We start from the raw sequence: 56,994 nt of genomic DNA on the forward strand, positions 1-56,994 counted from the left end.
CGAGGTGATCCTGGCCGACCTGGAACGGGCGTCGGCCGCACTCGCGGCGAGCGAGACCGGGCTGACCGGATCGGTTCGCCTCGGTGCATTTCCGACCGCGCTGCGGACGATCGTGCTCCCCGCTCTGATCGAGCTGCGACGCACCGAGCCGGGACTGGAACCGACGCTCACCGAGGTCGACCCCGCCGATGTGCCGGATCTGCTCCGCGGAGATCACCTGGACATCGCGCTCGTCCACGAATACGACAACGTGCCGTCCACGATGGGCGCGGGGATCGAACTCGAACCGCTGCTCGACGAAGCCGTGTACCTCGCGTCGCAGACCGCTCCGGAGGTGCCCGCGGACGCCGCGATCGGCAGCCACGCCACGAGCCGCTGGATCGTCGGCAACCCCGGCACGCTCTGCCACACCATGGCGGTGCGCAGCTGCCGGAACCACGGTTTCGAACCTCGGGTGGCCCATCGCATCGACGACTTCGCCGGTGTGCTGCAACTGGTTGCGGCCGGCGCCGGAGTCGCGCTCGTTCCGCAACTCGCCGTGACCGACGTGCCCGAGGGCGTGATTCTCACAGCCCTGCCGATCGGCCGGCGGACCCGTATCGCGTACCGCGCCGGTAGCCGGTCACAGCCGATCCTCGCCGCCGCCGCATCCGAATTGCACCGCGCTGCACAGTCTTTCCGAGAGGAATAGAAGAGTCGGGAAACGTCTCGAATCCGCATATTGCTGGAATAAAACAACTTTCGATTTACAGGTCCGGTATCGGCAACTGCGCCAACGGATCAGAACGTTCCCGGCAATCCGCTCGAAACCGACGCCATCACTAATCGAATTCCCTTTGTACCTTTGCGATTTCGACAGCTAGCCACCGGGGACACCTGGGGTACAAGGGCGTAGGAATTGCGCGAATCAACTGTCATCACTCGGGAAGTGATCATCATGCCGGTTACCGAAGAATCCGTCGTCATCCCCCGCCCCGTTTCGGAAGTGTGGGATTTCCTCATCGAGGCGCACAATTGGCCGTCCTGGGAATCGTCGATGCTCGAATGCGAACAGATCACCGACGGGGACGTCGAGGTGGGCACCCGCTGGCGCGGGGTCAGCCGTGTCCTGGGAAAGCGTGTCGACTGGGAGTCCGAGTTCACCGAGTATCGACCGCTGAAGGCCACCACAGCCAAGTCCGTGGACGGCAACAAGGTGGGTTTCAGCGCGAGCACGAAGTTCGAGGAGGCAGACGGCGGAACCCGGTTGACCTATCGTCTCGAGACCGAGAGCGGGCTCGGAGGAATCTTCGGAAAGCTGGCCGACCCCATCGTCAGCACGGCGTACTCGCGTGTGGTGCGCGCCAGCCTGGACAACCTCTCCGACCTGCTCACCGCCGAGCAGGAGTGAGTCAGCCCTCCGCCGCGAGCTGACCGCAGGCCGCCGCGATCTCCTGACCGCGGGTGTCGCGCACGGTGCACGAGACGCCCTGTGCCTGCACGCGCCGCACGAACTCGCGCTCGACGTCCTTGGGGCTGGCATCCCACTTGCTGCCCGGAGTCGGGTTGAGCGGGATCAGGTTCACGTGCACGAGCGGACCGAGCGCCTTGTGCAGCTTCTTGCCGAGCATGTCGGCGCGCCACGGCTGGTCGTTGACGTCCCGGATCAGGGCGTACTCGATCGACACCCGGCGACCGGTCTTGTCCGCGTAGTACCGCGCCGCGTCGAGCACCTCGGAGACCGACCAGCGGTTGTTGACCGGCACGAGCGTGTCGCGCAGTTCGTCGTCGGGGGTGTGCAGCGAGACGGCGAGCGTGACGTGCAGGCCCTCGTCGGCGAGTCGGCGGATCGCCGGGGCCAAGCCGACCGTCGACACGGTCACCGACCGCTGCGACAGCCCGAGGCCCTCCGGCGCCGGGGAGGTGATGCGGCGAACCGCGGCGACGACCCGCTTATAGTTCGCGAGCGGCTCCCCCATCCCCATGAACACCACGTTCGACAGCCGGCCCGGTCCCCCGGCGACGTCGCCGTCGCGCAGGGCCGCGGCCGCGGCTCGGACCTGATCGACGATCTCCGCTGTGGACAGGTTGCGGTTCAGTCCGCCCTGCCCGGTCGCGCAGAACGGGCAGGCCATGCCGCAGCCGGCCTGGCTGGAGATGCACAGGGTCGCCCGGTCCGGGTAGCGCATGAGGACGCTCTCGAGCAGCGTGCCGTCGCCGGCCCGCCACAGCGTCTTGCGCGTTTCCCCGCCGTCGCATGCGATGTGCTTGACGGCAGTCAGCAGCGGCGGGAACAACGCCTCGCCGACCTTCTCCCGCATCGCCGCGGGCAGGTCGGTCATCTTCTCCGGATCCGCCTCGAGCCGCCCGTAGTACTGGCGGGCGAGCTGGTCGGCGCGGAACGCGGGCAGCCCGAGTTCGCGCACCGCCTCACGCCGCTGCTCGGAGTCGAGGTCGGCGAGGTGACGCGGGGGCATACCGCGCTTGGGCGCATCGAAAACCAGGGGCAGGGAAGAAGCCATAATCACCGATTATCCCATGATGCGGGCGCTGCCCCGGTGTGCGATCGGTAACGGCGACTGTGCCCGGTCGGCCCCGGTGCCCCAAACCGCGAGACTGGCGCCCGAAACCGCGAGACCATCTAAGAATGTCCACCCGGATCCGCCCCGAACTCGCCCGCTCGTGGCTGCTCGTGCCCGGGAACGCACCGGACCGTTTCGACCCGGCCGCGACCTCCCCCGCCGATGCGGTCGTGCTCGACCTCGAGGATGCCGTGCCGGCCGCCGACAAACCCGGCGCACGTGCCGGAGTCGTCGACTGGTTCCGCGGCGGCGGCGAAGCCTGGGTTCGGATCAACGACGCCACCACCCCCTACTGGGCCGAGGACCTGGACGCGGTGGCCGGGCTTCCCGGCCTGGAAGGCGTGATGCTCGCGAAGACCGAGAGCGGTCAACAGGTCGACGCGACCGCCGACCGGCTACCGGAGAACACCCGGATCCTCGTGCTGATCGAGTCCGCGACGGGCCTCGAGGCGGCGCCGGAGATCGCGCGGGCCGACGGAACGTTCCGGCTCGTATTCGGCAGCGGCGACTACCGCCGCGACACCGGTGTCGGCGACTCGCCGCTCGCCCTCACGTATCCGCGGTCGCGGCTGGTGATCGCGAGCCGGGCCGCGCGCCTGGTGGGACCGATCGACGGCCCGTCCCTCACCGACGACCCCGCCACGCTCACCCAGGAGGCGGAGCTGACCCGGTCTATGGGGATGACCGGGAAGCTGTGCATGACACCGGAGCGGGCCGCCTACGCGAATGCGGCGCTGAGCCCGAGCCCGGACGACGTGACCTGGGCGCACGAGGTGATCGACCGGCTCGGCGAGGACGGCAGCCGGGTCCAGGACGGCAGCGACCTGCCGAGGCTGGCGAAGGCGAAGAAGATCACGAGGCTGGCGCGCGCCTTCGGCATCAAGAACAATCGTCGAGGGAACGGAGGTAACGGTCGGTGATGCGCCGTTGAGCCCGCCGGGCGACGGGAGCGCCCGCACGCGCCCACCACGTCGCCGGCCGGGAGAACGCCTTGATCGTCAGAAGGACTGTGTCGTCGTCCCGCCACTCCACCCCGAAGTACTCCTCGCCCCGGACCGGATGGCCGGGAAGGGTGCCGTAGGCGAAACCCCGACGACGCGGTTCGTTCACGACGTACACGACCTCGCACGGTGCGGTGATGCCGACGGGACCCCATCCGACCCGCACGCTCACCCGCGCGCCGGGCACCGCGGTGGCCGAGTCCGCCCGGAACCCCGCACCGGCGCGACGCTGCAGCTGCCATCCGAGCAGCCGGTCTGCTGCGCGGTGGAACGCCTCTTCGCCCGAACCGATGACGCGGGAGCGCACGGCGCGGTCGTAACCGTCCGGGAGAGGTCCCGCGGTCGCCCCGATCTCCGGATAGGTCGGCCGGTCGCCACGCGCCGTCACAGTTCCAGGCCCCGTGGTTTGCGGCGGATGTGCAGCCGGTAGCGGACGGTCAGGCCGGTGCCCTGCGTTTCGCGGGCTGCCCGCTGCGCGATGCGCGGCGAGAATTCGATACCGAGGACGCGTTCGAGGCTCGCCCGGTCGGGAAATGCCCACTCGGTGTCGATGCGTCGCAGGTCGAAGCCCTGAGCCGCGAAGAACGCCTCGACCGCGGGGGGATCGTAGTGCGGCAGGTCCTCGCGCATCCACCGTCCGTAAGGGTGCGCGGTCGCGTCGAGGTCCACGACGGCCAGGGCCCCACCGGGACGGAGCACACGCAGCGCCTCGGTGATGCCCGCTCCGCAGCCGGGCCCGAAGAAGTACGCGGTGCGTGCGTGCACGAGGTCGACGCTGCCGTCCGGGAGCGGCAGTCGCTCCGCGTCGCCGCGCAGCACGGTGATCGTCTCGTCGGCGGCCGTGCGCCGGCGGCCGAGTTCGACGAGCGGCGGATGCGGTTCGACACCGGTGACCGTGCGCGCCTCCTGCGCGAACATCGGCAGGTGGAACCCGCTGCCGCATCCGACGTCGACGACATCGGCTCCGGCCCAGTCGACGGCCTCCCGCAGCGCCGCGTACACGGCGCCACGGGTGTCCTGGGCGCGGTTCTCCTCCTCGTAGACCGCGGGCCAGTGCCAGATGTTGGGGCTGGCGATCACCCCGCTCTCCCGCACCGCCCGCCCGGCCCGTTGCACGGTCACTACACGAATGCCGCGAGGACCAGCCAGGTGACGAAGGCGGACGGCAGGATCGAGTCCAGCCGGTCCATGATTCCGCCGTGGCCGGGCAGGAGGGTGCCCATGTCCTTGATGCCGAGATCGCGTTTGACCTGCGACTCGATGAGGTCGCCGGCGGTCGCGCACAGCACGAGCAGCAGCCCGAGCAGGACGCCGACCCACCACGCGGCGTCGAGCATCAACGTCACGGTGAGCACACCCGCGACGACGCACGCGATCAGCGAGCCGGCGAAGCCCTCCCAGGACTTCTTCGGGCTGATCGCCGGGGCCATCGGGTGCTTGCCGAACAGCACGCCGGCGGCGTAGCCACCGATGTCGGAGGACACGCACACGATCATGAGGCAGAACACTCGTTGCGCGCCCTGGTCCTGGAGCACCATCAGCGTCGCGAACGACGCGAGCAGGGGCAGCCACGCTGCCGTGAAGACGGTGACCGCGGTGTCGCGCAGATAGTTCTGCGGCTGCGCGGAGAGACCCCGCTGGAACAGCCGCCAGAGCATGGAGACGACGACGGTGCCGGCGAACGCCGCCAGCACGCCCGTGGTGCCGTAGGGCCAGCCGAGCCAGATCATCGCCTGCCCGCCGACCAGCAGCGGGATCGGCGGGACGCGGACGTCGGCCTCGCGCAGTCGCTTGGTGACCTCCCACGTGGCGATCCCGATCGCGCACGCGACGACCGCGAGCCACGCGGTCGGCGCGAAGAGCAGGATGCCGATGACAAGGGCACCGAGGGCGGCGCCCACGCCGATCGCGGCCGGCAGATTTCGGCCGGCCTTGGATGCCTTCTCCGGTGCGGCCGCTTGTTCCGCAGCCGGAGCAGCGGGTGTGATTCCGTTGTCGTCACCGGAATCGAGTGGAAGCTGCGGGCCGGACGGCCCGTCGGCTCGACCCACTGTCAGACCTCCATTAATTCGGCTTCCTTGTGCTTGACCAGCTCGTCGATCTGCGCCACGTACTTGGCGGTGGTCTTGTCGAGGTCCTTCTCCGCGCGGTTCACCTCGTCCTCGCCGGCTTCACCGTCCTTCTGGATGCGGTTCAGCTCGTCCATGGCCTTGCGGCGGACGTTGCGCACCGAGACCTTCGCGTCCTCACCCTTGGCCTTGGCCTGCTTGACCAGTTCGCGGCGGCGTTCCTCGGTCAGCTGCGGAACCGAGATGCGGATGATGTTGCCGTCGTTGGTGGGGTTCACGCCGAGGTCCGAGTTGCGGATCGCGGTCTCGATCGCGCCCAGCTGCGATGCCTCGTAGGGCTTGACGATCACCATGCGCGCCTCGGGCACGTTGATGCTGGCGATCTGGGTGATCGGCGTGGGCGCGCCGTAGTAGTCGACGACGATGCGGTTGAACATGCCGGGGTTGGCCCGACCGGTACGGATGCCACCGAGGTCGTCCTTGGCCACCGTGACGGCCTTCTCCATCTTCTCCTCGGCCTCGAAGAGGGCTTCATCGATCACGGCAGTTCCTCCATGTTCCGTTGTCCAATCATGACCGTACGAGTGTTCCGATCTTCTCACCGGCGACGGCGCGGGCGATATTGCCCTTGGTCAGCAGGTTGAAGACCATGATCGGCATGTCGTTGTCCATGCACAGGCTGAAGGCGGTCGCGTCGGCGACCTTGAGGCCCTTCTCGATGACCTCGCGGTGGGTGATCTCGGTGAACAGCGTCGCGTCGGTGTCGACGCGCGGGTCGGCGGAGTAGACACCGTCGACGGCCTTGGCCATGAGCACGACCTCGGCGCCGATCTCGAGGGCGCGCTGCGCCGCGGTGGTGTCGGTGGAGAAGTAGGGCATGCCCATGCCGGCGCCGAAGATCACGACGCGGCCCTTCTCGAGGTGGCGGCGGGCACGCAGCGGCAGGTACGGCTCGGCGACCTGTCCCATGGTGATCGCCGTCTGAACACGGGTGTCGATGCCTTCCTTCTCCAGGAAGTCCTGCAGCGCAAGGGAATTCATGACCGTGCCGAGCATGCCCATGTAGTCGGAGCGGGCACGCTCGAGGCCGCGCTGCTGCAGTTCCGCACCGCGGAAGAAGTTGCCGCCACCGATCACGACCGCGACCTCGACACCGCTGCGGACGACCTCTGCGATCTGCTGCGCGACCGTCGTCACGACGTCCGGATCGAGTCCGACCTTCCCGCCGCCGAACATCTCGCCACCGAGTTTGAGGAGCACCCGGCGGAAACCGGGCCGTTCGTGGGCGTGGTCGGACATGGCTCTCCTCTGGTTGAGACGGATCGCGGATCGCGCAGGATCGGCCCTTTCATCCTGCCTCATCACCACCGTGGGGCCGAGACCGGGGCGTGAGGGGTCACGACCGTGTCGTGCCGGGCCGTGACGCGCCTCGACCCCGCGCGGCACGAGGCCGGCGGGGTCGAGGAACAGGTGGGTCTAGCTGGCGCCGACCTCGAAGCGAACGAAGCTGGACACCGTGGCGCCGGCCTCGTCGAGGATCGCCTTGACGGTCTTCTTCGAGTCCGTCACGGACGGCTGCTCGAGGAGCACGACGTCCTTGAAGAAGCCGTTGACGCGGCCTTCGACGATCTTCGGCAGAGCAGCCTCCGGCTTGCCCTCGGCCTTGGCGGTCTCCTCGGCGATGCGACGCTCGTTGGCGACGATCTCCTCGGGAACCTCGTCACGAGTCGTGTACTTCGCCTTGAGGGCCGCGACCTGCATTGCAGCGGCGCGAGCAGCCTCGGCGGCAGCATCGCCCTCGCCCGAGTAGGCGACGAGAACGCCGACGGCCGGCGGCAGGTCGGTGGCGCGCTTGTGCAGGTAGACGGCGACCGGGCCGTCGAGGACGGCGACGCGACGAAGCTCGAGCTTCTCGCCGATCTTGGCCGAAAGCTCCTCGACCAGCGTGGCGACGGTCTTGCCGTCGACCTCGAGGGTCTTGAGGGTCTCGAGGTCCGCCGGGCGGGCCTCGGCGGCCGCGGTGACGATCTTGTCCGCGAGACCCTGGAACTCGTCGTTCTTGGCGACGAAGTCGGTCTCCGAGTTGAGCTCGATCAGAACGCCGTCCTTGGCGACGACCAGGCCCTCGGCCGTGGAGCGCTCGGCGCGCTTGCCCACGTCCTTGGCGCCCTTGATGCGCAGCTGCTCGACGGCCTTGTCGAAGTCGCCGTCGTTGTCGGCGAGAGCGTTCTTGCAGTCCAGCATTCCGGAGCCGGTGAGCTCACGGAGACGCTTGACGTCGGCGGCGGTGTAGTTCGCCATGGGAAGCGAGCCTCCTGTGTGTGAAGGAAAAGTTCATCGGGTGCGGGCGACGCCGCGCGGGCGGCCCGCAGTGCAACGGCCCCGACCAGAAGCTCGCGATCGAGCGGTCGGGGCCGTGCAACGGATCAGGCCTCGGGGGCTGCGTCCGAGGCGGGTGCCTCGGTCTCGGCGGCCGGGGTGGCCTGCGCGAGCAGCTCCTGCTCCCACTCGGCGAGCGGCTCACCGGCGCCGGCCTCGGGCTTGGCATCCTTGTCGGCGCTCTGGCCGGCACGGGCCTGCACGCCCTCGGCGACGGCGGACGCGACGACCTTGGTCAGCAGCGCCGCGGAACGGATCGCGTCGTCGTTGCCCGGGATCGGGTAGTCGACGAGGTCCGGGTCGCAGTTGGTGTCGAGGATCGCGATGACGGGGATGTTCAGCTTGCGAGCCTCACCGACGGCGATGTGCTCCTTGTTGGTGTCGACGACCCAGATGGCCGACGGAACCTTGGCCATGTCCCGGATGCCGCCGAGCGTGCGCTCCAGCTTGGTCTTCTCACGCGTGAGCATGAGGATTTCCTTCTTGGTGCGACCCTCGAAGCCACCGGTCTGCTCCATCGACTCCAGCTCCTTCAGGCGCTGCAGGCGCTTGTGGACGGTGGAGAAGTTGGTGAGCATGCCGCCGAGCCAGCGCTGGTTCACGTAGGGCATCCCGACACGGGTCGCCTCTTCCGCGATGGACTCCTGGGCCTGCTTCTTGGTGCCGACGAACAGGACCGTGCCGCCGTGGGCGACGGTCTCCTTGACGAACTCGTACGCCTTGTCGATGTAGGTCAGCGTCTGCTGCAGGTCGATGATGTAGATGCCGTTGCGGTCGGTGAAGATGAACCGCTTCATCTTCGGGTTCCAGCGACGGGTCTGGTGGCCGAAGTGTGCGCCGCTGTCGAGCAGCTGCTTCATGGTAACGACAGCCATAGCTGTGTTCTGCCTTTCGTTTCGGTTGCTGCGGGCACGCTGCCCGCCCTGGCGTCCGCATGCCCACCGAACCCTTGCGGGACCAGCCGATGGTCATGTTCCGATGTGCCCGACAACTTGCAGCACGATCGGCGCGCGGACGCGCGAAGTCGATCTGCGTACGCAGACCGCCCGACAAGTGTACGGCCTCTGCCCGCCGCACCGTAAACCGGCCGGTGAGCGCCGTGCGGTGGGGCTGTGGACCGAGCCCGAGTTGTCCACAATCGCGGGAAGCGGTCTGTTGCGGTCTCCCCCGGCGTATCACTGTCGACGGATGAGAATCGTCGCGGCGCTCGCCGTCTCCTTCGCCTTCTGGTTCACGGCAGCACCGGGGTGCGTCCCGGCCGCGCACGGTGTGTCGCCGGACTACGACTGGCCGCTGCAGCCGCGGCCCTCGGTGACCCGGCCGTTCGATCCGCCCGAGCACGATTGGCTTCCGGGACATCGCGGCGTCGACCTGTCGGGATCGATCGGGCAGGTGGTCCGGTCCGCCGCAGCCGGCACGGTCGTGTTCGCCGGGGTCGTCGGCGGAAAGCCGGTGGTGTCGGTCGACCACGAGGGCGGTCTGCGCACCACCTACGAACCGGTCACCGCGAGCGTGACGCCGGGCCGGCGCATCGCGCGCGGCGAACCGATCGGCACCCTCGAACCCGGGCACGAAGGCTGCCCTGTCGCGGCGTGTCTGCACTGGGGTCTGCGCCGCGACCGCGCCGATTACCTCGACCCGCTACCGCTGGTCCGGCCCACCGTCATCCGGCTCGAACCGGTGTGACACCCGCTCACCATCGCACGGCGTGGCGGCCCGACACGGGCGGAAAGTCGTCGGCGACCATCGCCGCGAGTTCCACGAACGCCCGTCGCGTCGCCGGGCGCAGCAGCTCGAGATCGAGTTCGGCGCCCTCGGCGAGGTGCTCGTCGAACGGCACCACCTGCACCGCCCGGCAGCGCGCGAGGAAATGCGCGGTCAGGGCATCCATGTCGATGTTCGACGCGCCGGGCCGTGCCGCGCTGATCACAACGACGGTGCGGGCGACGAGTTCCTCGAACCCGTGGTGTTCGAGCCAGTCCAGGGTCGCCGCGGCGCTGCGGGCACCGTCGATCGCGGGCGAGCTGACCAGCACCAGCGCGTTCGCCAGGTCGAGCACCCCGCGCATCGCCGAGTGCATGATGCCGGTGCCGCAGTCCGTGAGGATGATGTTGTAGTAGACCTGCAGGATTTCGACGACCTGCCGATAGTCCGTCTCGCTGAACGCCTCCGACACGGCCGGGTCGCGTTCGCCGGCCAGCACCTCGAGCCGGCTCGCCGCCTGCGACGTGTGGGCCCGCACATCCGAATAGCGCTCGATGTTCGGTGCGGCCGCGAGCAGGTCCCGGACGGTCGAGCGCGTCTGCTGCGGCACCCGCTGGGCCAGCGTCCCGAAATCGGGATTGGCGTCGACGGCGATCACGCAGTCCCCGCGTAGCGAGGCGAACGTCGATCCGAGCCCGACGGTCGTCGTGGTCTTTCCGACGCCGCCTTTGAGTGAGAGCACCGCGATGCGGTAGTCGCCGCCGATGGGTTGACGGATCCGGTCGATCATCTCCTGCCGGTGGGATTCGCCGGTGGACTCGCCGGGGTTGAGGATGCCTCCGGTGAGCCGGTGCACGCTGCGCCGCCAGCCACCCGACGGGGACCGGCGGGAGCGTTTGACGAGCACGCCCGATTCCAGGTCGAGGCTCGACGGCTGGTGATCGGGCATCGGCGGCGGTGGCGTGGGTTCGGCAGCCGGTGCGGGCGGGAGTTCCGGGGCCTGCGGCTGTCGCGCGACCTCGGATTCGGGCTGGAGCGTCGGGGTCGGGTCCGCCGGCGCCGCGGGCTGCGGCCGGTGTTCGGTCGGCGGTGGCGTCACCCTCGGCTCCGCCTGAACCGACATGCGAGGTTCGACCGGCGGCGCGGAGGGCGGTACCTGCCGGGCCGGTGGTTGCGGGACCGGCGGCACCTGCTCGACGGCCGGGTGTGCGACCGGTGGCTGCTCGACGGCCGGCGCCGGCAGCGGCATGTGCCAGGACATCTGCGGATTCGGGTAGGGCGCGGGCTCCGGGATCGGACCCGGCACCGGCTCTTCGGGGACGGGCGCGGGCGAGGGCGCCGGAACCGGCGAGGGCGGCGGCAGCGGTGCCCCGAACGGAACGGACGCGACCGGCGTCGACGGGACCATCGGTGAGTCTGCGGCGCCCGGAGCTGCCGGGACCTGGGGTTCCGGCTGCACGGTCGGTGGCGCCTGGACCTCCTGTGGAGCCTGGTTGTCGTGTGAAGACCGGCCCGAGCGCAGGAACCCGCGCCGGGCGGGTGTGGCTACCGGTTCCGGCGACTCCCCCTGAAGCCAGGCCGGCAGAGCATGCGTCGACTCGTCGCTTTTCACTGATTCCCCCCGGATCGAATACGCGGGGACGCTACCAAATCCGTCCGACGCCCTCGGACCGGATCAGGCGCGGGGATGCGCCTGTTCGTGGGCGGCTCGCAGCCGCGCGACCGACACGTGTGTGTAGAGCTGTGTCGTCGCCAGGCTCGAATGGCCGAGGACCTCCTGGACGACCCGCAGATCGGCGCCGCCCTCGAGCAGATGGGTTGCCGCGCTGTGCCGCAGCCCGTGCGGTGCCAGATCCGGGGCCCCCGGTACCGCGGCCACGGCGTCGTGGACCACGGTGCGCACCTGACGCTGGTCGATCCGTCCCCCCCGTTTGCCCAGCAGGAACGCCGGGCCGGACGACGGGCGCACGAGTTCCGGCCGCCCGTGCCGCAGCCACTCGTCGATCGCGGCTGCGGCGGGAACCCCGTAGGGCACGACCCGTTCCTTGTTGCCCTTGCCGAGCACCCGCAACACGTTCCGTTCCGCGTCGACGTCGTCGACGTCGAGTCCGCACAGTTCCCCTACCCGGATCCCCGTCGCGTACAGCAGTTCCACGATCAGGCGGTCGCGGATCGCCACCGGGTCCCGTTCGACGGCACCGGATTCCGCGGCGTCCATGAGTTCGAGGGCCTGATCGGTCCGCAGCACCGCGGGCAGGGTGCGATGCGCGCGCGGCGAGACGAGCCGTGCCGCCGGGTCGTGGTCGAGGCGGGACGTCCGCACGAGCCACGCCGTGAACGTGCGGGCGGTCGACGTGCGCCGGGCGAGGGTCGTGCGGGCGGCACCGGCGGCGACCTGTGCGGCGAGCCAGGCTCGCAGCACGTCGAGGCTCAAGTCGGTGATCCGCGCACCGGGATGCGTGGCTTCGAGGTGTTCGAGCAGGGAGCGGACGTCGGTGGTGTAGGCGCGGACCGTGTGTGCGGAGCGACCGCCCTGCAGCGCGAGGTGTTCGGCGAATTCCTCGAGGTGCACGGCGAGCGGGGCCGGGAGGTCGGTCATGACGCCACGGTGGTCGGCGGAGTCGGCGCGCGCAAGTTCCCGCGCCGTGGAACGGGGGCCGCGGCGGGCGGACGACCGACCACTAGGGTTAGTTCGTGAGTAAAACAATTCCCCTGCCGATGCTGTTCGCACTGGCGCTGCTGTCGGCGATCGCGCCGCTCGCCACGGATATGTATCTGCCCGGCCTGCCGATCATGTCGGAAAGCCTGGGCACCACGACCGTCGGAGTTCAGCTCACCCTGACGACGTTCATGGCCGGGCTCGGCGCGGGACAGTTGATCGTCGGACCGCTGTCCGACAGCTGGGGACGCCGGCGGCTGTTGCTCGCGGGCACCGTGGTGCTCGCACTGAGCAGCGTGCTGTGCGCGACGGCTCCGACGATCGAGGTGCTGGTGGGGGCCCGATTGATCCAGGGATTCAGCGGTGGCATCGGCATTGTGCTCGCGCGTGCGGTCATCGCCGACCGCGCGAGGGGCAACTCCGCGGCGAGACTGTTCGGCATCATGATGATCATCGGTGGTGTGGCACCGATCGTCGCGCCGCTGCTCGGTGGCGCCTTGCTCGGCCCGATCGGGTGGCGCGGCATCTTCTGGGTTCTGGCGGCCGTGGCCGTGGTGATGACGCTCGGTGTGCTCATGTTCGTCCCCGAATCGCTGCCGCCGGAAAAGCGTCACGGCGGCGGATTGAGCGCGCTCGCCCGGAACTTCGGCTATGTCGTCCGCAACCGCCGGTTCGTCGGCTACGCCGCCACGTTCGCGTTGGGTTTCGGCGCGATGTTCGCCTACATCTCGGCGTCGGCGTTCGTCACCCAGGATCTGCTGGGACTGTCACCGGGCCAGTTCTCGATGGTCTTCGCGGCCAACTCGATCGGACTGGTCGGCGCCAATGTCGTCAACACGCGGCTGATCGGGCGAATCGAGGTCCGCGCACTGCTGCGGTTCGGCGTGACCGTGCACTTCGCAGCCGGGATCGCGCTGCTGCTCGCGGCGATGTTCGCGGGTACCGAACGCTGGGTGATCCTGCCGCTGCTGTGGGTGTGTGTCACGAGCCTCGGTTTCGTCATGGGCAACGCGACAGCGCTGGGTCAGGGCCAGGTTCCCTCGGCCGCCGGCACCGGTTCGGCGCTCATGGGCGCATGCCAGTTCGGCCTCGCGGCCGTCGTGTCCCCGCTGGTGGGGTTGGGCGGCGAGGACACCGCGGTGCCGATGGCCCTGGCGATCGTGGTGTGCGGGGGGCTCGCGCTCACCGCGCTGCTGACGCTGACACGCGAGCCCCACGACCGCACCGTCGAGGAGTGAAACCTCAGACTGCTTCGCTCGCAGCCAGTTCACGCTTCCATTCGCGGAACGTCTCCTCGGTCCGGCCGCGCTTCCAGTAGCCGGAGATCGACGCGCGGGCCGCGGGCACGCCGCGTTCCCTGCGGATGTACGGGCGCAGATGGTGCATCACGGTCTCGGCCTCGCCGTGCACGAAGGCGTGCACCTCACCGGGCAGCCACTGCGCACCGGTCACCGCGGCGACCAGCGGCGCGTTCGCTCCCGCACGGTCCTCGCCGACGGATCCCGCGTCGGTTCCGCGGTGCAGCCAGGTGATCTCGACACCGGCCGGAGCGGTCAACGGGATCTCGTCGTCGGCACCGGCGACCTCGATGAACACCCGTCCGGTCGCGTCGGGCGCGAGGGATTCGAGCGCGGCCGCGATCGCGGGGATCGCGGTTTCGTCGCCGGCGAGCAGGTGCCAGTCGGCGTCCGGGTCGGGACGGTAGGCGCCGCCCGGTCCCCTGACGACGACGGTGTCACCCGGCTGCGCCGACACCGCCCAGGGTCCGGCGACGCCCTGATCTCCGTGGACGACGAAGTCGATCGCGATCTCGCGACGCTCGGTGTCGACGGACCGCACCGTGTACGTGCGCACGACGGGACCATCCGCCGATTCGAGTTCGATCTTCACGTAGGAGTCGGTGAAGACGCTCGGTTCGAACTGCGCAAATCCCGGACCGCCGAAGTACACGCGGGCCAGATGGTCGGAAAGTCGTTCGGTCCGCACCACGGTCAGCTCCGTCGATTTCGGTGCCTTTCGGGCCACCTGCCACCTCCATTAATCAGGGTTACCTAACTCGAGACCCTACATGCCGAGGGCCTCGTCCGGTGCTGCTCCGCGACGCGACCAGCCCGTGTCGTCGCGCGAGACCAATCCGGCCATCTCGAGCATCGGCAATGCCGCACGGACCCGGTCGACGTCCAGACCGGCCGACTCGGACAGTTCCGCGACACTGCTCGGTCCGACCGCGGGAAACGCCTCGTACACCAGTTCCATGTCACCGGAAAGGCCGTCCAGCGCACGGTGCCACGACGCGTCCCCGTCGTCGGCGACACCGATCGAACCGGCCGCCTCGACCACCTCGCGGGCATTCCCCACCAGCGTCGCCTCCCCCTCCCGGATCATCCGATGGCAACCTTGCGAGGCCGCCGACGTGACCGGGCCGGGCACCGCCAGCACCGGGCGCCCGAGCCGCCGCGCCCACGACGCGGTGTTCCGGGCTCCGCTGCGCCAACCGGCTTCGACGACCACGACCGCGCTGCTCACCCCCGCGACCAACCGGTTGCGCGCCAGGAACCGGTATCGGGCCGGCGTGGTGCCGGGCGGATACTCGCTGATCACCGCCCCCTGCTCGGCGATCCGGCGCAGCATCACCGTGTGCGCGGACGGATACGCTCGGTCCACGCCACACGCGAGCACCGCGACGGTCGTGCCGCCGACGCCGAGCGCCGCGCGGTGCGCCGCGGCATCGACACCGAACGCCGCACCCGACACCACAGTCCAGCCGTCGACCGCGAGATCACCGGCGATCTCGGCCGTGACGTGTTCTCCGTAACCGCTCGCGGCGCGCGTGCCGACGACCGCGACCGCGCGTTCGAACAGTTCGTCGAGCGGCCGGTTGCCCAGCACCCACAACGCCAACGGGCCGGTGTCGGAATCGGCGCCGCCGGTGAGGGCGTCGAACGACAGGAATTGCCACGCAGGCCATTCCGCGTCGTCCGGTGTGACGAGCCGTCCGCCGAGCCGGGCCACCATCTCGAGATCTGCGGCGGCGGTGTCCAGGTGCGCCCGTGCCCGGGTGCGACGGGAGATCCCCGCCCCGTGTGTGCCGTCGCGCACCGCGTCGGCGATCGCTTCGGGTCCGTGCTGCGCGATCGCATCCGCGAGGCGTCGCGACGCTCCCTGCGCCACCGTCGACAGATAGGCCCACGCGAGGCGGCGCGGGTCCTGCGCGCTCATGCGACTCCCCTGTCCCGGAAGTCGAGTGCCGCCGCGACCTCCGTCTCCCCCGGTCTGTCGAGTCCGGCGAGATCCCCGACCGTCCAGGCAACTCTGATTGCCCGGTCTGCCCCGCGTGCGGTGATTGCGCCCTTCCGCAGCGCCCATTCGACGGGTTTGAGCGCGGCCGGTGACAAGCGGAATTTCTGTCGCAGCGCCGGTCCGGGAACCTCGGCGTTGGTGGACCAGCCGAACTCCGACCATCTCTCGGCGGCGGCCGCTCGAGCCCGCGCGACGCGGGCGCGGACGTCCTCGGTGCTCTCCCCCGTATCACCCATCAACGCGCTCGTCGCGACGGATTCCATCCGCACCCGCAGATCGACGCGATCGAGCAGCGGCCCGGACAGCTTGCCCAGATAGCGGCGACGCGCGGTCGGCGCGCACACGCAATCGGCATCGCGCGGCGGTGCACATGGGCACGGATTCGCGGCGAGGATCAGCTGGAATCTCGCCGGATAACGGGCAACTCCGTCGCGACGCGCGATCCGCACTTCCCCGTCTTCGAGTGGGGTGCGGAGCGCTTCGAGTGTCTTGAGTCCCATCTCGGCGACCTCGTCGAGGAACAGCACGCCGCGGTGTGCCCGGCTCACCGCGCCGGGTTTCGCCATGCCGGTGCCGCCACCGATGAGAGAGCTGACCGATGCGGTGTGGTGCGGAGCGATGAACGGTGGATCCAGGACCAGGGGCCGATCCGGGCTGAGCGTGCCGGCAACCGAGTGGATCGCGGTGACCTCGAGTGCATGCTCCTCCGACAGGATCGGCAGGATGCCCGGAAGGCGTTGAGCCAACATGGTTTTCCCGATGCCCGGTGGACCGGTGAGCATGAGGTGATGTGCTCCCGCGGCGGCGACCTCGATGGCGCGCCGCGCCTCGAGTTGCCCGACCACCTCGCTCAGATCCGCCCGTACCGGGCGTTCCGGCACCGGGTTCGCGTCGGGACGATGCAGCGGCCCGTCCCCGCGCAGCCACAGCACGACCTCGGTGAGAGTGTCGGCGCCGAACACGTCGATGCCGTTCACCAGTCCCGCCTCGGCCATCGTCGCCGTGGGTACGACGATGCGCGCCCATCCGGCGCGGGCGGCCGCCAGGACCGCGGGCAACACCCCACGGACCGGACGGATCCGTCCGTCCAGGGCCAGTTCCCCGATCAGGATCGTCCTCGTCAGTGCTTCGAGCGGAAGCGCTTTCGCCGCGTTGAGCACGGCACAGGCGAGTGCGACGTCGTACACGCTGCCGACCTTCGGTAGCGTCGCGGGCGACAGCGCCAGCACCACCTTCGAATCTGGCCATTCCCCACCGGAATTCGTCACCGCCGCGCGCACCCGATCGCGGGATTCCTGCAGGGCCGCGTCCGGCAGTCCGACCATCTTGACGCCGGGCAGGCCCCGGCCGATGTCGGCTTCGATTTCCACGACCTGGCCGTCGACACCGGTGACGGCGACCGAGAATGCTCGTCCCAGTGCCATCACAGCACCTGCTTCAGGTGCGTGATCATCGGCGCACCCGGTTCACCGACCAGGACGGTGACGACGTCGACGCGGATGCGGCGCCACCGCGTCTCCTGCTCGGCCAGCCACAGGCCGGCGAGGCGCCGGATCCGGTCGGCCTTCTCCGGTGTCACCGCCTCGGCGGGGCTGCCGTAGCCGAGGCCCGTGCGCGTCTTGACCTCGACGAACACGAGCACCGCCCCGTCCCGGGCGATGAGGTCCAGTTCGCCGTAGCGGCAGCGCCAATTGCGTTCGAGCACCACCATTCCGGCAGATTCGAGAAACTCGGCGGCCAGGTCCTCCCCGCGCGCCCCCAACTGTTGATTGCGTCCCATCCGTGCTCCTCCCCTGCGTGACCTCCACTGTGCGGAAGCAGGGGGCGACGCAGAACCCGAGAAACCGAATTCGGCGGAATCTGTGGATGAATCACCCGCCTGTGGACAACCCTGTCCCCGGAGCACCGTGGGCGCGGAATCTGTCGGATGCGGCGTGTATGGACGCCCGGAGATTTCCGGGCCGACGACCTACGATCGGCACATGAGCGGTCTCCCCCGGTCGATGCAGAACTTCCGGCGGCGTTGCGACGACCGGATGCACAAGCATGTTGCGAATCCGGTCGCCGTCCGCCTTCCTCAGCAGACGCTTCTCGAAACCGTCGGTCGACGCAGCGGCGCGGTGCGGCGAACGCCTGTCGACGGCTGCATCGTCGGCGAACGAGTTCTGGATGGTGTCGAACCACGGGACCAGCTCCGACTACGTACGCAATCTGCTCGCCCGGCCCGACGATCGACGCGGTGAGTGCGAATCGCTCACGCTACAGCGTGGGCGGATTCCGAATCGCGTCGTGGATCGGAACGAGCGCCGTCAGCCCAGCTTGTCGGGCAGCCGCAGTTCCGGCTTGTCCAGCTCCTCGATGTTGACGTCCTTGAACGTGATGACTCGGACGTGCTTGACGAAGCGAGCGGGGCGGTACATGTCCCACACCCACGCATCCGACATGCGCACTTCGAAATAGACTTCGCCACCGACGTTCTGCGGGATCAGCTCGACGGCGTTCGCCAGGTAGAAGCGGCGCTCGGTCTCCACCACGTAGGCGAACTGACCGACGATGTCCCGGTACTCCCGGTAAAGCGAGAGTTCCATCTCGGTTTCGTACTTCTCGAGATCCTCGGCACTCATCGGTCTCGGTGTCCTCCCGTTCTGGTGTGTCCTGCCATCATCCCGCATCCGCCTCGTCGGAATCGAATCGCCGGGAATTCTCCCGCGCGCCGACGACCGCCCGGACGTTCGCCCAGGACCGCCGATGCTCGTGGCTCGGTCCCAGCTCGCGCAGCGCGGCCATGTGGAAGGCGGTGCTGTAGCCCTTGTGGACGGCGAACCCGTAGCCGGGCAGTTCCTCGTCGAGTTCGATCATCATCCGGTCACGGGTGACCTTCGCGAGGACACTCGCCGCGGCGATGCAGGCCGCGGCCGCGTCCCCACCGATCACCGGCAGCGACGCCGCCGGGAGGCCCGGCACCCGGAAACCGTCGGTGAGGACGTACCCGAGCGGGGTCGCCAGTCCCGCGACCGCGCGGCGCATGCCCTCGATGTTCGCGACGTGCACGCCGATGGCGTCGACCTCCGCCGCGGGAACCACGACGACGCTGGACGCCACCGCACGACGCTGGATGATCGGGAACAGTTCCTCGCGCGCCTTCTCGGTGAGCTTCTTCGAGTCGTCGAGCCGCGCGAGCGACGGGTGCGGTTTCGGTCCGAGGACGCAGGCCGCGATGACCAGCGGGCCGGCGCACGCGCCGCGACCGGCCTCGTCGACGCCGGCGACGGGTCCGAGACCGCAGCGGGTCAGCGTCGATTCCATCGTCCACAGGCCCGAGGACCGGCGGACGACGGGGCGAGGTGGCCAACCGTTCACGATTACTGGATCTCCGGTGAGTCGATCATGCCCCAGCGACCGGGCGGCAGCACGATCATGCGGGCCTTGCCGATCACATTGTCCAACGGAATGGTGCCCTGGTTCTCGTCTCCGACGTGCCAGCGCGAATCCGCCGAGTTGCTGCGGTTGTCGCCCATGACCCACACGTGGCCTTCGGGAACGGTGACCGGGCCGAAGCAGCGGCCGGACTTCATCTCGGTCTCGCAGGTGAGCACGCCCGGGGTGAACGGGAAGTCCATCTTGACGTACGGCTCGTCGAGCGGCTTGCCGTCGACGAGGACCCGGCCCTGGTCGTCGCAGCATTCGACGGTCTGTCCGCCGACGGCGATGACACGCTTGACGAGGTCGTTCTCGTCCGGCGGGACGAGGCCGACCAGCGAACCCACCTCCTGGATCCCGCGGATGACGACGTTGTCCGAGCGCGTCGACTTGTATCCGGTGGACCACGAATCCGGGCCCTTGAAGACGATGACGTCGCCGGGCCGCGGATCCCCGAACCGGTAGCTGATCTTCTCGACGACGATGCGGTCGCCGGTACACCCCTCGCAGCCGTGCAGTGTCGGTTCCATCGACTCCGAGGGAATCAGGTAGACCCGCGCGATGAATGTCTGGAGAAGGAAACTCAGGACGAGTGCGACGACGATCAGCAGTGGCAGTTCTCGCCAGAACGACTTCTGCTTCTTGGTTTCCCCCGAATCCTTCCGCTCTCGGGAACCGATGGTCTGTCGATCTCCGGATCCCCGCTGGGCGAGGCGGTCCTGCGACTCCGGCGCGGCCGGATCCTGCGGTGTTTCTGCCACCGGATCAGACTAGCGTCTGGGCTCTACTCGACTGCGCGGACACCACACACGCCACGAAGCCCGGTCCGGGAATGTCCGGACCGGGCTTCGTGTGAACCGTGGGATCAGGCGTGAGCGCTCAGCGCTTTTCCTTGATCTTGGCGGCCTTGCCGCGCAGGTCGCGCAGGTAGTACAGCTTGGCGCGACGCACGTCACCGCGGGTGACGACCTCGATCTTCGCGAGGTTGGGGCTGTGGACCGGGAAGGTCCGCTCGACGCCGACGCCGAACGACACCTTGCGAACGGTGAAGGTCTCGCGGACACCGCCGCCCTGACGCCGGATCACGACGCCCTTGAAGACCTGCACGCGCTCCTTCGAGCCCTCGATAACCTTGACGTGCACGTTCAGCGTGTCACCGGGACGGAACTCCGGGATGTCGTCGCGCAGGGACTTGGCGTCCAGAAAGTCCAGGGTGTTCATCGGTTGTTCATCCTCTTGTTCGCTCGAGCAGAGGAACCGAGCGGCGGCCGCCTTCGGGCGGGGCTCGACTGGTTCGTACCCAGGTCAGGTAGGCGTGCCCGATCCGGGCAACCCGTCAATTGTGCCAGATGCAACGCCGGTCGATGAAATCGGTGGGGGCGCTGCGTGCACGGTGCGGTCGAGTTCGGCTTCCGCGGCGACCCGCGAATGCTCCACGCTGTCCCGCACGGTGTCGAGCGTGGGCTGCCCGGCGACGAGGTCCTGCACGAAGATCTTCGCCCGGATCATCGGCCGGCGGTAGCGGCGTTCACGGGCGATCGAGCGGCGCATCTTGCGAGGCCTGCCCTGATACCGCCACCGCGCCCACGGAGCTCCCGGCCGCGACAGGCGGATCGCGCCGACGAGCAGCAAGGGCAGGAAGAACAGCCCGATCAGCCCTGTCCAGATCTTGCCCTTGAGCAGCACGATCGCCGCGAGCGCCAGGTTGATCAGCGCCGATGCGATGATGCCCGCGCGAACACCCCACGAGGTGCTTTCGTTGAAATCGGTGACGTCGGCCAGCTCCAACGGCTGCACGCCGAGCAGCACCAGACCGGTCACGGCCAATGCGACGAACACCGCGTCGACCGAGACCCGCCCCTCCTCCTCCCAGTAGACGTCGTTCAGGTAGAAGATCAGCGCGAACTCGTCGAGGGTCAGGGCGGTGCCGATCCCGAAGCACGTCGCCAGCGCGGCACCGGTGACCTGGCTCCCGTTCTCGTAGACGGCGATGAGCGCACCGCCGGAGATCACCATGGTGACCACACCGAAAACGACGTGGTGCACGTGCTGACCACCCGGCGTGACGTTCCCGGGCCACCAGCGCACCTGGGCGCGGATCAGTCGCACGCTGAGCCGGATGAACAGGAACGCAGCGAGGAACCCCAGGAGGAAGAAGAGCAGGGGCAGCCGCCCTCTGTCGATGATCTCGTGCCGGAGCCAATCGCTCATGGCGCCACCACCGTCGACCGCATGGCTCCAAGCATGTCAGGCCGGGGCCGCGCCGGTGACCCGACACGAACCCCGGCCCGCCACTTTTACTTCCCGAATCCGGCGCGGCGCAGTGCGTCGGCCATCGACCCGGAAGCGGGCGCCGAGTCGGACCGGCGATCCCGCGATCCCTGCCGTCCCCCGCTCTGCCGGCCGCCGCCCGGGTTCCCACCGCCCTGCCGCGGGTTGCGGCGCTGCTGACCGCCGGGGCGGGCTGCGCCGCGCGCGGACGGGGCCGCACCGCCGTTGCCGTCGCCGGCGGGGATCTCGTCGTCGAGGCGCAACGTGAGGCTGATGCGCTGACGCGGCACGTCCACGTCGAGCACCTTGACCTTGACGACCTCACCGGACTTGACGACGTCGTGCGGGTCCTTGACGAAGCTGCGCGACATCGCCGACACGTGCACCAGGCCGTCCTGGTGGACGCCGACGTCGACGAAGGCACCGAACGCGGCGACGTTGGTGACCACGCCCTCGAGCACCATGCCCGGCTTCAGATCGGCGACCTTCTCGATGCCGGCCGCGAAGGTCGCGGTCTTGAACTCCGGCCGCGGGTCGCGGCCGGGCTTCTCGAGTTCGGCGATGATGTCGGTGACGGTCGGCAGACCGAATCGGTCGTCGACGAACTCGGTGGGCCGCACCGCGCGCAGCGCAGTGGTGTTGCCGATCAGTTCCCGCACGGTGCTGCCGGTGCGCTCGACGATGCGCCGCACCACCGGGTAGGCCTCGGGGTGCACCGCGGAACTGTCGAGCGGGTCGTCGCCGTTGGGGATGCGCAGGAAGCCCGCGCACTGCTCGAACGCCTTCGGGCCGAGCCGCGCCACGTCCTTGAGCGCCGTGCGGGTGCGGAACGGGCCGTTCTGGTCGCGGTGCGCGACGATGCTCTCGGCGAGGGACCCCGAGATGCCCGACACACGCGCGAGCAGCGGCACCGACGCGGTGTTCACGTCCACACCGACGGCGTTCACCGCGTCCTCGACGACCGCGCCGAGCGAACGCGCCAGCAGGGTCTCGGACACGTCGTGCTGGTACTGGCCGACGCCGATCGACTTCGGGTCGATCTTGACGAGTTCGGCGAGCGGGTCCTGCAGCCGCCGGGCGATGGACACCGCACCCCGGATGGACACGTCCAGGTCGGGCAGTTCCTGCGAGGCGTAGGCGGACGCCGAGTACACGGAGGCGCCGGCCTCGGACACGACGATCTTCGTCAGGTTCGTCGCACCGGACTTCGCGATCAGCTCGGTGGCGAGGGCGTCCGTCTCGCGGGACGCGGTCCCGTTGCCGATCGCGACGAGTTCGACGCCGTGCTTCGCGACCAGACCCGCGAGCGTCGCGAGCGCCTGATCCCACTTGTTGTGCGGCTGGTGCGGGTAGATCGTCGCATGGTCGACGACCTTGCCGGTGGCGTCGACGACCGCGACCTTCGTGCCGGTCCGGAAACCGGGGTCCAGGCCCATCGTCGGCCGGGTACCCGCAGGTGCGGCGAGCAGCAGGTCGCGCAGGTTCGCGGCGAACACGTCGACGGCGTCCTGCTCGGCGGACTGCCGCAGCCGCATCCTCGTGTCGAGACCGAGGGAGACGAGCAGTTTGGTGCGCCACGCCCAGCGCACGGTGTCGAGCAGCCACTTGTCGGCGGCGCGGCCCTGGTCGGCGATGCCGAACCGGGCGGCGATGCGGCCCTCGAAGTAGGTGCGCTCCCCCGGCTGCGGCTCGTCGCTGTCCGGTTCGAGGGTGAGACTCAGCACCTCTTCCTTCTCGCCGCGCAACACCGCGAGGATGCGATGCGACGGCAGATCCGTGAACGGCTCGGAGAATTCGAAGTAGTCGGCGAACTTCGCGCCCTCGGTCTCCTTGCCCGGGCGCACGGCCGAGACCAGCCGGCCACGCGACCACATCGCCTCGCGCAGTTCCCCCACCAGGTCGGCGTCCTCGGCGAACCGTTCGACGAGGATGGCGCGGGCACCGTCGAGTTGTTCGGCCGTGTACTGCGCGGGATCGGTCGTCGGATCCCCGATGAGCGCGTCGGCGACCGGTTCGTGCCCCGCTTCCCGCGCGATCTGCGCCTTGGTGCGCCGCTTGGGTTTGAACGGCAGGTAGATGTCCTCGAGCCGCGCCTTGGTGTCGGCGAGCATGATCTGTCCGCGCAGGTGGTCGTCGAGCTTGCCCTGGCCCTCGATCGATTCGAGGATCGCTGCGCGCCGCTCGTCGAGTTCGCGCAGATAGCGCAACCGTTCGTCGAGCTGCCGAAGCTGGGCGTCGTCGAGGGCTCCGGTCACTTCCTTGCGGTACCGGGCGATGAACGGCACCGTGGCTCCGCCGTCGAGCAGGTCGACCGCTGCGGCCACCTGATTCTCCCGGACGTCGAGTTCCTCGGCGAGGCGCTGGTTAACGGTCTTGAGAGCAGTCGTCACGACGTCGAACCCTACCGCTATCCTCATCGCGTCATCCTCGCGCGACGCGCGAGGAAAACTGGATACCGGGGACGTCGGCGTCACCGCACAATGGGAGTAGGAGCACCTGATGTCCGGGCCTCGGGGCAGACGCCGATCGATCGTCTCGTTGCTGTTCGCGGCAGCGACCGCGGTGGCCTGCGGCTCGGTGTCCTCCGATTCCGAGGTTCTCATGGTCGGGGTCACCGCCCCGAATCCGACCGTGGAGATCCTTCCGGTGCCCGCTCCCGAGGTGCCCTACACGATGAAGGTGCAGGCCCTGACCGACCGGGTGGTCGCTGCCGCCGCCCTGGCCGACGCCCAGCGAGGCGCGCGGGTCACGGTCGCGCTGCTCGATCGCGAAACCGGGTCGCGTACGGTGGCCGGCGCGGACGAGCCGATCGAGACGGCGTCGGTGGTCAAGCTGTTCATCGCCGACGACCTGCTGTTCCGGGCGGGCACCGGCGAGATCGCGCTCGGCGAGGGGGAATACGACGAGATCGCGGCCATGCTCTCGCGTTCGGACGATTCCGCGGCGAGCGATCTGTGGTCACGCTACGGCGGTAGCGAGATCGTCGATCGGGTCGTCCACCGGCACGGCCTGACCGACACCAGCGCCCCGTACGACGGGAACTGGTGGAACACCGTCACCACCGCGTCCGATCTGCTCACCTGGTACGACGCCGTGCTGGGCGGCACCTCCGGACTGGACGAGCGCGGCACCGCGACGATCGTGGGCCATCTGCTCGACTTCGAACCAGCCGGTTCCGACGGATACGACCAGCGTTTCGGACTGCCCGACGGGCTGCCCGAGGCGACGGAGCTGGGCGTCAAGCAGGGCTGGATGTGCTGCGTGGACGGCAACTGGATCCACCTGTCGACCGGATTCTTCGGCGACGACCACCGTTACGTGGTCGCGGTGCTGTCCCGCGAGAAGGTGCACTACGACGATCCCGACCCGGCGGAGTGGACACCGTTGCCGGACACTGCGCTGGTCGACGTCACCGACGATGCGAGCGCGGCGCACGCGCGTGACACGGTGACCCTGGTGGTCCAGGAGGCGTTCGGGCAGCCGGCGCACTGACGCGGGCGATCCGGCCCTCGTCCGAGACCCCGTCGTCCGAGGCCCGTAGTTCCGAGACCCGCTGAGCGGGAAGCGGATTCAGTCGCCCGGTGTGTCCGCCAGGAGGTCGGGGCGGCGTTCGCGGGTGCGGATCAGGGACTGTTCGCGGCGCCACTGCGCGACCTTGGCGTGGTCGCCGGACAGCAGCACGGGCGGCACGTCGAGACCGCGCCAACTCGCCGGGCGCGTGTAGCTCGGTCCTTCGAGCAGGCCGTCGGAGAACGAATCCTCTTGGTGCGACTGCTGATTGCCGAGCACACCGGGCAGCAGCCGGACGACCGCCTCGACCATGACGAGGACCGCGACCTCCCCGCCGATGAGCACGTAGTCGCCGATGCTGACCTCTTCGACGCGCACGCGCCGTGCGGCGTCGTCGAACACCCGCTGGTCGATGCCCTCGTAGCGGCCGCACGCGAACACGATCCGCTTCTCACCGGACCAGCGGTGCGCGGTTTCCTGGGTGAACGGCACTCCGGCCGGGGTGGGGACGACGAGCAGCACGTCGGGGTCGGGTTCGCCGTCCGGTCCGGCGAGGACGTCGTCGAGCGCCGGTCCCCACACGGTCGGCTTCATCACCATGCCGGGCCCTCCCCCGTACGGGGAGTCGTCGACGGCCTTGTGCACGTCGTGGGTCCAGTCGCGCAGGTTGTGGACGCCGACGGAGATCAGGCCCTTGTCGATGGCTTTACCGAGCAGCGCCGCGCGCAACGGCTCGAGGTACTCGGGGAAGATGGTGACGACATCGAGTCGCACGGAACTACTTGTCTCCCTTGTCTTTTCCACGAGCCTGGCCTTTTTCACGAGCCGGGGGCTCGCCGAAGTCGGGGTCGAGCAGCCCCTCGGGCGGGTCGATCTCGATGATGCCGGTGGCGATCGAGACGGTCGGCACGATCGCCGTCACGAACGGGATCAACAGCTCGCCCCGATCCGAACCGGCCGGCCGGATCGCGAGCAGTTCGCCCGCGGCGGTGTGCAGCACCTCGCGGACGGTACCGACCTCGGTGCCGCCGTCGGGCCGTCCCTCGACGATCCGGACGGTGAGCCCTTCGAGTTCGTGGTCGTAGAACTCGTCGGGATCGTCGCTCGGCGGCAGCTCGGAGCTGTCGACGACGAACAGCGTGCCACGGAGGGCATCGGCGGCATTGCGGTCGGCGACCTGACGCAGACGCAGCAGAAGCCGCCCGGAGTGTTCCCGGGCGGCTTCCACCGTGTACGTGTGCAGGGTCTGCTCGCGGGGCTTGCGGCCACGCAGCTCGGCGCCGACGGCGAAACGCTCCTCGGGTTCGTCGGTGCGAACCTCGACGACCACTTCACCCTTGATGCCGTGCGACTTGACCACACGGCCCACGACGAGCTCCACTGCCGCTCGCCTACTGGTCGGTGTCGACGACGTCGACGCGGATCCCGCGACCACCGATGCCGGTGACGAGGGTCCGCAGTGCGGTCGCGGTGCGCCCACCGCGACCGATCACCTTGCCGAGATCGTCGGGGTGCACGTGCACCTCGACGGTGCGCCCCCGACGGCCGGTGATCAGCTCGACCCGCACGTCGTCGGGGTTGGCGACGATCCCACGAACGAGATGCTCGACGGCATCGGCGACAACGGCACTCATTACTCGGCAGCCTCGGTGGACTCGGCGTCGGCGGCCTCGGCGGGAGCCTCGGCAGCCTCGTCCTTGGCGGCCTTCTTCTTCTTGGGCGTGATGGCCTCGGCAGCGGGCTCGTTCTCGGCCTGCGCGAGCGCGGCCTGGAACAGCTCGAGCTTGGTCGGCTTCGCCTCCGCCTTCTTCAGGGTGCCCTCGGCGCCCGGCAGGCCCTTGAACTTCTGCCAGTCACCGGTGATCTTGAGGAGGTTCAGGACGGGCTCGGTCGGCTGCGCGCCGACACCCAGCCAGTACTGCGCACGCTCGGAGTCGACCTCGATCAGCGAGGGCTCTTCCTTCGGGTGGTACTTGCCGATCGTCTCGATGGCCCGGCCGTTGCGGCGGGTACGCGAGTCCGCGACCACGATGCGGTACTGGGGGTTGCGGATCTTGCCGAGGCGGGTGAGCTTGATCTTGACAGCCACTGCTGTTTTCCCTTCGAGCGCGCGAACGCGCATGTCACGTGCAATTCGGACGACGCGCCCTTCTGGCACGCCCGGTTTTGCCTCTAACCTGTGACCGCCGCGCGGTACGGAACCGGATGCGACGACAGCGAACCATTCTGCCAGATCCCACCCCGCCCGGACGAATCCGGCATCGGGGTGGGATCCGGCAGCGTCGGTTCTTCGGTGGATCTAGTTCTTCGGCAGCTTCAGTTTCGACAGGTCGAAACCCTCGAGGCCCGGGGGCAGTTCGTCGAGACCCTTCGGCATGTTGGACAGATCCGGGAAGCCGGCCGGCATGCCGCCGCCCGCACCCGGGAACCCGGCCGGGAGCCCGCCGGGGAATCCGCCCTTGATCTTCGGCGGGGTCGGTCCGCGACCGCCCTTCTTGCCCTTCTTGCCCTTCTTGTTGCTGCGCTGGTTCTTGCGGGCGCCGGGCATGCCCATGCGACCGGCCATCGCCGCCATCATCTTGCGGGCTTCGAAGAAGCGGTCGACGAGCTGGTTGACGTCGGAGACCTTCACGCCCGAACCGTTCGCGATGCGCAGCCGCCGGGACGCGTTGATGATCTTCGGATCGGCGCGTTCCTCCGGGGTCATGCCGCGGATGATCGCCTGGATGCGGTCGAGCTGCTTCTCGTCGACGTTGGCGAGCGCGTCCTTCATCTGGCCGGCGCCGGGCAGCATGCCCAGCAGGTTCGCGATCGGGCCCATCTTGCGGACGGCCATCATCTGCTCGAGGAAGTCCTCGAGGGTGAGTTCCCCGGAGCCGATCTTGGAGGCGGTCTTCTCGGCCTGTTCGGCGTCGAAGACCTGCTCGGCCTGCTCGATGAGGGTGAGCACGTCGCCCATGCCGAGGATGCGGCTGGCCATGCGCTCGGGATGGAAGACGTCGAAGTCCTCGAGCTTCTCGCCGGTGGACGCGAACAGGATCGGCTGCCCGGTCAGCTCGCGCACGCTCAGCGCCGCACCACCGCGGGCGTCACCGTCGAGCTTGGTGAGCACGACGCCGGTGAAGCCGACACCGGCGCGGAACGCCTCGGCGGTGCTCACCGCGTCCTGGCCGATCATCGCGTCGAGCACGAACAGGGTCTCGTCCGGCTGCACGGCATCGCGGATGTTCGCGGCCTGCGCCATCAGCTCCTCGTCGATGCCGAGGCGGCCGGCGGTGTCGACGATGACCACGTCGTACTGCTTGTTGCGGGCTTCCTCGATGCCGGACTTCGCGACGGCGACCGGGTCGGCGGCCGACACACCGAGCTCGTTCTCGCCGCCACCGATCGAGGTCCCCGGGTGCGGCGCGAACACGGTCACGCCGGCGCGCTCACCGACGATCTGGAGCTGGCTGACGGCACCGGGGCGCTGCAGGTCGCACGCGACCAGCAGCGGGGTGTGTCCCTGCCCCTTGAGCCAGGCCGCGAGCTTGCCGGCGAGCGTGGTCTTACCGGCACCCTGCAGACCGGCGAGCATGATCACCGTCGGCGGGTTCTTCGCGAGCCGCAGGCGGCGGGTCTCGCCGCCGAGGATCCCGACGAGTTCCTCGTTGACGATCTTGACGACCTGCTGGGCCGGGTTCAGCGCGCCGTGCACCTCGGCACCCTTGGCGCGCTGCTTGATCTTCGCGATGAACGCGCGCACCACCGGCAGCGCGACGTCGGCCTCGAGCAGGGCGAGACGGATCTCGCGGCACGTGGCGTCGATGTCGGCATCGGAGAGGCGCCCCTTGCCGCGCAGGTCCTTCAGGACCCCGGTCAACCTGTCGGAAAGGGATTCGAACACCGAATGCGCTCCTGGGTTCTGGCGAAAGACGGACAGTGCTGCGATCCAGGGTAGCCGCTCGCCGCGATCGTGACGTCACGGCGGGCGGCTACCCGCTCAGGCGGTCGCCTCGGGTTTCTTCGGTTCGACGCCCGGCACCACCGCGAGCACGGCCTGCTCGAGCTGCTCCCGGGTGGCCCGGGTGTCGGTTCCGGTGAGGTCGATGCAGAACGCGTCGACGACCGCGGTGCCGAGGGTCGTGACCCGCGCCCACCGCACGTCGGCCCCGACCGACTCGAACGCTTCGGCGAGCCGGCAGAGCAGCCCGAGACGGTCCTCGGCGCGCAGCTCGAGGATGACCTGCCCGGGATCGGGAGCGTCGAACCAGATCACGCGGGGCGGTGCCTGCGCGTACACGACCGGCACGGCCCGTTCGGGCTGTTCCGGCAGTTGCGCTTCCCGCGCGGCCTGTTCCTTCGCGTCCAGCGCCGCCGGCAGATCCAGGTCGCCGCCGCGTGCGCGGATCAGCTCCTGCCGCAGCAACCCGGCCTCGGGCGGTGTCCCGAACCGGGGTGCCACCACGAAGCTGTTCACGGCGCTGCCGGCGTGGCTGCCGAGCGAAGCGGACAGCACCCGCAGGCCGTGCAGCGCCAGCACGCCGGCCGCGTCGGCGAGCAGTCCCGGTTCGTCCGGCGCCACCACCGACACCGTGTACGAGTGCGGGCCCTCGCCCTGCTGCAGCGCCACGTGCACACCGCCGTCGGCGGCGAGCTGCGCGAGTTCCGGGTCGATCGGATCGGGAGTGGGCAGCTCCTCCCCCGCCATCACCATGCGGCAGCGCCGGACCAGTTCCCGGATCAGCGAGGCCTTCCAGTCACCCCACACCCCCGGACCGGTGGCCAGCGAATCGGCCTCGGCGAGGGCGTGCAGCAGTTCCAGCAGCACCGGGTCGCCGTCGAGGGCGTCGACGACGGACTGCACGGTCGCCGGATCGTCGAGGTCGCGGCGCGTCGCGGTGTGCGGCAGCAACAGGTGGTGCCGCACCATCGCGGTGAGCATCGCGAGATCCGACGGCCACAGTCCCATCCGGCGCCCGATCTGCGTCGCCAGCTCGGCTCCGACGACGCTGTGGTCGCCGCCGCGGCCCTTGCCGATGTCGTGCAGCAGGGCACCGAGCACCAGCAGGTCGGGTCGCGCGACCCGGGTCGTGAGCCCGCCCGCGTACACCGCCGTTTCCACCAGATGCCGGTCCACGGTCCAGGTGTGCACCGCGTCGCGCGGGGGCAGATCTCGCACCGCACCCCATTCCGGCAGGAGCCGGCCCCACAGTCCGGTGCGGTCGAGGGACTCGATGACGTCGACGGCACGCCGGCCGGAACCGAGCAGAACCAGCAGGTCGTTGAACGCCGACCGCGGCCACGGTTCACGCAGCTCGGGAGCGTTGTCGGCGAGCCGGTTCAGGGTCGAGGCGGAGATCGGCAGCCCGGCCTGCGCGGCCGCGGCCGCGACCCGCGTGATCAGACCCGGATCCTTCCGCGGATGCGCGTCGCGGGCGAGCGCGACCTCCCCCGCGTGTTCGACGACACCCTCGTCGAGGGGGCGCCGCACCGGGAGCCGGCGCAGCCTCGACAGTCCGCGCCGCGGCAGCGCGTTGCCCGCGGTGCGGATCCCGACCTCGACGGAGTAGCTGACGGTGCGCGCGGACTCGGTGAGCATCCGGGCCAGATCGAAGCGGTCGCCGATGCGCAGCGCGGCACCGATCTCGTCGGCGTCCTGGGCGCGGAGCTGGTCGCGGGCGCGTCCCGCGACGCGATGCAACTCGGTGCGCACGTCGAGCAACCGGCGGTGCGCGGCGGCGAGTCCGCCGCCGGGCACGTCCGGTCCCAACCCCGGCATGCCGTCGGTGAGCTGCGCGACGGACAGGGCATTGAGCAACTGCACGTCCCGCAACCCTCCTCGGCCGCTCTTGAGGTCCGGTTCGGCGCGGTGCGCGATCTGCCCGCTGCGCTGCCAGCGTGTCTCGGTGAGTTCGATGAGTTCGTCGAAACGCGCTCGGATCCCGGTCCGCCACTGCCTGCGCACCCCGCCGATCAGCAGGTTGCTCAGCTCGATGTCCCCGGCGATGTGCCGGGCCTCGAGCATGCCCAGGGCGGCGGTCACGTCGGACGCCGCGACCTGCAACGCCTGCGGGACGGTGCGGACACTGTGGTCGAGTTTGATGTGGGCGTCCCACAACGGGTACCAGAGCCGGTCGGCGATGTCGGACACCACCGCCGGTTCCATGTCGTCGTGCAACAGGATGAGGTCGAGGTCGGAGTACGGCAGCATTTCGCGGCGGCCCAGCCCGCCGACGGCGACGATCGCGAAACCGCAGTCGGGGACGATCCCGACCTCGGAGCCTTTCGTCGTGAGCCAGAATTCGTGCAGGTCCACCAGCGCGTGCCGCAGCGCAGCCGAATCGAGGCGGCGGTTGCGGACACCACCGGCGAACAGTTGGTCGCGGGCGATGGCCAGGTCGGCGGCGGCACCGCCCGTGGTGGCGAGGGACGCGTCCGGCCCGGAGGACACGGGCGGCCCCGATCCCGCTGCACGAGCAGCGGGATCGGGGCCGCGCGTTCCGGACCCCTTGGGGTCAGAGTGCATCCGTGCCTCGTTCTCCGGTGCGAACTCGGATCACCGACTCGACGGGGGTGACCCAGACCTTTCCGTCTCCGATCTTCCCGGTCCGCGAGGCCTCGACGATCGTCTCGACCACCTTGTCCACGGCGGCGTCGTCGACGACGACCTCGACGCGCACCTTGGGCACGAAGTCGACCGAGTACTCGGCTCCGCGGTAGACCTCCGTGTGGCCCTTCTGGCGTCCGTACCCCTGGACCTCGCTGACGGTCATGCCAAGCACGCCCGCCTGCTCGAGACCCGCCTTCACGTCTTCGAGGGTGAACGGTTTGACAATTGCCGTGATCAGCTTCATTTCCTCTTCCTTCCCAAGTCTCTGCCGTGCCGCTACTTCGTCTTCTTATCTCACCGGAGCGCCGAGACGAAGTCGTATGCGGATTCCGCGTGCTCCGCCTCGTCGATACCGCGCGCCTCTTCCTCGGGCGACACACGCCAGCCGAGCGGCTTGAGCGCGAATGCGATCACGGCGGTGACGATGGCGGTGAACACCACGGCGACCAGGGCGATCACGATCTGCACGACCAGCTGCTTGTAGTCGCCGCCGTAGAACAGGCCGGTCTCGGTGGCGAGGAAGCCGATACCGATGGTGCCCCAAAGGCCGGAGACCAGGTGCACGCCGACGACGTCGAGCGAGTCGTCGTAGCCGAACTTGAACTTCAGGCCGACCGCGAGGGCGGACAGCACACCGGCGACGACACCGAGGGCGATGGAGCCGACCGGGCTCAGCGCGCCGGCCGCGGGCGTGATGGCGACGAGACCGGCGACAGCACCGGAGGCGGCACCGAGGCTGGTGGCCTTACCGTCCCGGATGCGCTCGGTCAGGAGCCAGCCGAGGATCGCGGAAGCGGTCGCGGTGGTGGTGTTGACCCAGGCCAGGCCGGCGACACCGTCGGCGGCGAACGCGGAACCGGCGTTGAAGCCGAACCATCCGAACCACAGGAGTGCGGCACCGAGCATCACGAACGGCAGGTTGTGCGGACGCATCGCGACCGTGCCGAAGCCGGCGCGCTTGCCGATGACCAGGGCGAGAACCAGAGCGGCCATACCGGCGTTGATGTGCACGACGGTGCCACCGGCGAAGTCGATCGGGGCGACCGCGGCGGTCAGGCCACCTTCACCGTCGTCGACGGTGCCGAACAGCTTCGCGGCGATGCCGTCCTCGGAAGCGGACAGGAGGCCGCCACCCCACACCATGTGGGCGAGCGGGAAGTACGCGAAGGTCACCCACAGGCCGGAGAACGCGAGCCACGTTCCGAACTTCACGCGCTCGGCGAGAGCGCCGGAGATGAGCGCGGTGGTGATGATTGCGAAGGTGACCTGGAAACCGATGTCGATGATCTGCGGGTAGTCGCCGAGGCCGGGGAGGAATCCACCCTCCTCGTCGTAGATCGCGCCCTGGAGACCGAAGAATTCGAACGGGTTGGCGAAGATGCCGCCGACACTCTCGGTGCCGTAGGACATCGACCAGCCCCACAGAACGTAGATCACGCCGATCACAGCCATGGCGCCGAACGACATCATCATCATGTTCAGCACCGACTTGGCGCGCGACATGCCGCCGTAGAAGAACGCCAAGCCCGGTGTCATCAGCAGCACCAGCGAGGCCGCCATCAGCATCCATGCTGCGTCGCCGGTGTTCACCACTTCCTCCACTTGCAACCTCCCTAGATACCGCGCCGGTCAGCGCGTGGTTGAGGAAAGCTTGCTGCCGAGATGTTTCCGTGGAAGCGCCGTGTTGTTTCCACGAAGTGAACGGGATCCCGCTTCGTGTTTCTTCTCTGTTTCCCGGTTTGCGTTCTTCGTCCGAAGCGTCCGAAAAATGGGAAAAGCCGCGCGCGACACGGGTTCCGCGCAACCCCTGCCGGGGATGCGGATCGTGTCGTCGCGCGGCTTCCCCTTCACCGTCGACTGCGACGAGCGGGCGCCCGCTCAGCCGAGCAGAGCGTCCACGAAGGCGCCCGGCTCGAACGGCGCCAGGTCGTCGGCACCCTCCCCGAGACCCACGAGTTTCACCGGCACACCCAGTTCGTGCTGGACCTGGAAGACGATGCCACCCTTGGCGGTCCCGTCGAGTTTCGTCAGGACGACACCGGTGATGTCGACGACCTCCGCGAACACGCGGGCCTGCGTGAGCCCGTTCTGGCCGATCGTCGCGTCGAGCACGAGCAGGACCTCGTCGACCGCGGCCTTCTTCTCGACGACCCGCTTCACCTTGCCGAGTTCGTCCATCAGACCGGTCTTGGTGTGGAGCCGGCCGGCAGTGTCGATGAGCACGGCGTCGACCCCGTTCTCGATGCCGCGGGAGACGGAATCGAACGCGACGGCCGCGGGGTCACCGGCCTCCTTGCCGCGCACCACCTCGGCGCCGACGCGCTCTGCCCAGGTCTGCAGCTGATCGGCGGCGGCGGCACGGAACGTGTCGGCGGCACCGAGGAGCACGCGGCGCCCGTCGGCGACGAGCACGCGCGCCAGCTTGCCGGTCGTGGTGGTCTTGCCGGTGCCGTTGACACCGACGACCAGCAGGATGGACGGGTGATCGTCGTGTGGCAACGCCCGGATGGACCGATCCAGCTCGGGGTGCAGTTCGTCGACGAGCACGTCACGCAGGACCGCGCGCGCGTCGGCCTCGGTGCGCACGTTGCGCGCGGCCATCTCGTGCCGCAGCCGCTCGACGATCTTGGTGGTGGTCGCGGCGCCGAGGTCGGCGATGAGGAGGGTGTCCTCGATCTCCTCCCACGAGTCCTCGTCGAGGTCGCCGCCGCCGAGCAGGCCGAGCAGGCTCTTGCCCATCGCCGACTGGGACCGGGCCAGTCGGCCGCGCAGCCGGTCGAGGCGACCGGCGGTCGGAGCGATCTCCTCGATCGCGGGTGCGGGGGCGGTCTCCGGCGCGGCGGTCTCCGGCGCGGTCACGACCTCGGGCTCGATCACCTCGGGCTCGGGCGTGACCACTTCCGGTTCCGGCGCGGCCACCTCGGTTTCCGGCACGGTCTCCGCCGGAGCAGTCTCGGTCGGCGCTGTCTCGACCGGGGCAGTCTCGGCCGGGGCGGTCTCCGCGACCGGTGCTTCCTCGACCGGCGCCTCGGTCACGGGCTCGGCGGGTGCTTCCTCGGGAGCGGGCGCTACCTCGGTGGGTGCTTCCTCCGCGACCTCTTCCGGCGCAGGCGCAGGCGTGGGCGCCGGGACCGGCTTGGGAGCGGGCGGCGCCTCGGTGACCTCCTGCGGCAGCTTGACCGTCGGAGGTTCCGGCCGCGGTGCGGGCGCCGGCCGTTCGACGGGTTTCGGCGCCGTCGCGGTCGAACCCTGGCTGAAGGAGAACCCGCTCTGGGCCTTGTACCCACCGGATCGATCCTTGGGTTCGGCCTCGATCTCCTTGGTCGGCGTCGAGGTCAGCGACACCTGCCGCCGGCGGTACAGCGTCAGACCGACGACGAGTGCGACGAGGACGACCGCCAAGACGGCCGCGATGATTATCCAGGCTGCGGTACTCACGCACCCATACTGTCAGGCCCGACCGCGGGATTCAGGCGCGGGGAACGAGATCACCGCCCGTGGCGTGCTCCTCGGCGACGTCCGTGTCGGTGCCGTTCACGTCCTGACCACCCACATCCTGACCACCGACATCCCGACCTCGCAGCCGCTGTGAGATCACCCGGGTGATGCCGTCACCGCGCATGCTCACGCCGTACAGCGCGTCGGCGATCTCCATGGTGGGCTTCTGGTGCGTGATCACGATCAGCTGCGACTTCTCCCGCAACTGTTCGAACAGGCCGATCAGACGACGCAGGTTCGTGTCGTCGAGGGCGGCCTCCACCTCGTCCATGACGTAGAACGGGGACGGCCGGGCGCGGAAGATCGCCACGAGCATCGCGACCGCCGTCAGGGACTTCTCGCCACCGGACAGCAGCGACAGGCGCTTGACCTTCTTGCCCGGTGGCCGCGCCTCGACCTCGATACCGGTGGTGAGCATGTCCGACGGGTCGGTGAGCACCAGCCGGCCCTCACCGCCGGGGAACAGCTTCGCGAAGACCTGCTCGAATTCGCGTTCCACGTCGGCGTACGCCTCGGTGAACACCTGCAGGATGCGCGCGTCGACCTCCGCGACCACCGACAGCAGGTCCTTGCGGGCGTTCTTGACGTCCTCGAGCTGGGTGGCCAGGAAGTTGTAGCGCTCCTCCAGCGCCGCGAACTCCTCGAGAGCGAGCGGATTGACCTTGCCGAGCGTCGCCAGGTCCTTCTCGGCCCGCTTGGCGCGGCGCTCCTGGGTGGCCCGGTCGTACGGGACCGGCTGCGGTGCGACCACCTGTTCGCCGCGCTCGCGGGCCTGCTCGTACTCGGCGATCTCCAGCGGGCTCGGCGGCATCGGGACGTCGGGACCGTACTCGGCGATGAGGTCGTCGAGGCCGATGCCGTGCTGCTCGAGGATGGTCTGTTCGAGTTGTTCGATCCGCAGCGCCGCCTGCGCGCGGGCCACCTCGTCGCGGTGCACGGCGTCGGTGAGCTGGTCGCGCTGTGCCGTCAGGTCGCGGACCAGTTCCTTGACGCGGTCGAGTTGCTCGGTGCGTTCGGCGCGCTGGCGGGTGAGGGTGTCGCGGTGCTCGAGCGCGGCGGCGACCACCTCGTCCAGGTGCGCCGCGACCCGGGCACCGGATTCCGCGACCGCGGCGGCGACGGCCGCGGCCTGCTTGCGGGCGCGCATCGCGCGTTCGGCGCGGGCACGGGCCTCACGTTCGGCCTGCGCGGCGCGACGCAGCGAGTCGGCCTTGCCGCGCAGGGCCTCGGCGCGTTCCTCCGCGGTGCGCGCCGCAAGCCGGGCTTCGACCTCGACAGCTCGGACCTCGGCGAGCGCGGCGGCCGCGACCTCTCGTTCCGCCGCGGTCGAATCGGTGCCGGTGTCGTCGCCGGTACCGGATTGTTCGCTCTCGGCCCGGCGCAGGCGTTCCTCGAGTTCGACGAACTTCTCGCGTGCCGCGTCGCGTTCCGCTTCCGCCTTGGCGCGCTGCGCGGCGAGCCGGTCGGATTCGGCGTGAGCGTTGCGCGCGGCCTGTCCGAGCCGACCGAGCTGCTCGTACACCGCGGACATCTCGGCGTCCGACTCGTTGAGCGCGGCGAGGGTCTGTTCGGCGATCTCGGCACGCGAGGCCTGCTCGGCGAGTGCCCCGGCCAGCGCGGCGGCGAGGTCCTCGGAGCGGCGGACGGCCTGCTCGAGTGCGCGTTCGGAGGTTTCGATCGCGGCCTGGATCTCGAGGGTGCTGGGCGCGCGGTCGGAGCCGCCGAGCACCCAGCCGGCACCGGCGAGGGCACCGGCGCGGGTGACGGCACGCAGCTCCGGACGCCGGGCGCACAGGTCGGTGGCGGCGGCGAGATCGTCGACGACGACGGTGCGTGCGAGCAGTGCGTCGACGCCGCCGCGCAGGTCGGCGGGGCAGGAGACGATGTCGCGTGCCCACCGCGCACCGGCCGGCAGATCGCCGCCGTCCTCGGGTGCGGCACCCCCGGCGGCGACGAGTGCGACACGACCCTGATCGGCGGCATCGAGAGCGGCGACCGCGGCGAGGGCGGACTGGATCGACTCGGCGGCGACCGCGTCGGCAGCCGGACCCAGCGCCGCGGCGACCGCGGTCTCGTAGCCGGGTTCCACCTGCAGCCGCTCCGCCAGCGGCCCGAGCAGACCCGCGTCGGGTCGGTGTTCGAGGAGCCAGGCGGCGCCGTCCTTGCGTTCGAGGCCCATGGAGAGCGCTTCGATGCGCGCGCCGAGGGACGCGACCTCCTTACCGGCGGCACGCTCGGCGTCCTGCAGTTCCTTGACGCGTTCGTCGGCGATGCGCAGCGCTTCGAGTGCGCGCTCGTGCTGGGCGTCGGCGTCGATTTCCTCGGCGTCGAGATCGTCGATGCGGGCCTGCGCGGTCTCGAACTCGGCCTGCGCCGCGACACCGCGCAGCCGGGCCTCCTCGATGGCGACGGTCAGCCGCGCGACTTCGGCGGCGATCGATTCGGCGCGGGTGCGCATCGTGTCGACCTGGCCGGACAGCCGGGCGAGGCCTTCGCGGCGGTCGGCGACGGCACGCACCGCGGCCAGATGCGCCCGTTCCGCGGTGGCGGCCGCCTCCTCCTGCACGGCGAGCTGTTCCCGGGCGGCCTCGAGGGTGCCGTGGGCGATCTCGACGGCCTCGAGGAGTTCGGCCTCCTCTTCCGCGATGCGGTCGGCGCGGGCCTCCATCTCGTCGGGATCCTGCCCGGATCGGGCGACCGGGGCCTCGTCGAGGTGGCGGGCCCGTTCCTGGGCGATGCGCACGGTCGCCCCGAGCCGTTCGGCGAGCGCGGACAGCCGGAACCAGGTCTGGGAGGCCGCTTCGGCGCCCGGCGTCAGGCGCGCCACGGCCTGCTCGTGCCGGGCGAGTTCGGCGTTCGCCTCGTCCAGCGCGGCCAGGACGTGGTCGAGGCGTTCACGGACGATGCGTTCCTGCTCGTCCTGTCCGGCGAATTCGGCACGCCGGGTGACCAGATCGTCGGCGGCCAGCCGGAGCCGCGCGTCGCGCAGGTCCGCCTGGATCGTCTGGGCGCGCCGCGCGACCTCGGCCTGACGTCCGAGCGGTTTCAGCTGGCGGCGCAGCTCCGCGGTCAGGTCGGTCAGGCGCGCGAGGTTCGCCTGCATCGCGTCGAGCTTGCGGACCGCCTTCTCCTTGCGGCGGCGATGCTTGAGGACCCCGGCGGCCTCCTCGACGAAGGCACGCCGGTCCTCGGGACGCGACTCGAGGATCGCGGAGAGCCGACCCTGCCCGACGATGACGTGCATCTCGCGGCCGATGCCCGAGTCGGAGAGCAGTTCCTGCACGTCCATGAGGCGGCACGAGGTGCCGTTGATCTCGTACTCGCCGGCACCGTCGCGGAACATGCGGCGGGTGACGGACACCTCGGAGTATTCGATGGGCAGCGCGCCGTCGCTGTTGTCGATGGTCAAGGTGACCTCGGCGCGGCCCAGCGGCGGGCGGCCGGCGGTGCCGGCGAAGATGACGTCCTGCATCTTGCCGCCGCGCAGCGCCTTGGCGCCCTGCTCCCCCATCACCCAGGTCAGGGCGTCGACCACGTTCGACTTTCCGGAGCCGTTGGGTCCGACGACGCAGGTGATGCCGGGTTCGAAACGCAGAGTCGTCGCGGACGCGAAGGACTTGAAGCCCTTGAGCGTCAGACTCTTCAAATACATGAGGAAAAACCCTACCTGCGTGCTACCGCTCGACGAATCCGGTCAGATCTCCGCGTGCCGGTTCCCACGATTCGACGACGAGCCGCACCTCGCCGGGGGTCTGCTCGGAACGCAGCCACGCGAGGAGGTGTTCGAGTGCGGGACGCGGTCCTTCCGCGATGACGAGTACCCGGCCGTCCGGGTGGTTGGTGGCGTGCCCGACGAGACCGAGTTCGAGGGCCCGGGCCCGGGTGAACCACCGGAAGCCCACACCCTGCACGCGTCCGTGCACCCACGCGGTCAGACGTTCGGCCGAGCCGGATGCAGGGGTGGTCACGGTTGCCTCCTCTTCCTCTATCCGGCCGCGGGGCGTGCGGCGCGGACGGTGCCGTCGAAACCGGTGGTGTAGATGGTGTTCGGATCCCAGCCCGGTCCTGCGCCGAACGCGACCGACGAGACGAGCGGGATGCCCTCCGCGACGCGGCAGGTCTCCCCGGTCTCCGGGTCGACGCGCAGGATCGCGCCGGCCAGGTTCAGGGCGATGTACAGCGCGCCGTCCGGTCCGAGCGTCAGGTCGTCCGGTGCCTGCAGCAGGCCGGGTCCGGGCAGGTCGATGCTGCGCACCGGCCCGGTGAGGTCGCCGGCGTCGAGGACGTGCAGCCGGTTGACGCCTTCGAACGTGGTGACGGTGTAGACGGTCTCGCCGTCGACCTCGATGCCGTTGACAGAGCCGAGGTCGGTCCGCAGCACGGCGCCCTCGCCACCTCCGGCCGGAACGTGGGACAGGCCCACCGCGCCCAGGTCGCGCGACGTGAGGAACGAACCGTCGTGGAGCACACCGAGACCGTTCGGCATGACCAGTCCGGTCGCGACGGTGCGGCGTTCGCCGGTGTCCAGGTCGACGGCGTCGATGGTGCCGTCGGGCGTGTCGGCGAGCCCGGCCGCGGTGGTGTTGCCGACGTTCAGGTAGGCGGTGGCGCCGTCGACGACGATGCCGCCCGGCCCGGTGACGTCGTCCAGGACCGTGTCGACCGTGCCGTCGGGTGCGACCCGCCGCAGCGCGCCGTCGCCGGCGAGGGTGCCGTCGGAGACGAGCAGCCCACCGCGCCCGTCGAATGCCAGATTCTCGAGCACCCCGAGGCCGGACGTCACCGTGGTGACGGTGCGCGGTGCGCAGGCTGCCGGTTCGGCGGTCGCCGACGGCACCGCGACCGTTCCCAGGAGGACGGTCACGGCCGCAGCCCCGACCGCGATCCGTATCTCGTTGTTCCCCATCTGCTCCCCCCTCCGAGCTACTGCCTGCGACCGATCACGAGTCCGCGGTGATCGTCAGGCTCACCTTCGTGCCGGACTTGAGGGTACGGCCGACGGTGCACACCTTGTCGACGGACCGCTCGACCAGCGTGAGCAGGCGCTGCTGCGCGTCGGCGTCGAGTTCGGACAGGTCGAGGATCATCTCCTCCTCGAGGTGCGGGTACACCTCGTTCTCCCGGTCCGCGGGGCCGGAGACCTTGATGGTGGCCTCGTAGTCGTCGCCGAGCCGGCGCGACAGCGGGAAGTCGGAGCTCATGCCGGAGCAGGCGGCAAGCGCGATCTTCAACAGCTCACCGGGGGTGAACACACCCTCGACGGTCTCGGAGCCGATGAGCACTTCGGCGCCGCGCGAGCTGCGTCCCGTGTAGCGGCGGGTGCCGGTGCGCTCGACCCACAGTTCGGTGGGCGGGGTGTCGGGAGTCTGGTCAGCCATGGCTCGAATCCTGCCACGGCGCACCGACGGCACCGTCACCGAGGACCGTCGGAGTCCGATCGAGGACACCGGAACGGGTCGAGGCGGGATCCGGCGGCGACGATTTCCGTGGCCACGGGCACCAGCGGGATGTTGCGTTTCTGCGACAGGCACCGAGCAGCGGATTCGGCGTGCGCCGGGAAGGGAACCCCGTGGCCGGACGTCCTACGGCGCTGTGCCGTCATCGCGTCCGTCGCCCGGGTCGCGAACCGAGGAGCGAGAATGAGGTACCTGTCCGACGGTGAACATCGGCGCCGGTTCATGGCCGCGGTGCGCGCCACCGGACTGTCCCTCGAAGAACTCTGGCTGCGCTACTTCGGCCTCGGCGGCGACGCCGGCAAGATCGAGATCGACGCGTATCTGAGCGGTCTGGCACCGTTGTCGTCGCTGCAGCACGATCTGCTGGCGCACGCGATCAACGAGCGGCTCGACGAGATCGCGCCGCCGCGCGCCCCCTATGCCGAGGAACTCGTCCGGCCGACGGAGCCCACGCCGTCGGAAGCCGGGGACGACGTCGACACCGGTGACGGACAGGATTCGGAACCCGGGTCCGGTTCTTCCGACGCTTCCGATGAGTGACGCAGCGCAGCCGCGGTACGTCAGATTCGACGAACCCGCGGGCGGGGCTGGCACTTGGGGCAACTGTAGGACGAGCGGTTCATGAACTTCTCGCGGCGGATCGCGGAGCCGCACCGCGAGCACGGCCGGTTCTCCTGGCCGTACACGTCCAGGGAACGGTCGAAATAGCCGGATTCACCGTTGACGTTGACGTAGAGCGCGTCGAACGACGTACCGCCCTGCGCGAGTGCCTCCCCCATCACCTCATGCGCCGCCGCCAGCACCGCCTTCAGCTTGGGCCGCGACAACGTGTCGGTGATCCGGTTTCCGTGAAGCTTTGCCCGCCACAAGGATTCGTCCGCGTAGATGTTGCCGACACCGGAGACGACGGTCTGGTCGAGCAGCGCGCGCTTGATCTCGGTGTGCTTGTCCCGCAGGACCTTCACGACCGCGTCGGCGTCGAATCGGGGATCCATGGGGTCGCGGGCGATGTGCGCCACCGGCACCGGCAGCAGGTCGCCGTCGACCTCCACGAGCGGGGCGAGCGCCCAGCCGCCGAAGGTCCGCTGGTCCACGAACCGCAGATCCGCGCCGTTGTCCAGCACGGCGCGGATGCGCAGGTGCTTCTCGTCGGCGACGGACGGCGGCTGCACGAGCATCTGACCGCTCATGCCCAGATGCACGACGAGCGCCATGTCGGCGGGCTCGAGCACCAGCCAGAGATACTTGCCGCGTCGCTGCACGTCGACGAGCGTCTGCCCGGTCAGCTGGAGCGCGAGATCGCGCGGACCGGGTTCGTGCCGCCGCACCGCACGCGGATGCAGCACCTGCACGGATTCGATCGCCGCACCGAGCACATGCTCGTGCAGACCACGGCGGACCACCTCGACCTCGGGGAGTTCGGGCACCGCGGATCAGTTCTGTTCGGTATCGGTCTCGTCGTTCCCGCCGACCGCGTCGCCGGCATCGGAGGTCGCGCCGTCGGTCAGCGCCTGCCACGCCGCGGCCGCCGCCTTCTGCTCGGCTTCCTTCTTGGTGCGGCCGACGCCGACGCCGTGCGGAGAACCGGCGACGAGCACCGTCGCCGTGAATTCCTTGTCGTGGTCCGGGCCCGTCGCGGAGATCTCGTAGACGGGGACACCCACACCGCGTTCGGCGGTGAGTTCCTGCAGGCTGGTCTTCCAGTCCAGTCCGGCTCCGAGCCGCGGACCGCGCTCGAGGAGATCGGCGAACAACCGGAGCACGACGCTGCGCGCGACGTCGATGCCGTGTTCGAGATGGACTGCGCCGAGCAGCGATTCCATGCCGTCGGCGAGAATGCTGGCCTTGTCGCGGCCGCCGGTCAGTTCCTCACCCTTGCCCAGCAACAGGTGCACACCGAGGCCACCCTCGCCGAGACCACGGGCGACCTCCGCGAGCGCGTGCATGTTCACCACGCTCGCACGGATCTTGGCGAGTTCGCCCTCGGACCGGTCCGGGTGCGTGAGGTAGAGCTTTTCCGTGACGGTGAGGCCGAGAACCGCGTCGCCGAGGAACTCGAGGCGCTCGTTGGTCGGCAGTCCCCCGTTCTCGTAGGCGTACGACCGGTGCGTGAGCGCCAGCCGCAGCAGTTCGGGGTCCAGTGTCACGCCGAGGGCGGCGAGGAGAGATGCGTGATCCTCCTCGCCGCCCACGGACGGTGTATTCATCGACTTGTTCGCCACGATGCCTACCGAATCAGACGGCAGCGGTCACCTGACGGCCGTTGTACGTGCCGCACGACGGGCACGCCACGTGAGGCAGCTTCTTCTCGCCACAGCCGCGGTTCGGGCAGGTGACGAGGGTCGGCGCAGTGGTGTTCCACTGGCTGCGCCGCGACCGGGTGTTGGAACGCGACATTCTGCGCTTGGGGACGGCCACGTCTACTTCTCCTCGTTGTTCTTGCTGTCAGGTGCACTGCTGGGTTCTTCGGATCCTGCGCCGATGGCAGCTGCCAACCCAGCCCAGCGAGGATCGATTATTTCATGCCCGTGCCCGGATTCCGCAATCGCCAGGCGAATGCCGCATTCCGGGCACAGTCCCGCGCAGTCGTCGCTACACAACGGCCGCAGCGGAAGCTCCAGTCCGACGGCGTCGACGATGACCGGCTCCAGGTCGATCTCGTCGTCCACCATCCGGTAGACCTCGTCCTCCTCGGTGGTCTGTTCCGTGACGCTGTTCGGGTAGGCGAACAACTCCGTGAGATACAGGTCCACCGAGCCGGTGAACGGCTCGAGGCACCGCGAGCACTCGCCGACGGTCTCGGCGCGGACGGTGCCCGTCACGAGCACGCCCTCCGACACCGCCTCGAGCCGCAGATCGAGTTCCACATCCGTGCCCTCTTCGATCGCGACGAGGTCGAGACCGATACGCGAGGGCGACGGGACGACCCGGCTCACCGTTCGCATCGAGCCCGGGCGACGGCCGAGAGAGATCACGTCCAGCACAAGACCCTCGTCCCGGGCGGGACGAGACGCACTGTGATGACGGGAAGACACGGCAACTCGCTTTCGGATCGACGGCACGAAGCCGTCAGTTGTACTGGGCAACCCCTCAATGGTACGCGACGCGGCGCGCCACAGGGAAATCCGCCCGGTGCGCGAGTTCAGCGGCGGCGTTCGGCGCGCCAGTCCGCCTCCGCGTAGTCCGGGGCCCCGGCGGTGCGCAACTGCTGCCGGCCCCGCCCGACCGAGCGAAGCGTCGTGTTGAGGATCTCCTCGAAATCGGCGAGTTTGCCGTCGACGTACTCGTCGCATTCGGTGCGCAACCGGTCCGACTCCGCGTGGGCGCTGTCGATCACCCGCGCCGACTCGGCGTGCGCCGCCTGCACGACCTCGGTCTGGGACACCAGCCGTGCCTGCTCGGCTTCACCGTCCGCGACGGCCCGCTCGTAGGACGCCTTCCCGGACTCGATCATGCGGTCCGCCTCGGCCCGGGCCCGGCCGGTGAGGGCCTCGTACTGCCGCTTGGCCTCGGCGACGGTGTCGTCGGCTTCGGCGCGCGCGTCCTGGACCAGTTCGTCGGCGTGTGCCCGCGCCTCCTGCACCATCCGGTCGGCCTGGGCCTTCGCGTCGGCGAGCATGCGGTCGGCGTCCGCCCGGGCCCGCTCGAGCAGTTCCCGCGCCTCTTCGTCGGCGTCGCCGACGGTCTTGTCCGCCAGGGCCCGCGCGTCGCCGACCAGACGGTCACGGTGGTCGAGGACGTCCTGCGCGTCGTCCAGCTCGCTGGGCAGCGCGTCCCGTACGTCGTCGAGGAGTTCGAGAACGTCCCCTCGCGGGACCACGCAACTCACGGTCATCGGCACACCACGTGCTTCCTCGACGATCGCGACAAGTTCGTCGAGTGCCTCGAAAACCCGATACACGCCCAACCCCATTCCTCGTCCGGTCCGGCCGGTGCGGCCGCGGCCCGCTGCCAGTCTGCCGCAGGTGGCGCGGTGCGGCGCAACCCTCGGGGGCGTGTCGGCGAACCCGGTGCCCGTGTTGTCGAAACCGTTATCCGGCGGACGTGATCCGGACTACTTGCCCGCGGCCCGTTCGGCGATCCGCGCGAGCAGCCGCTTGTGCACCGTCGCGGGCAGCATGTCCGCGACGTCGCCGCCGTAGGTCGCGACCTCCTTGACGAGCGAGCTCGACAGGTAGCTGTACGCGGGATTGGTTGCGACGAACAGGGTGTCGACGCCGGTGAGCTTGTGGTTCATCTGCGCCATCTGCAGCTCGTAGTCGAAGTCGTTGGCGCCGCGCAGCCCCTTGACGATCGCGGTGATGCCGTTTGCCTTCGCGTAGTCGACGAGCAGACCCTGCCAGGCGTCGACGCGGACGTTGCCGAGATGCGAGGTGGCCTCGGCCAGCATCTCGAGGCGCTCGGGCACGGTGAACATGCCCTGTTTGTTCGGGTTGACCAACACGGTGACGACGACCTCGTCGAACTGCAGTGCGGTTCGGCTGATGACGTCGAGATGTCCGTTGGTGACAGGGTCGAAGGATCCAGGACAGACGGCGCTGCTCATGATTCAGAACCGTAGCAGGTGGCGACCTCGATCCGGGTCTCCCCGTACTTGCGGACGCGCCCCGCCTCGAGGGCTTCCGGCCACACCGTTTCCGGTGACCGCGAGGACCGTTCGAGCACGACCACCGAACCGTCCCCGACCCATCCGCCGTCGACGAGAGCGGTCAGCACCCGGGACACGGCGTCCTCGTCGATCGCGTACGGCGGATCCGCCAGCACGAGGTCGTAGACGCGGTCCGGGGTGCCGGCCAGCACGGTCGACACCGGTGCCGCGCGCAGCACGGCCCCGGGCAGCCCGACCTCGGCGATGTTCTGCCGGACCACGGCCGCGGCCTTGGCGTCGGACTCGACGAGCAGCACGTGCGCGGCGCCCCGCGACAGGGCCTCGAGACCGAGGGCACCGGATCCCGCGTAGAGGTCCAGTACCGCGGCCCCGTCCAGGTCCATCCGCGCATCGAGCGAACTGAACAGTGCCTCGCGGACACGTTCGGAGGTGGGCCGGGTACCGCGGGGCGGCACCTTCAGGCGCCGCCCCCCGGCCCGGCCCGCGACGATCCGTGTCACTCGGCGCTTTCCTCGGTGGACACCACCACCAGCAGATCGCCACCCTCGACCTGCTGGACACCACCGATCGCGAGGCGGGTGATCTGCCCACCGCGCGGCGCGGTGATCGCCGCTTCCATCTTCATGGCCTCGATCGTGGCGACGGTGTCACCCGCGGCGACCTTGTCGCCCTCACCGACGACGAGGGTGACGGTGCCGGCGAACGGCGCGGCCACGTGTCCGGGGTTGCTCCGGTCGGCCTTCTCCGCCGCCGGGACCTCGCTGGCGATGGACCGGTCGCGCACGGAGACCGGACGCAGCTGTCCGTTGAGGATGCACATCACGGTCCGGAAGCCGCGTTCGTCGGCGTCCGAGATCGCCTCGAGGCCGATGAGCAGTTCGACGCCCTTGTCGAGCTTGACGCGGTGCTCCTCACCCTGGCGAAGGCCGTAGAAGAACTGGTTCGCCGACAGTTCGGAGGTGTCGCCGTAGGCGTCGCGGTGCTCTTCGAACTCGCGGGTCGGGGCCGGGAACAGCAGCCGGTTGAGGGTGCTGCGACGCTCGAGCGAGCTGCCGCCGAGCGCCTTCTCGTCCTCCGGCGCGAGCTGCGCTTCGGCCTTCGGTTCGCCGCGGCCGGCCAGGGCCTTGCTGCGGAACGGCTCGGGCCAGCCCCCGGCGGGGGTGCCGAGTTCGCCGCGCAGGAATCCGACGACCGAATCCGGGATGTCGAAGCGACCCGGATCGGCGGCGAAGTCGTCGACGGACACACCGGCACCGACGAGGTGCAGCGCGAGGTCGCCGACGACCTTCGACGACGGGGTGACCTTGATCAGCCGGCCCAGAAGGCGGTCGGCGCCGGCGTAGGCGGCCTCGACGTCCTCGAAGCGGTCGCCGAGGCCCAGCGCGATGGCCTGCTGACGCAGGTTCGACAGCTGACCACCCGGGATCTCGTGCGTGTACACGCGGCCGGTCGGGGCGGGCAGCCCGGACTCGAACGGCGCGTACACCTTCCGCAGCGCCTCCCAGTACGGCTCGAGATCGCACACGGCCTGCAGGTCCAGGCCAGTGTCGTACTCGCTGTTCGCCGCGGCCGCGACGATCGCGGACAGCGCGGGCTGGCTGGTGGTCCCGGCCAGTGCCGCCGACGCGCCGTCGACGGCGTCCGCGCCCGCCTGCCACGCCGCCAGGTAGGTGGCGAGCTGACCGCCCGGGGTGTCGTGGGTGTGCACGTGCACCGGCAGGTCGAAGTTGCTGCGCAGCGCCGAGACGAGGGTCGCGGCGGCGGGGGCGCGAAGCAGCCCGGCCATGTCCTTGATCGCCAGCACGTGCGCGCCGGCCTCGACGATCTGCTCGGCCAGCTTCAGGTAGTAGTCGAGCGTGTAGAGCGTCTCGTTCGGGTTCGACAGGTCGCCGGTGTAGGACAGCGCGACCTCGGCGATCGTGGTGCCGGTCTCGCGGACCGCGTCGATCGCCGGTCGCATCTGGTCGACGTTGTTGAGGGCGTCGAAGATCCGGAAGATGTCGATGCCGGTGCTCGCCGCCTCCTGCACGAACGCCCGGGTCACCGCCTCCGGGTACGGCGTGTAGCCGACGGTGTTGCGACCGCGCAGCAGCATCTGCAGGTTGATGTTCGGGATCGCCTCACGCAGCGCCGCGAGCCGCTCCCACGGGTCCTCGTGCAGGAAGCGCAGCGCCACGTCGTAGGTGGCACCGCCCCACGCCTCGATGGACAACAGTTCCGGGGTCATCCGCGCGACGTGCCCGGCGACGGTGAGCAGGTCCTTGCTGCGCACCCGGGTGGCGAGCAGCGACTGGTGGGCGTCGCGGAAGGTGGTGTCGGTGACGCCGAGGGCCTTCTGCTCGCGCAGTGCACGCGCGAAGCCTTCGGGACCGAGTTCGAGCAGCCGCTGCCGCGACCCGGCCTGCGGCGCGGCCGTCAGGTCGATCGCGGGGAGCTTGTCGTGCGGGTAGACCGTGGTGGGGCGCTGGCCGTGCGGCTTGTTGACCGTCACGTCCGCGAGGTACCGCAGGATCTTGGTGCCGCGGTCCGCGGAGGAACGCAGCGTCAGCAGCTGCGGACGCTCCTCGATGAACGAGGTGGTGACGTTGCCGGCCCGGAAGTCCGGATCGTCGAGCACCGCTTGCAGGAACGGGATGTTCGTAGCGACGCCGCGGATGCGGAACTCGGCGACCGCGCGCCGGGCACGCGCGACGGCGGCCTCGAGGTTGCGCCCGCGGCAGGTGAGCTTGACCAGCATCGAGTCGAAGTGCGCCGAGACCTCGGCACCGACGGAGGTGCCGCCGTCCAGGCGGATACCGGCGCCGCCGGGCGTGCGGTAGCCGGTGATGCGGCCGGTGTCGGGCCGGAAGCCGTTGGCCGGGTCCTCGGTGGTGATGCGGCACTGCAGCGCCGCTCCGCGGATCGTGACGGTGTCCTGCGACAGACCCAGATCAGACAGGGATTCACCGGATGCGATGCGCATCTGCGCCTGCACGAGGTCGACGTCGGTGATCTCCTCGGTCACCGTGTGCTCGACCTGGATGCGCGGGTTCATCTCGATGAACACGTGGCGGCCCTGCTTGTCGAGCAGGAACTCGACGGTGCCGGCGCACTCGTAGCCGATCTCCTTCGCGAACGCCACCGCGTCCGCGCAGATCTTCTGCCGCAGCTCCTCCGGCAGGTTCGGGGCCGGCGCCAGCTCGACGACCTTCTGGTGCCGGCGCTGCACCGAGCAGTCCCGCTCGAACAGGTGCATCACGTTGCCGTGCTTGTCGGCGAGGATCTGGACCTCGATGTGGCGCGGGTCGACGACGGCCTGCTCGAGGAACACCGTCGGATCACCGAACGCGGCGTCGGCCTCACGCGAGGCGGCTTCGATCGCTTCGCGCAGCTGGGCGCGTTCGGCGACGCGGCGCATGCCGCGTCCGCCACCACCGGCGACCGCCTTGACGAACACCGGGAACTCCATGTCCTCGGCAGCAGCGAGGAGCGCCTCGACGTCGGACGACGGCTCGGACGAGACAAGCACCGGCAGACCGGCCGCCTTGGCGGCGGCGATCGCGCGGGCCTTGTTGCCGGTCAGTTCCAGCACCTCGGCGGGCGGGCCGATGAAGGTGATGCCGGCTTCCGCGCAGGCTGCGGCGAGGTCCGGATTCTCGGACAGGAATCCGTAGCCCGGGTAGATCGCGTCCACGCCCGCGGACTTCGCGGCCGAGACGATCTCTTCGACCGACAGGTAGGCGCGGACGGGATGTCCCTCGACACCGATCTGGTACGACTCGTCCGCCTTCAGCCGATGCAGCGACTTGCGGTCTTCGTAGGGAAACACCGCGACGGTCCCGGCACCCAGTTCGTAGGCGGCACGGAAGGCGCGGATCGCGATCTCGCCACGGTTGGCGACAAGCACTTTCGAGAACATTGGACGAACGTACCCTGCCGCAACATGCCGATTTTCACCCCCGTCCCACATTCTGGGATGTGGAACGAATGTGGCAAGACTGAAACGATGCAGTTCCGCGTACCGGTAACCCGCAGGTAATACGGAAGGTGCTCTCGTTTTTACCTCACAGCCGGATCACGCCTGCTGTGCGCGGAACGTTACCTCGTCCGCAGGTGTTCCGCCGGGCGCGCGGCTCAGGATTTCTCGAGGTATTCGACCCGCGTGCTGTCCAGGGCCGCGGTGACCATCCGCGCGAGTCCGGGATGCTCGTCCAGGCCCGGATCCTCGTCGGTGACCGCACGCGCGAACGCCTGCGCGGCGGCGATGACTTCCACGTCGTCGACGAGCGAGAGCAGCCGCAGCGTCGACGCCGTGCCGGACTGCGCGACCCCGAGCACGTCGCCCTCGCGCCGTTGCTGCAGGTCGAGTTGTGCCAGCGCGAACCCGTCGGTGGTGCCGGCCACCGCGTCGAGCCGCATCATCGCCTGCGACCCCGGGCGGCTGTCGGTGACGAGCAGGCACAGCCCCTGATGCCCGCCTCGCCCCACGCGACCGCGCAGCTGATGCAGCTGGCTGACCCCGAACCGGTCGGCGTCGACGATCACCATCACCGTCGCGTTGGGCACGTCCACACCGACCTCGACGACGGTCGTGCACACCAGCACGTCGATCTTCCCGGCGCCGAAGTCGCGCATCACCGCGTCCTTCTCGTCCGCGGGCAACCGGCCGTGCAGCAACCCGACGCGCAGGTGACTCAACGGGCCGGTGGACAGCTCCTCGTACTGCTGCAGCACCGACTTCGTGTCCGGCGGCTCGGCACCGGCCCGCGCCCCCTTGCCGCCGCTTTTTCCACCACGACTCTTCGTACCGCGCGCAGGCTCCGCGTCCTCGAGAACGAAGAAATCGGCGTCGGCGTCCTCGTCCGCGTCCCCGTCCCCGATCCGGGAGCACACGACGTAGGCCTGCCGCCCCTCCGCGACCTCCTCGCCGATCCGCTCCCACGCGCGGTCGACCCAGCTCGGATGCACCTTCGCCGGCACGACCCGGCTCACGATCGGTGAGCGCCCGCGCGGCAGTTCCGTCAGGGTCGAGACCTCGAGGTCGCCGAGGACGGTCATCGCGATCGTCCGCGGAATCGGGGTCGCGGTCATCACCAGCACGTGCGGGCTCGCACCGTCACGGCCGCGGTTGCGCAGTGCGTCCCGCTGTTCGACCCCGAAGCGATGCTGTTCGTCGATGACGACGAGGCCCAGGTCGAAGAACTCCACGCCCTGCTGGATCAGGGCGTGGGTGCCGATGACGATGCCGGCGTCGCCGTTGACGGTGTCGAGCAGCGCCTGGCGTTTGCGGGCCGCGGACATCGAGCCGGTCACCAGCGTCACCTTGGTCGCGAGTTCGTGGGCGCCGAGCTCACCGGCGGCGGCCAGGTCCCCGAGCATCGAGGTCAGCGACCGGGCGTGCTGCGCGGCGAGCACCTCCGTCGGCGCGAGCAGTGCGCACTGGTGTCCGGAGTCGACGACCTGCAGCATCGCCCGCAACGCCACGATGGTCTTGCCGGAACCGACCTCGCCCTGCAGCAGCCGGTTCATCGGGTGCGCCACCGACAGGTCGGCGGCGATCTCGCCGGCGACGGCGAGCTGACCGGCGGTCAGTTCGAAGGGCAGGCGCCGGTCGAATTCGGCGGCGATGCCGTCGTCGCGGGGCGCGCAGACCGGCGCGGTGCGCACGGCCACGTCGTGCCGGCGGCGCGCGAGCACCAGTTGCAGAGCGGTGGCCTCGTCGAAACGCAACCGGGTCCGTGCGGCGGTCACCTGCTCCTTCGTGTCGGGCAGATGAATGGTGCGCAGCGCCTCGTCCAGGCCGACCAGGCCGTGCTCGCGGCGCACCCAGTCCGGCAGCGGGTCGTCGACGACCTCGAGTTGGTCGAGGATCTGCCGCACGCAGCGCATCACCGTCCACGACTCGACGTCCCGGGTCGCCGGGTACATCGGGATCAGCGCCCGGTCGAAGATCGACATGTCGATGCCGTCGCTGCCCTGCGCGCTGCGGGCCATCCCCGCCAGCGCGCCCGCCCCGCGGACCCGGGTCGGCGCGGGTGTCGCTCCCCCGACCTCCGCGTCGCGCGGCTCGGGAAGGATGACGTAGCTCGGATGGGCGAGGCTCCACTTGTCCCGGAAGTACTTCACGGTGCCGGAGAACATGCCGCGCACGCCGGGCTTGATGTTGTATTTGACCTTGTGCGGGTTGAAGAACGTCACGTCGATCTTCTGCCGGTCCGAAACCAGCACCACCGCGAGCCGCGTCCCGGGCCGGCTCTTCATCCGCACCTCGTCGGCCTTCTCGACCCGCGCGATGATCGTGACGTGCTGGCCTTCCTCCGGCTGCGCGTCGCCGAGTTCGGCGCCCTGGGTCGCGTAGCGGTGTGGGTAGTGGCGCAGCAAATCCTCGACGGTGGACATGCCGAACGCGTCGAACAGGGCGTCGGCGGTCTTGCGTCCGAGAAGATGATCGAGTCGGTCCGCGAGTGTCGCCACTGCCGTCCTTTCGCCGTGTCCGCTTCTGCCCGGTTCGGCGTCTACTCGACGCCGAGTTGCAGCAGGTCGCTGCCCTGTCCCCCGTGATACACCACGACCTCCACCTCGGGATGGTGCGCGTCGAGGTGGGCGGTCAGCTGTTCGGCGAGACCCTCGGGAGCACCGGACCCGACCAGCATCGTCACGAGTTCTCCACCCGCGGCGAGGACCTTGTCGAGGAGCGACGCGCCCGCTGCCACCAGATCATGCTCGATGACTACGACATCGTGGCCGGACAAACCGAGGCTGTCGCCGGGTTCGCACGTTCCCACCCAGGTCAGGGCGCGTTCCTGCGCGATGCGCAGCGAGCCCCAGCGGGTCGTCGCGGCGGCCTCGGTCATCGTGAACGCGTCGTCGACCGAGTCCCGTCCGGCGTCGTGCACGGCGAGGGACGCGAGCCCCTGCACCATCGACCAGCTCGGCAGGAACATCACCGACCGATGGTCGTCGCGGGTCGCCGCCCCGACGGCGATGAGGTTCTGCTCGCTGAGCGCACCGTTGGGCAGCACCAGCACCTCGGGTGCGTCGACCGCGCGGATGGCGTCGAGCAACCCGGGGATGGTCATCGGGCGGTCGGCCCGGACGACGACGGCCCCTTCGGCCTCGAACAGCTCGGCGGCGCCGTCGCCCTCCACGACCGCGAGCACGGCCCGGCCCGGCGAGGCCGGGGGCTCCCCGCGCCCATCGCAGTTGTCCCGGCTGCAGTTGTCCCGGCGCACCGCGTCGAGCGCGAAACAGGTGATCTCGATGCGGTGGACGGTTCCCGCCGCCAGACCCGCCTCGACCGCCGCACCGGCGTCGCAGCAGTGCACGTGCACGGTCCAGGTGCCGGCGCCGTCGCCGACCACCGCGACGGAGTCGCCGAGTGCGTCGAGCCGCGTCCGCAGCGTCGCCATCCGCTCGTCGTCGGTGTCGCCCACGAAGTACATGACCTCGTAGTCCTGCGCGGTGTCGTCGTCCGCGGCCGGGTCGTCCTGCCGGGAGGCGTCCGGGCGCGCGGCGGACCGCACCGGCGGAACGGGCCGGGTGGTGAGGGTGAGGCGGCGGTCGGGTCGCTCGCCGGTCACGACCTCGACGAACACGTCGAGCAGGATGAGCAGGCCGAGGCCACCGGCGTCGACGACGCCGTTCTCCGCGAGGACGTCGAGCTGCGTGACGGTGTGCTGCAGTGCGGCCGCGGCGGCGTCGGCGGCAGCGAGCGCCACGTCCGCGGGTGTCGCGTCGGCACCGAGCCGGGACGCGCCGGTCGCGGCGGCGTGCAGAACGCTCACGATGGTCCCGTCGGCGGGGCTGCTCAGCGCCCGCATCACCGCGGCGGCCGCGCGGTCCAGCGCGTGGGCGATCCCGGGCGCATCGAGCTGCTCCTGGGTCGCGGTGGCGTCGGCCATTCCGCGCAGGATCTGCGCGAGGATCACCCCGGAGTTGCCGCGGGCTCCGGTGAACGCGCCGCGCGCGAGGGCGTCGAGGACCCCGGCTGCCGTCTGCTGCGTACCGGACGCGCGGAGACCCTCTACCGCGGATCGCACGGTGATCAGCAGGTTCGTGCCGGTGTCACCGTCCGGGACGGGGAAGACGTTGAGGACGTTGATCTCGTCGTGGCGCTCCTCGATGGCCTTGAGCCCGAGCTCTGCCCAGCGGCGCAGCGCCTGTGCGTCCACCACGTCCCCCGCTTCGAACAACTGTGGACACCTCTTCCGCAACCCGCCGATTTCCGATGCCGAAAGGGTAACCGTGCGGCCGGAAGGCGGCCGGTTTGGTCATCGGCTGCCGCATTCGCTACGCTTGCAGGGTTGCCTCGCACGGGCGACGACAGTTTCCCGTGTTCGCAGGACAAGAATGACAATATCCACTACATAACAAGGAGTTCGCGACATGGCTGCCGTCTGCGACGTATGCGCCAAGGGCCCCGGCTTCGGGAAGTCGGTCTCGCACTCGCACCGGCGTACCAATCGTCGCTGGAACCCGAACATCCAGAGCGTGCGTGCCCAGGTTGCCCCGGGCAACACCCGCAAGATCAACGTGTGCACCTCCTGCCTGAAGGCGGGCAAGGTCGTTCGCGGCTGATCGAGCCGAGACCACGAATACCCCCGGCGTCCGTCGCCGGGGGTATTTGCCGTTTTGTGAGGTTCGGCCCGGCGGCTAGTGTGCCGAAGGTGACCGAAACTTCTGTGACCGATACCTCCGCCTCGCACGTGAGCGTGACCGACGGAGTCCTGCGCATCGCCGTGGCGACCGCCGAGAACGGCACCTCGCTGTCCCCCGCCGGAGTCGATCAGGGCACCGCCGCCCTGCGTGCCGCCGGACCCGAGGTCGGCGCCGTCCTGCTGGTGGGTGAAGGCGCCAACTTCTGCGCGGGTGGGAACGTGCGCGGATTCGCCGCCGCCGAGGACCGCAGCGCGCACGTCGCCGACATCGCCGGCCGATTCCACGAGTTCGTGCTGGCCCTCGACGCCGTGGGTGTGCCCGTCGTCGCGGCGGTGCACGGCTGGGCCGCCGGTGCCGGGATGAGCATCGTGCTGCACGCCGACATCGCGCTCGGCGGCCCCTCGACGAAGCTGCGCCCGGCGTACCCGTCGATCGGATACACGCCGGACGGCGGGATGTCCTGGACGCTGCCGCGGGTGGTCGGGGTCGCCCGGGCCCGCGAGATGATCCTCACGGACGCGGTGGTCGCCGCGGACGAGGCGGTGCGCCTCGGCCTGCTGAGCCGGCTCGTCGCCGACGACGAGGTCCAGAGCGAGGCGCTGCGCGTCGCCCGGACCCTCGCCAACGGCCCGACCGCGGCCTACGCCGGCATCCGCCGCCTGGTGGCGGACTCCCAGCACCGGACGCTCGCCGAACAGCTCGTCGCCGAACTCGCGTCGATCTCGGCGGCGGCGGTATCGCCGACGGGTCTCGAGGGTGCGGACGCGTTCGCCGAGAAGCGCCGCCCCGATTTCGCCTCGCTGAAGCAGAACCGCTGAAGCAGAACCGATCCGGCGCGGCCGGTGGTCAAGCCAGGCGCCAGTCCACCGGCCCGCCGCCCTGCTGTTCGAGGAGAGCGTTCGCGCGGCTGAACGGTCGCGAGCCGAAGAATCCGCGGGATGCGGACAGCGGTGACGGGTGCGCGGACTCGACGGTGGGCACGTTCCCGAGCATCGGCTTCAAGGTCGCCGCGTCACGGCCCCACAGGATCGCCACCAGCGGCGTGCCGCGCGCGACGAGCGCCCGGATCGCCTGCTCGGTGACGACCTCCCATCCCTTGCCGCGATGCGAGGCGGGCTGCCCCGGCTGCACGGTGAGCACCCTGTTGAGCAGCAGCACACCCTGCTCCGCCCAGGGCGTCAGGTCGCCGTTCGCCGGCACCGGCAGGCCCAGGTCCTCGGTGTATTCGCGGTAGATGTTGGCAAGGCTGCGCGGCACGGGCCGCACGTCGGGTGCGACGGAAAAGCTCAGGCCCACCGCATGACCCGGCGTCGGGTAGGGGTCCTGTCCGACGATGAGCACCCGCACCCGGTCGAACGGCTGCGTGAAGGCGCGCAGCACTTTGCTGCCGGCCGGGAGGTAGCCGCGGCCGGCGGCGTTCTCCCGGCGCAGGAACTGCCCCATCGCCGCGATGTCGTCGGCGACGGGTGCCAGGGCCTGCGCCCAGCCGGCCTCGACGACCTCGGCGAGCGGTCGCGGCCCGGTCGGAGTGTCCGGATCGGCGAGTTGGTCCGTCACGAATTTCCCCTAGTCGATGCGACGCAACGCGGTGCGGTAGTAGTCGGCGTTCGCCGCGTACATCTTCGCGTTCTCCTCGAAGCTGCCCTCGGGGAGCTCGAAGCCCTCCCGGACCTTGGCGGGCACGCCCATGGCCATGCGTCGTTCCGGCAGTTCGAACCGCGGCGGGACGAGCGCGCCCGCGGCGACCTGCGATCCGGCCCCGAGCGTCGCGCCGTTGAGCACGAGCGATCCGGAGCCGACGAGGCAACCGTCGCCGATGGTGGCGCTCTCGATGTGGGCGTTGTGGCCGACCACGCAGCGGGCGCCGATGATCGTCGACTGGATCGCCGTGGTGTGGATGATCGTTCCGTCCTGGATGTTGGTGTACTCACCGACGGTGATGGAGCCGTAGTCGCCGCGCAGCACCGCCGTCGGCCACACCGAGGCGTGTGCACCGAGGGTGACATTGCCGATCACCACGGCATCGGGGTGCACCCACGCATCGGGGTGGATATCGGGGACACGATCGCCGAGCGCATAGACAGCCATACGCAGAAACCTATCTCGAGAAACTCTGCCAGCCGCCGGGACCCGCGTGGTCGCGGCCGTCGACGGTGATGCCCGCCCCCGCACGCACCGAGCCGATGCGGTGCCAGCCCTCGGGAAGCGCCACCTCCGGCGGGAAACACGCGGCCAGCGCATGGTCCTCTCCCCCGGTCAGCACCCACTCCCACGGATCGGCGTCCAGGTCCGCCGCGGCAGCGCGCAGATCGTCGCCCGGTCCGAGCAGGGCCGACTCGACGTCGATGGCCACGGCCGACGCGGCCGCGATGTGCCCGAGATCGGCGAGCAGACCGTCCGAGATGTCGGTCCCGGCGCGCGCACCCGCCCGCGCCGCCGCCGGCCCCGCTGCGTACGGCGGGGCCGGAACGCGGTGGGCCTCCACCAGATCGGGGTGACCGCCGTGACCGGCGAGCAGCAGCGCCAACCCCGCGGCGGACCGGCCCAGGGTGCCGGCCAGCGCGAGGACGTCACCGGGCCGGGCCGCGGTGCGCAGCAGCGGCGCCCGGCCTTCGAGGTCGCCGAGCACCGTCACCGAGACGATCACCTGATCGGCCTGCACGAGGTCGCCGCCGACGACCCCCGCGCCCATCTCCTCGGCGGCTTCCCCCAGACCGGCGGAGATCCCCTCGAGCACGGCCACGGGGGTACCGGGCGGGCACCCGAGTGCGACGACGAACGCGGTCGGGCGGGCGCCGAGCGCCGCGACGTCCGCACCGTTCTGCGCCGCAGCTTTGCGTCCGACCTGCTGTGGACTCGACCAGTCCAGCCGGAAGTGCCTGCCCTCGACGAGCATGTCCGTGGAAACGGCGACGCGGCCGTCGGACGCGGCGACGAGTGCTGCATCGTGTCCCGGCCCGACCAGGGTCGTCGCGGGCTGGCGACGGCCGGCGGTCGCGCGATCGATGACGGGGAATTCGCCGAGTTCGGCGACGGTGGGGCCGGTGGGGTCGGGCACGGTGGCAGAAGTCTCCTTCCGGCTCCGGCCGGTGCGGTCCGGTGCCGTGACAGGCACTGATAGGTTCGGGTCACGCTACCGCTCCCGAAGATGGACCTGATGATCGAATCCGATTCTTCTCCCGAACCCGAATCCGACGCCGCCGGTGCCGACGCACAGGTGGCCGAGGAGGAACGCCGCCATCCCGCGGTGATCGCGACGGCCATCGCACTGCCGGTCGCGTTGCTCGCCGGAGTCGTCGTCGCCGCGGTGATCATCGACCGCAATCCG

57 protein-coding genes (2 of these 57 running past the window's edge) are annotated in these 56,994 nt (G+C 69.9%); 11 read left to right on the forward strand and 46 right to left on the reverse strand.

Annotation, left to right across the window (positions count from 1 at the left end; translation table 11 throughout):
- Positions 1-691 carry the 3' portion of a LysR family transcriptional regulator gene (locus tag M1M07_RS05355; RefSeq protein WP_197250263.1) on the forward strand. The gene continues 206 nt to the left of window position 1, outside the view, so 691 of the gene's 897 nt are visible here — the last part of the coding sequence; its start codon lies beyond the left edge, outside the window; its stop codon occupies positions 689-691.
- A gap of 246 nt (positions 692-937) precedes the next feature.
- Positions 938-1,390, forward strand: a complete 453-nt coding sequence (locus tag M1M07_RS05360) for an SRPBCC family protein (protein ID WP_197250264.1) — start codon at positions 938-940, stop codon at positions 1,388-1,390.
- Between the two features lies 1 nt (position 1,391).
- Here M1M07_RS05360 and rlmN read toward each other — a convergent pair whose 3' ends face one another.
- Positions 1,392-2,501 (reverse strand): 23S rRNA (adenine(2503)-C(2))-methyltransferase RlmN, encoded by a 1,110-nt coding sequence (gene rlmN / locus M1M07_RS05365; protein ID WP_197250265.1) that lies wholly within the window; start codon positions 2,499-2,501, stop codon positions 1,392-1,394.
- A gap of 125 nt (positions 2,502-2,626) precedes the next feature.
- Here rlmN and M1M07_RS05370 point away from each other — a divergent pair, with 125 nt between their 5' ends.
- Complete coding sequence (locus tag M1M07_RS05370; protein WP_248673514.1) at positions 2,627-3,481, forward strand: CoA ester lyase; 855 nt, start codon at positions 2,627-2,629, stop codon at positions 3,479-3,481.
- Here the strand turns inward: M1M07_RS05370 and M1M07_RS05375 are convergent.
- The 7 genes from M1M07_RS05375 to rpsB form a co-directional block, all read right to left on the reverse strand.
- Entirely contained in the window at positions 3,441-3,950 is a 510-nt protein-coding gene (locus tag M1M07_RS05375; protein ID WP_197252859.1) for a DUF1990 domain-containing protein, read from the reverse strand. The genes M1M07_RS05370 and M1M07_RS05375 overlap by 41 nt on opposite strands.
- Complete coding sequence (locus M1M07_RS05380; protein ID WP_197252867.1) at positions 3,947-4,642, reverse strand: class I SAM-dependent methyltransferase; 696 nt, start codon at positions 4,640-4,642, stop codon at positions 3,947-3,949. Before M1M07_RS05380 ends, M1M07_RS05375 begins: the two co-directional genes overlap by 4 nt.
- A 41-nt stretch (positions 4,643-4,683) precedes the next feature.
- Positions 4,684-5,613, reverse strand: coding sequence for a phosphatidate cytidylyltransferase (locus M1M07_RS05385; RefSeq protein ID WP_248673515.1), 930 nt, complete (start codon positions 5,611-5,613; stop codon positions 4,684-4,686).
- Positions 5,614-5,615: 2 nt separating this feature from the next.
- Positions 5,616-6,173, reverse strand: coding sequence for a ribosome recycling factor (frr, locus tag M1M07_RS05390; protein WP_197252861.1), 558 nt, complete (start codon positions 6,171-6,173; stop codon positions 5,616-5,618).
- 28 nt (positions 6,174-6,201) lie between these two features.
- Entirely contained in the window at positions 6,202-6,930 is a 729-nt protein-coding gene (gene pyrH / locus M1M07_RS05395; protein WP_197252862.1) for a UMP kinase, read from the reverse strand.
- A gap of 177 nt (positions 6,931-7,107) precedes the next feature.
- Positions 7,108-7,932, reverse strand: a complete 825-nt coding sequence (gene tsf, locus M1M07_RS05400; protein ID WP_197252863.1) for a translation elongation factor Ts — start codon at positions 7,930-7,932, stop codon at positions 7,108-7,110.
- A 125-nt stretch (positions 7,933-8,057) separates the two neighbouring features.
- The gene (gene rpsB / locus M1M07_RS05405; RefSeq protein WP_197252864.1) at positions 8,058-8,885 is read right to left on the reverse strand and encodes a 30S ribosomal protein S2; all 828 of its coding nucleotides are present in this window, start codon (positions 8,883-8,885) and stop codon (positions 8,058-8,060) included.
- Between the two features lie 313 nt (positions 8,886-9,198).
- On the opposite strand from rpsB, the gene M1M07_RS05410 reads away from it, so the two are divergent.
- A complete protein-coding gene (locus M1M07_RS05410) occupies positions 9,199-9,696 on the forward strand; it encodes a M23 family metallopeptidase (protein WP_248673516.1) in 498 nt (165 codons plus the stop codon).
- A 7-nt stretch (positions 9,697-9,703) separates the two neighbouring features.
- Here the strand turns inward: M1M07_RS05410 and M1M07_RS05415 are convergent, their stop codons facing one another.
- On the reverse strand, positions 9,704-10,663 hold the full coding sequence (locus tag M1M07_RS05415; RefSeq protein ID WP_308200777.1) for a MinD/ParA family protein: 960 nt from the start codon (positions 10,661-10,663) through the stop codon (positions 9,704-9,706).
- A 726-nt stretch (positions 10,664-11,389) separates the two neighbouring features.
- On the reverse strand, positions 11,390-12,313 hold the full coding sequence (locus M1M07_RS05420) for a tyrosine recombinase XerC (RefSeq protein ID WP_248673517.1): 924 nt from the start codon (positions 12,311-12,313) through the stop codon (positions 11,390-11,392).
- 119 nt (positions 12,314-12,432) lie between these two features.
- Between M1M07_RS05420 and M1M07_RS05425 the strand changes: the two genes are divergently transcribed.
- Complete coding sequence (locus M1M07_RS05425) at positions 12,433-13,611, forward strand: multidrug effflux MFS transporter (protein ID WP_197251254.1); 1,179 nt, start codon at positions 12,433-12,435, stop codon at positions 13,609-13,611.
- Between the two features lie 4 nt (positions 13,612-13,615).
- Here the strand turns inward: M1M07_RS05425 and M1M07_RS05430 are convergent, their stop codons facing one another.
- The 4 genes from M1M07_RS05430 to M1M07_RS05445 are packed head-to-tail and all read right to left on the reverse strand — an operon-like array spanning position 13,616 to position 17,453.
- The gene (locus M1M07_RS05430) at positions 13,616-14,398 is read right to left on the reverse strand and encodes a siderophore-interacting protein (RefSeq protein WP_197251253.1); all 783 of its coding nucleotides are present in this window, start codon (positions 14,396-14,398) and stop codon (positions 13,616-13,618) included.
- A 39-nt stretch (positions 14,399-14,437) separates the two neighbouring features.
- Positions 14,438-15,592 (reverse strand): DNA-processing protein DprA, encoded by a 1,155-nt coding sequence (dprA, locus tag M1M07_RS05435; protein WP_197251252.1) that lies wholly within the window; start codon positions 15,590-15,592, stop codon positions 14,438-14,440.
- Positions 15,589-17,097 (reverse strand): YifB family Mg chelatase-like AAA ATPase, encoded by a 1,509-nt coding sequence (locus M1M07_RS05440; protein WP_197251251.1) that lies wholly within the window; start codon positions 17,095-17,097, stop codon positions 15,589-15,591. Before M1M07_RS05440 ends, dprA begins: the two co-directional genes overlap by 4 nt.
- The gene (locus M1M07_RS05445; protein WP_197251250.1) at positions 17,097-17,453 is read right to left on the reverse strand and encodes a YraN family protein; all 357 of its coding nucleotides are present in this window, start codon (positions 17,451-17,453) and stop codon (positions 17,097-17,099) included. Before M1M07_RS05445 ends, M1M07_RS05440 begins: the two co-directional genes overlap by 1 nt.
- 256 nt (positions 17,454-17,709) lie before the next feature.
- On the opposite strand from M1M07_RS05445, the gene M1M07_RS33185 reads away from it, so the two are divergent.
- On the forward strand, positions 17,710-17,916 hold the full coding sequence (locus tag M1M07_RS33185; protein WP_368862556.1) for a nitroreductase/quinone reductase family protein: 207 nt from the start codon (positions 17,710-17,712) through the stop codon (positions 17,914-17,916).
- Between the two features lie 66 nt (positions 17,917-17,982).
- Here the strand turns inward: M1M07_RS33185 and M1M07_RS05450 are convergent, their stop codons facing one another.
- From M1M07_RS05450 to M1M07_RS05475, 6 genes are all read right to left on the reverse strand, one after another.
- On the reverse strand, positions 17,983-18,297 hold the full coding sequence (locus M1M07_RS05450; RefSeq protein WP_068160521.1) for a DUF2469 domain-containing protein: 315 nt from the start codon (positions 18,295-18,297) through the stop codon (positions 17,983-17,985).
- Positions 18,298-18,334: 37 nt separating this feature from the next.
- Complete coding sequence (locus M1M07_RS05455; RefSeq protein ID WP_248673518.1) at positions 18,335-19,033, reverse strand: ribonuclease HII; 699 nt, start codon at positions 19,031-19,033, stop codon at positions 18,335-18,337.
- A 2-nt stretch (positions 19,034-19,035) separates the two neighbouring features.
- A complete protein-coding gene (gene lepB, locus M1M07_RS05460) occupies positions 19,036-19,773 on the reverse strand; it encodes a signal peptidase I (RefSeq protein WP_248673561.1) in 738 nt (245 codons plus the stop codon).
- 199 nt (positions 19,774-19,972) lie between these two features.
- On the reverse strand, positions 19,973-20,314 hold the full coding sequence (rplS, locus tag M1M07_RS05465; RefSeq protein WP_197251248.1) for a 50S ribosomal protein L19: 342 nt from the start codon (positions 20,312-20,314) through the stop codon (positions 19,973-19,975).
- Between the two features lie 84 nt (positions 20,315-20,398).
- Complete coding sequence (locus M1M07_RS05470) at positions 20,399-21,304, reverse strand: hypothetical protein (RefSeq protein ID WP_248673519.1); 906 nt, start codon at positions 21,302-21,304, stop codon at positions 20,399-20,401.
- Between the two features lie 86 nt (positions 21,305-21,390).
- Entirely contained in the window at positions 21,391-23,754 is a 2,364-nt protein-coding gene (locus M1M07_RS05475) for a Tex family protein (RefSeq protein ID WP_248673520.1), read from the reverse strand.
- A 109-nt stretch (positions 23,755-23,863) separates the two neighbouring features.
- Here M1M07_RS05475 and M1M07_RS05480 point away from each other — a divergent pair, with 109 nt between their 5' ends.
- Positions 23,864-24,856 carry a class A beta-lactamase-related serine hydrolase gene (locus tag M1M07_RS05480; protein ID WP_248673521.1) on the forward strand — a complete coding sequence of 331 codons (993 nt, stop codon included), beginning with the start codon at positions 23,864-23,866 and terminating at the stop codon, positions 24,854-24,856.
- Positions 24,857-24,934: 78 nt separating this feature from the next.
- Here M1M07_RS05480 and trmD read toward each other — a convergent pair whose 3' ends face one another.
- The 13 genes from trmD to M1M07_RS05545 all read right to left on the reverse strand — a co-directional run bounded on the left by trmD (position 24,935) and on the right by M1M07_RS05545 (position 40,342).
- Positions 24,935-25,648 (reverse strand): tRNA (guanosine(37)-N1)-methyltransferase TrmD, encoded by a 714-nt coding sequence (gene trmD, locus M1M07_RS05485; protein WP_248673522.1) that lies wholly within the window; start codon positions 25,646-25,648, stop codon positions 24,935-24,937.
- 4 nt (positions 25,649-25,652) lie between these two features.
- A complete protein-coding gene (gene rimM, locus M1M07_RS05490) occupies positions 25,653-26,255 on the reverse strand; it encodes a ribosome maturation factor RimM (protein WP_248673523.1) in 603 nt (200 codons plus the stop codon).
- Between the two features lie 10 nt (positions 26,256-26,265).
- Positions 26,266-26,508: an RNA-binding protein gene (locus M1M07_RS05495; protein ID WP_068160502.1), complete on the reverse strand. Its 243-nt coding sequence runs from the start codon at positions 26,506-26,508 to the stop codon at positions 26,266-26,268.
- Positions 26,508-26,963, reverse strand: a complete 456-nt coding sequence (rpsP, locus tag M1M07_RS05500; protein ID WP_197256133.1) for a 30S ribosomal protein S16 — start codon at positions 26,961-26,963, stop codon at positions 26,508-26,510. The genes M1M07_RS05495 and rpsP overlap by 1 nt, the downstream gene beginning before the upstream one ends.
- Positions 26,964-27,173: 210 nt before the next feature.
- Positions 27,174-28,760, reverse strand: coding sequence for a signal recognition particle protein (ffh, locus tag M1M07_RS05505; RefSeq protein ID WP_248673524.1), 1,587 nt, complete (start codon positions 28,758-28,760; stop codon positions 27,174-27,176).
- Between the two features lie 96 nt (positions 28,761-28,856).
- Complete coding sequence (locus tag M1M07_RS05510; RefSeq protein WP_248673525.1) at positions 28,857-31,382, reverse strand: [protein-PII] uridylyltransferase; 2,526 nt, start codon at positions 31,380-31,382, stop codon at positions 28,857-28,859.
- Positions 31,372-31,710 carry a P-II family nitrogen regulator gene (locus M1M07_RS05515; protein WP_068160495.1) on the reverse strand — a complete coding sequence of 113 codons (339 nt, stop codon included), beginning with the start codon at positions 31,708-31,710 and terminating at the stop codon, positions 31,372-31,374. The genes M1M07_RS05510 and M1M07_RS05515 overlap by 11 nt, the downstream gene beginning before the upstream one ends.
- A 50-nt stretch (positions 31,711-31,760) precedes the next feature.
- Positions 31,761-33,068 (reverse strand): ammonium transporter, encoded by a 1,308-nt coding sequence (locus M1M07_RS05520; RefSeq protein WP_197256139.1) that lies wholly within the window; start codon positions 33,066-33,068, stop codon positions 31,761-31,763.
- 276 nt (positions 33,069-33,344) lie between these two features.
- Entirely contained in the window at positions 33,345-34,904 is a 1,560-nt protein-coding gene (gene ftsY / locus M1M07_RS05525; RefSeq protein ID WP_248673526.1) for a signal recognition particle-docking protein FtsY, read from the reverse strand.
- A gap of 31 nt (positions 34,905-34,935) precedes the next feature.
- Entirely contained in the window at positions 34,936-38,616 is a 3,681-nt protein-coding gene (smc, locus tag M1M07_RS05530; RefSeq protein WP_248673527.1) for a chromosome segregation protein SMC, read from the reverse strand.
- A 22-nt stretch (positions 38,617-38,638) separates the two neighbouring features.
- Complete coding sequence (locus M1M07_RS05535) at positions 38,639-38,932, reverse strand: acylphosphatase (protein ID WP_248673528.1); 294 nt, start codon at positions 38,930-38,932, stop codon at positions 38,639-38,641.
- Between the two features lie 17 nt (positions 38,933-38,949).
- Positions 38,950-39,870: an SMP-30/gluconolactonase/LRE family protein gene (locus M1M07_RS05540; protein WP_248673529.1), complete on the reverse strand. Its 921-nt coding sequence runs from the start codon at positions 39,868-39,870 to the stop codon at positions 38,950-38,952.
- 34 nt (positions 39,871-39,904) lie between these two features.
- Complete coding sequence (locus tag M1M07_RS05545) at positions 39,905-40,342, reverse strand: OsmC family protein (RefSeq protein WP_197256146.1); 438 nt, start codon at positions 40,340-40,342, stop codon at positions 39,905-39,907.
- 261 nt (positions 40,343-40,603) lie between these two features.
- Here M1M07_RS05545 and M1M07_RS05550 point away from each other — a divergent pair, with 261 nt between their 5' ends.
- Positions 40,604-40,960 carry a hypothetical protein gene (locus tag M1M07_RS05550; protein ID WP_248673530.1) on the forward strand — a complete coding sequence of 119 codons (357 nt, stop codon included), beginning with the start codon at positions 40,604-40,606 and terminating at the stop codon, positions 40,958-40,960.
- A gap of 20 nt (positions 40,961-40,980) precedes the next feature.
- Here M1M07_RS05550 and mutM read toward each other — a convergent pair whose 3' ends face one another.
- From mutM to M1M07_RS05600, 10 genes are all read right to left on the reverse strand, one after another.
- Complete coding sequence (gene mutM, locus M1M07_RS05555; RefSeq protein ID WP_248673531.1) at positions 40,981-41,847, reverse strand: bifunctional DNA-formamidopyrimidine glycosylase/DNA-(apurinic or apyrimidinic site) lyase; 867 nt, start codon at positions 41,845-41,847, stop codon at positions 40,981-40,983.
- Between the two features lie 6 nt (positions 41,848-41,853).
- Positions 41,854-42,627: a ribonuclease III gene (gene rnc / locus M1M07_RS05560; protein WP_248673532.1), complete on the reverse strand. Its 774-nt coding sequence runs from the start codon at positions 42,625-42,627 to the stop codon at positions 41,854-41,856.
- Between the two features lie 28 nt (positions 42,628-42,655).
- On the reverse strand, positions 42,656-42,838 hold the full coding sequence (gene rpmF, locus M1M07_RS05565; RefSeq protein WP_003939052.1) for a 50S ribosomal protein L32: 183 nt from the start codon (positions 42,836-42,838) through the stop codon (positions 42,656-42,658).
- Positions 42,839-42,840: 2 nt separating this feature from the next.
- A complete protein-coding gene (locus M1M07_RS05570; protein WP_248673533.1) occupies positions 42,841-43,455 on the reverse strand; it encodes a DUF177 domain-containing protein in 615 nt (204 codons plus the stop codon).
- A gap of 107 nt (positions 43,456-43,562) precedes the next feature.
- Positions 43,563-44,321 carry a DivIVA domain-containing protein gene (locus M1M07_RS05575; protein WP_248673534.1) on the reverse strand — a complete coding sequence of 253 codons (759 nt, stop codon included), beginning with the start codon at positions 44,319-44,321 and terminating at the stop codon, positions 43,563-43,565.
- 153 nt (positions 44,322-44,474) lie between these two features.
- On the reverse strand, positions 44,475-44,966 hold the full coding sequence (coaD, locus tag M1M07_RS05580) for a pantetheine-phosphate adenylyltransferase (RefSeq protein WP_197256156.1): 492 nt from the start codon (positions 44,964-44,966) through the stop codon (positions 44,475-44,477).
- A complete protein-coding gene (rsmD, locus tag M1M07_RS05585; protein ID WP_248673535.1) occupies positions 44,963-45,529 on the reverse strand; it encodes a 16S rRNA (guanine(966)-N(2))-methyltransferase RsmD in 567 nt (188 codons plus the stop codon). The genes coaD and rsmD overlap by 4 nt, the downstream gene beginning before the upstream one ends.
- Positions 45,526-48,927, reverse strand: coding sequence for a pyruvate carboxylase (locus tag M1M07_RS05590; protein ID WP_248673536.1), 3,402 nt, complete (start codon positions 48,925-48,927; stop codon positions 45,526-45,528). Before M1M07_RS05590 ends, rsmD begins: the two co-directional genes overlap by 4 nt.
- Before the next feature lie 215 nt (positions 48,928-49,142).
- Entirely contained in the window at positions 49,143-51,482 is a 2,340-nt protein-coding gene (recG, locus tag M1M07_RS05595; protein WP_248673537.1) for an ATP-dependent DNA helicase RecG, read from the reverse strand.
- A 41-nt stretch (positions 51,483-51,523) separates the two neighbouring features.
- Entirely contained in the window at positions 51,524-53,200 is a 1,677-nt protein-coding gene (locus M1M07_RS05600; RefSeq protein ID WP_248673538.1) for a DAK2 domain-containing protein, read from the reverse strand.
- Between the two features lie 193 nt (positions 53,201-53,393).
- On the opposite strand from M1M07_RS05600, the gene rpmB reads away from it, so the two are divergent.
- Complete coding sequence (gene rpmB / locus M1M07_RS05605; RefSeq protein WP_197256166.1) at positions 53,394-53,585, forward strand: 50S ribosomal protein L28; 192 nt, start codon at positions 53,394-53,396, stop codon at positions 53,583-53,585.
- 104 nt (positions 53,586-53,689) lie between these two features.
- Positions 53,690-54,484, forward strand: coding sequence for an enoyl-CoA hydratase-related protein (locus M1M07_RS05610; protein WP_248673562.1), 795 nt, complete (start codon positions 53,690-53,692; stop codon positions 54,482-54,484).
- Between the two features lie 28 nt (positions 54,485-54,512).
- Here the strand turns inward: M1M07_RS05610 and M1M07_RS05615 are convergent, their stop codons facing one another.
- From M1M07_RS05615 to M1M07_RS05625, 3 genes are read right to left on the reverse strand one after another with little or no spacing between them, the layout of a single operon-like run.
- On the reverse strand, positions 54,513-55,223 hold the full coding sequence (locus M1M07_RS05615) for a uracil-DNA glycosylase (RefSeq protein ID WP_248673539.1): 711 nt from the start codon (positions 55,221-55,223) through the stop codon (positions 54,513-54,515).
- Positions 55,224-55,232: 9 nt separating this feature from the next.
- Positions 55,233-55,754 (reverse strand): gamma carbonic anhydrase family protein, encoded by a 522-nt coding sequence (locus M1M07_RS05620; RefSeq protein WP_197256170.1) that lies wholly within the window; start codon positions 55,752-55,754, stop codon positions 55,233-55,235.
- 10 nt (positions 55,755-55,764) lie between these two features.
- Positions 55,765-56,724: a thiamine-phosphate kinase gene (locus tag M1M07_RS05625; RefSeq protein ID WP_197256172.1), complete on the reverse strand. Its 960-nt coding sequence runs from the start codon at positions 56,722-56,724 to the stop codon at positions 55,765-55,767.
- Between the two features lie 99 nt (positions 56,725-56,823).
- Between M1M07_RS05625 and M1M07_RS05630 the strand changes: the two genes are divergently transcribed.
- Positions 56,824-56,994, forward strand: the 5' end (the start) of a protein-coding gene (locus M1M07_RS05630) for a DUF3515 domain-containing protein (protein ID WP_197256174.1). Its footprint extends 438 nt past the window's final position; 171 of the gene's 609 nt are visible here — the first part of the coding sequence; the start codon lies at positions 56,824-56,826; its stop codon lies beyond the right edge, outside the window.

It is taken from the genome of Rhodococcus sp. HM1, from assembly GCF_023218075.1.
Taxonomy (GTDB): Bacteria; Actinomycetota; Actinomycetes; order Mycobacteriales; family Mycobacteriaceae; genus Rhodococcus.

Coding starts and splice junctions, on each gene's coding strand:
- tsf (WP_197252863.1), bottom strand. CDS start 7,932: ATGGCGAACTACACCGCCGCCGACGTCAAGCGTCTCCGTGAGCTCACC.
- coaD (WP_197256156.1), bottom strand. CDS start 44,966: ATGAGCAGCGCCGTCTGTCCTGGATCCTTCGACCCTGTCACCAACGGA.
- pyrH (WP_197252862.1), bottom strand. CDS start 6,930: ATGTCCGACCACGCCCACGAACGGCCCGGTTTCCGCCGGGTGCTCCTC.
- M1M07_RS05480 (WP_248673521.1), top strand. CDS start 23,864: ATGTCCGGGCCTCGGGGCAGACGCCGATCGATCGTCTCGTTGCTGTTC.
- M1M07_RS05425 (WP_197251254.1), top strand. CDS start 12,433: ATGCTGTTCGCACTGGCGCTGCTGTCGGCGATCGCGCCGCTCGCCACG.
- dprA (WP_197251252.1), bottom strand. CDS start 15,592: ATGAGCGCGCAGGACCCGCGCCGCCTCGCGTGGGCCTATCTGTCGACG.
- M1M07_RS05360 (WP_197250264.1), top strand. CDS start 938: ATGCCGGTTACCGAAGAATCCGTCGTCATCCCCCGCCCCGTTTCGGAA.
- M1M07_RS05420 (WP_248673517.1), bottom strand. CDS start 12,313: ATGACCGACCTCCCGGCCCCGCTCGCCGTGCACCTCGAGGAATTCGCC.
- rlmN (WP_197250265.1), bottom strand. CDS start 2,501: ATGGCTTCTTCCCTGCCCCTGGTTTTCGATGCGCCCAAGCGCGGTATG.
- M1M07_RS05550 (WP_248673530.1), top strand. CDS start 40,604: ATGAGGTACCTGTCCGACGGTGAACATCGGCGCCGGTTCATGGCCGCG.
- M1M07_RS05470 (WP_248673519.1), bottom strand. CDS start 21,304: ATGAGCGATTGGCTCCGGCACGAGATCATCGACAGAGGGCGGCTGCCC.
- M1M07_RS05515 (WP_068160495.1), bottom strand. CDS start 31,710: ATGAAGCTGATCACGGCAATTGTCAAACCGTTCACCCTCGAAGACGTG.
- M1M07_RS05410 (WP_248673516.1), top strand. CDS start 9,199: ATGAGAATCGTCGCGGCGCTCGCCGTCTCCTTCGCCTTCTGGTTCACG.
- M1M07_RS05450 (WP_068160521.1), bottom strand. CDS start 18,297: ATGAGTGCCGAGGATCTCGAGAAGTACGAAACCGAGATGGAACTCTCG.
- M1M07_RS05620 (WP_197256170.1), bottom strand. CDS start 55,754: ATGGCTGTCTATGCGCTCGGCGATCGTGTCCCCGATATCCACCCCGAT.
- rpmB (WP_197256166.1), top strand. CDS start 53,394: ATGGCTGCCGTCTGCGACGTATGCGCCAAGGGCCCCGGCTTCGGGAAG.
- rplS (WP_197251248.1), bottom strand. CDS start 20,314: ATGAACACCCTGGACTTTCTGGACGCCAAGTCCCTGCGCGACGACATC.
- M1M07_RS05590 (WP_248673536.1), bottom strand. CDS start 48,927: ATGTTCTCGAAAGTGCTTGTCGCCAACCGTGGCGAGATCGCGATCCGC.
- M1M07_RS05440 (WP_197251251.1), bottom strand. CDS start 17,097: ATGGCACTGGGACGAGCATTCTCGGTCGCCGTCACCGGTGTCGACGGC.
- rnc (WP_248673532.1), bottom strand. CDS start 42,627: ATGAATACACCGTCCGTGGGCGGCGAGGAGGATCACGCATCTCTCCTC.
- M1M07_RS05445 (WP_197251250.1), bottom strand. CDS start 17,453: ATGGGACGCAATCAACAGTTGGGGGCGCGCGGGGAGGACCTGGCCGCC.
- M1M07_RS05370 (WP_248673514.1), top strand. CDS start 2,627: ATGTCCACCCGGATCCGCCCCGAACTCGCCCGCTCGTGGCTGCTCGTG.
- rpsB (WP_197252864.1), bottom strand. CDS start 8,885: ATGGCTGTCGTTACCATGAAGCAGCTGCTCGACAGCGGCGCACACTTC.
- M1M07_RS33185 (WP_368862556.1), top strand. CDS start 17,710: ATGCACAAGCATGTTGCGAATCCGGTCGCCGTCCGCCTTCCTCAGCAG.
- M1M07_RS05540 (WP_248673529.1), bottom strand. CDS start 39,870: ATGGGGAACAACGAGATACGGATCGCGGTCGGGGCTGCGGCCGTGACC.
- M1M07_RS05495 (WP_068160502.1), bottom strand. CDS start 26,508: ATGAGTGCCGTTGTCGCCGATGCCGTCGAGCATCTCGTTCGTGGGATC.
- M1M07_RS05510 (WP_248673525.1), bottom strand. CDS start 31,382: ATGCACTCTGACCCCAAGGGGTCCGGAACGCGCGGCCCCGATCCCGCT.
- M1M07_RS05545 (WP_197256146.1), bottom strand. CDS start 40,342: ATGGCTGACCAGACTCCCGACACCCCGCCCACCGAACTGTGGGTCGAG.
- M1M07_RS05415 (WP_308200777.1), bottom strand. CDS start 10,663: ATGCCCGATCACCAGCCGTCGAGCCTCGACCTGGAATCGGGCGTGCTC.
- smc (WP_248673527.1), bottom strand. CDS start 38,616: ATGTATTTGAAGAGTCTGACGCTCAAGGGCTTCAAGTCCTTCGCGTCC.